A 55408-nucleotide genomic window follows, 5' to 3' on the forward strand; every position below is an offset into this window, starting at 1 on the left:
GTTGCATCAATCATCAGACGCTTCGAACGGCCAGCCTGTTCTGTCAGGGCGACAAATATCCTGTCAAAGACACCCAGGTGGCTCCACCGGATGAAGCGATTATACAAAGTCTTGTGCAGACCATACGCTTTCGGAGCGTCTTTCCACTGAAGACCGTTACGGATGACATAAACGACCCCGCTCAGAACACGCCGGTCATCAACGCGAGGTTTGTCATGGCTCTTCGGGGAAAAAGCTATGGACGATCCATCTGCTCGTCCGCAGTCAATACAGATCACTCACCTTCAGTCTCCTCAAGGAGCCTGAATCACATCCTGCCGCTTATATCAATGGACCCTGAGCCTAGGGGATGGTTGGATCAAGCAGAACCTCCACCCCGGGGACGATCCGCTGGATCAGGTCCCCTTCGGGCTGGGGGGTATTGGTCACGACATGAATACTGGCCGAGGCCGCTATGTCCTTTTTGGCGGCAAGCAGTGCAGTGCGGGCGTTTTCGCGCCAGTTTAGTGTGCGGCCGGTGCCGAGTGCGGCCAGCCCCGCACGGGCCAGATCGGCCAGTTGCGCCGAGGCCGCCAATGCCGGGGTCAGTCCCGTGTTATGGGCTGCTGCGCGGGCAAAGGCGCTGTCGTTACCGGCCCAACGGGTGAGTGTATTTTCCAGCTCATGGCGCAGTTCGGTATGGCCCGCAATAAAGGCTTTGGCTTCGGCATTAAAGGTTTCAGCCTCAAAACTGTCCGGGCTGGCAATATCCGCCGGGGTGCCGAGCTGTTGCAAGGTGGCGGTCTGTTTATGCCGGATTTGTAAAAACTCATGATTATGGGCGTAATTACGCACGGGTGAGACCGCCTGAAGCAGCACGGCAGCTGGCTCAGTTTCCCCCGGAGCAAGGCGCTCAAGCATGCGCTGGGTGTTGGCGTGGGCCTCCAGCCCCAGCAGGTCCAGCCGGTCTGCCATAATGGCCAGTCTGGGGTACAGGGTTGTGGCATCGCACTGTTCCGGCGCGGACCAGAACCGCTCGGCCAGTGCTGCTGCCCGTGGCCATATGCGCGCATCCAGCATGTCGGGGGAGACAACCTCGGTCCACAAGGCGGCTTCCGCACCCAGAACATGGGCTTTTTGTGCGTCATTCAGGGGTGGTGGAGGGGCGTCCTCCGCCTTTGTCGGGGTGGCGGTGGGTGTTGGCGGGGTGTCGGGCGGGTTGGGGCCGGTGGTCTGGGCTGCTGCCTGTGCTTCTGCCGCATCCTTGCGCATGTCCAGCGGGTCTGTGGTGTAGTAAGCGCTCGCGGGGAGCAGGCGGTCCAGATAATAGGGGCCGGAAATAACCGTGTCATGGCCAGCGGCTGTGGCCTGTGCGGTATGGGCGGGGCCGCGCCAGCTTTCTATAATGGTGTCAGGGGGAATATCGGCTTCCTGTACCTCATCCCAGCCCATAACGGTTTTGCCACGCAGGCGCAGGGCGTGGGCTACGTGGCGGGTGTAATCCGCCTGCAAGGCTGCAACCGAGGCTATGTGGTGCTGCTTCATATACGCGGCAATGTGGGGGGATTGCGCCCATTGTTTTGCCACCACCTCGTCCCCCCCGATGTGAAAAACGGGGTCGGGGAACAGGCTCGCCATTTCTGCGTACACGGCGTTTACAAAGCTGAGTGTGGCCGGGTTGGTGGGGTCCAGAGCTGCGCGGTTGATCTCGGCCCGGTCGGTGGTGTTGAGCGGGGCGTTGGCGGCATAGCGCGGGTATGCCAGCAGCATGGCGTAGCTGTGGCCGGGTGTATCAAACTCGGGCACCACACGGATACCCCTGTCCGCAGCCTCACGTACAAGCTGGCGAACCTGTTCCTGCGTGTAATACTGCCCATGGCTGCCAAGTGTGTGCAGGCGCGGGAAAACCCTGCTTTCCACCCTGAAGGCGGCACCATCGGACAGGTGGATGTGCAGCACGTTCAGCTTGACCATTTCCATGGCGTCCAGCTGGCGCAGCAGGTCGGGCAGGGGCATGAAGTGCCTGCTGGTATCCAGCATAAGCCCACGCCAGACAAAGCGCGGGGTATCCTCAATATGGGCCTGTGCCAGCACGGGGCCATCGCGCTCCTGCCGAACAAGCTGGCTTAGGCTGGTCAGGCCATGCAGCACTCCAGCCACCCCTTGTGCATTCAGGGTTATGCCGGTGGGGGCAACATCCAGCGTATAGCCCTCACGCATGGTGGGGCTGGGGAATGTGATGTCCTTGGGGGTGTTGATGTTCAGCACAAGCCCACCCGGTGGAGGTGGGGCCTGAGTGAACATAATGGGCCTGCCTGCCAGTATGCAAAGCCGGGTACGCAACCGCTCTACAGCCCGGAGCAACAGCGGGGTTGGTGGGCTGTTCCAGTGCAGGGTCAGGCTTTGGGGTAAGGCAAAGGCAGCCCCCGATGCCTGTAGAACAGCCGGTGCTGGCATGACCAGCGGCAGGCTTACGCTATTGCGCACAAAAGCCAGTTGGGGCGTGCCGGGGGATGTGTCCAGCGCATTTTGCGCCATGGTCACACAAGGTGTGCCCCCTGCCAGGGCAAGGCCACACAGGAGTAGTGTTCTGGCTGGGATGGATTTGAAAAAGTGAGCAATCATGGCTGTGTGTTTTGCACTGAAAGTGAGGTTGCAAGCCTGTGCACCCATGCCGCATCTACCTCCCAGCCTGCCAGCTGGGCTGCACGCAGGGCGGCGCCACCCAGTGGGGGCAGGGCGGGAGGGGTTGCGGGTTGGCCCAGCAGTGTGCTCACCCGCACACGGACGACCGCGCTGGTCATCACACTCCCGCCATAGCTCCACGGCAGGCCTTTCAGGGGCTGTTCAGCCGGAGGGCTGGTGGGTGCAGCAGGGGGTGGCAGCACAAGGCCGCGGCAGGCCGTATGCGCCAGATCAGCCAGATGTGCGGCCGCCGCATGCAGTATGGCCAGAGCATGGGGGTCATGCGTCTGGGCCAGTGCATGGACTATGGGGGCCACATCCCCAACGGCAGAGCGTGGGTGGGGGCGGGTGCGCAGCCACTCGCGCAAGGCGTCGGCGGCGTTGGGGCCGTGGTCGGGTAGTTCCAGCGCATGCAGCACGGCGCGTGCAAAGGGCGCAACGGGTGTTGTGGGGTCATCCAGAAAACGGGCGGCGTGGTTAAGGGCCTGGCAGCCAATCCAGTAGCCGCCTCCTTCATCCCCAAACAGCCAGCCCCAGCCGCCTGCGCGGGTGGTGTGCCCATCTTGCGTGCGCGCCTGCGCTACGGAGCCTGTGCCTGCCAGCACAAAAACCCCCGCCCCTCCGGCAAAGGCAGCCCGGTGGGCGGTCTGCACGTCGTTTTCCAGTTCCAGCGGGATGTCTGGCCCAAGGGCTGCGCGGGCAACGTCCACCTGCTGGTGGGAGGAAGGGCGCGCCCCGTCATACCCGGCCATGCCCAGTACGGCCGCGCACAGGCCGTTATGGGGGAGTGCGCGCAGCAGGGTATGCAGGTGTTCGGCCCAGTCTGGCCGGTCATAGGGGTTGCAGCCGGGGCCGGTGGTGTGGGCCAGCAGGCCACCATCCCGCGTGATCAGGGCAACGCGGGTATGGGTGCCTCCGCCATCGAGTGCAAGAAGGGTCTGGGCCGGGGGCATTAATACAGCATCTGTTCGGGCGCGGGTGTGGTGTTATGGACGGCGGGGCCTACGCCACGTGCAGCCTGCACGGCCAGCAGGTCCAGTGCCCGGCGCAGGTGCCCGTCGCACAGGCGGAGCAGCATGCGCCCCTGTGCGGGTTCCAGCCCCTGACGCAGCAGTATGGCCAGTTTGATGGACCCATCTGCCTTGAGCAGGGCGGCCTGTGCCTGTGTGTCCGAGCAGTCGGTTAACTGGGTAATCATCCGCAGTGCGCGGTGCACCAGCTTGGTGTTTACAATGCGCATGTCCACCATATGCCCCCGCCACGTATGGCCAAGGCGGATCATGAGTGTGGTGGAAAGCAGGTTGAGGCAGATTTTCTGCGCAGTGCCTGCCTTCATGCGGGTGGAGCCTGCCACGACTTCCGGCCCGGTTTCGGTCAGGATGCCTATGTCGGTTTCGGCCAGCAGGCGGGCTGCGGGGGTGCAGGACAGGCCAATGGTCAGGCTGCCGCAAAAGCGGGCGCTGGCAAGGGCTGCGCAGGTGTAGGGGGTGTTCCCGCTTGCGGCAATGCCGATCACCACATCATCAGCCGTGGGGGTGTGGCTGGTTATGGCGCGCTGGGCTTCGTCCTCATCATCTTCAGCGCCCTCCACGGGGCTGAACAGGGCGGCCTCCCCACCTGCCAGCAGCAGCACCAGCCGCTCCGACGGCCAGCCATAGGTCGGGATCAGTTCCACACCATCCTGCAAGCCAATCCGCCCCGATGTGCCTGCCCCTACGTAAAACAGCCGCCCGCCCCGTTCCAGCCGTGGCACCGCCTGTGCAATGGCAGCCTCCATGTCCGCCAGAGCGGAGCGCACTGCCGCCGTGGCCGCGAGCTGGCTTTCCAGCAGGCTTTCCAGCACGGTGGCGGTGGGCCATGTGTCCAGTCCGTCATAACGCGGGTCCTGCATTTCCGTGCGGGGGGGCTGGTTTGGTGTGTGTTGAGTCGTCATGATTTTGGCCTCCGGTTGCGGGCGGGCAGGGGGTACGGACTAAGGTGCATGATATGGAGCAGGCCGGCTAGCCCGAATAGGAGAATCACGCCCAGTACGATCAGCCACGCAAAGGCAAGGGGGTGCCCGTTGGGGCGCAGGGCCAGCATGGCCCAGACCATGCACGGCACGCTTAGTGCAAAGGCCGGTGCCAGTGTGCGTGCCTGCACACGGGGCATGGCCATGCCCGCAACAAACGTGCCCAGCATGGGGCCATACCCGCACGCGGCAATGGACAGGCCAAGCAGAATGGCGGACTGGCTGGCATGGGCAAACAGCCCCGCACATGCCACCAGCGCGCAGGCCCACACCACGCTAACCAGCCGGGCAAAGCCCAGCGCGGAGCAGCGCAGCCTGCGTGCGGCGCGCGCGCACAGGGGGGCAAAATCCCCCACGCTGGCGGCGGTCATGGCCGACAGCGTAGCCGAGAGTGAGCCCATGGTGGCAGCCAGAATACCCGCCAGCATAAGCCCGCGCAGGCCCGGTGGCAGGTCGTGCACAATATATGCAGGAAAAATGGCATCCGGGCTGGCATAGCCCGCCTGCGCAAGTGTGAGCCCGCCATTGCGTGCCCAGAGCAGTACGCCCGTCAGGCTGAGCAGGGCAAACAGCACACCCACCCCCAGCGCGCTGCCCATAAGGGCCAGCCGCGCATCCCGCAGGCTACGTGCGGCCAGCACACGCTGGACCATCAGCTGGTCGGTACCGTGGGATGCAACCGAGAGCAAAGCCCCTCCGGCAAGGGCGGCAAGGGGTGTAAACGGGCTGTTCAGCAACGGGGCGCCATGGGCAAACAGGTGCAGCCGTCCTGCCTGTTGCAGGCTGTGCCATGTGCCCGCGGGCGCGCCATGCCAGAGCAGCAGCGCGCAGGCTGTCGCCCCGAACAGGTACAGACCGAACTGGATACTGTCTGACCAAACCACTGCGCGCAGGCCGCCACAAACAGTGTAGAACAGGGTCAGCAGCATAATGCCCCCCAGCAGCATGGGCTGGGGCAGGTGTATGTGCAGGGCTGCCAGCATGGTGGCCAAAGGGAGCATGCCCGCAAACAGGCGCACGGCCTCTGCCAGCAGGCGGGTGGTCAGGAATGTGGCGGAGGCTAGCCGCTGCATGGTGGAGCCAAAGCGCTGGCCCAGCCAGTCATAGGCGCTGAGCATATGCCCCTGCTGGTAAAGGGGTAGGAACCACCACGCAACAATGGCCCGGCCCACAAGGTAGCCAAGGGCCAGCCCCACAAAAACCATGCCCGACCCATAGGCAATGCCCGGCACGCTGATGACGGTCAGGGTAGAGGTTTCCGTTGCAACAAGGGACAGGCACAGCGCCCACCATGGCAGGTCCCTGTGCCCTTCCAGGTACGCGGTGGGGGAGGACTGGCGACCCGCCAGCATAAGGGCCACAACCGGCATGGCTGCCAGATAGGCCAGCATGACCAGCAGATCGGTAAGGCTCATGGTGTGGTCCTGTTCATGCCGTGGGGCAGGGCTGGGGGAACGCCATACCGGGCGGGCCAGCCCGTGTGCGGGGTAAGGCTGGTATGGCGCACACGAACTTTAGGAACAGCCCGCGCGGGCAGCAAGCCTCTATTCCCGTGCCCCGCGTGGCGTGCGGGCCCGGGGGAGGCGCTCGCCCGAGTGTGACAGGCCGGGGGCTTGGCGCAGCAGGCTTGCGGGCGGTAGTCTGGGCAGCAGGTAGTGCCCCGGTGCGGGGTGGCTGGTGCACCGCACCGGTTGGAGGCAGAAAGGAACCGTTATGACCAGCAGTTGCAGTTCTGGCGGGTGTGGCCCCCGTGCCCCCCTGACCCCCGAACAGGAGCAGATTCTGCTCGGTCATGGCACGGAATACCCCGGTTCCAGCCCCCTGAACGGGGAAAAACGCCCCGGCACCTACCATTGTGCGGCATGCGGTACGCTGCTGTTTTCCTCCACCACCAAGTATGAGAGCGGGAGCGGGTGGCCATCCTTCTGGGCGGCAGAGCCGCAGGGCGTTGCCACCCGGCGTGATACAAGCCACGGCATGGTCAGGGAGGAAGCCCACTGCGCGCAGTGCGAGGGCCATCTGGGCCATGTCTTTAACGACGGGCCACCCCCGACCGGGCTGCGTTACTGCATGAACGGGCTTGCGCTGGACTTCCGCCCCAGTATTACGGGCAGCGCCGGGTAAACATACAGCCCCGGTGTGGCGGGGCGCACAGGTGTGTGCTCAGCCCGGAACCTGCTGCGGGGCCGGGGCAGTCTGCCTCCCCCCTACGGCGTTGAGGAAAAAAGACCATGCCTCGTTAAAAAAAGCATCGCGCTCTTCCTCGGTCTTGAGCGGATCAAGGCCAAAAAGGCTGTCTTCCATTGGCCAGCCGGTAACCATGCCGGTCAGCAGGCGGGCCGTGGTATCCGTGGCATGGCCGGGGTTGATCTGGCCTTTCTGCTCCGCCGCTTTGAGCAGGCGTACAAAATTATTATGGAAAGGCTGGCCAATGGCCGCCACCGCCTGCTGTTGCAGGGATGGGTGGCGGTGCCCGTCGGCTATGAGAATCCGGTACGTGCCCAGCGCATCGGGGCGGAGGGTCAAATCCAGCATCAGGCGGCTGATGTGGCGCAGTTCCTCCAGCGGGTTGGTCAGGGGAGTCTGTTCCATGGCCCGCAGTACCGAGCCGGTCAGGTTGGTGACCACTGCTATGAACAGCGCTTCCTTGGAGGAATAGCGGCGGTAGATTGTCTGTTTGCTGGCGCACGCCTTGCGGGCGATCTGGTCAATGGAGGTGCCCGCGTAGCCATGCTGCACAAACAGGCCCGCCGCTATTTCCAGCAGATACTGGTCAAGGTCTTCCGTAACATCGGTCGTGGGTCGCCCACAGCGCCGTTTACGCCCCTGCAGGCAAGGGTTTGCCATGTCCAGAGGACGGGTGGCAAAGGTAAGGGCCTTGCTCAGGTAACCTTTGGGTGAACGGGGGGCTGGGGGCTCAGACAACGATTATCCGCTTTGTGTTAGCTGGTGTAGGGGAAGGGGTAGGGAAACACATCTGCAATGTGGCGGTTTTATACCCGTGTCGTGTTTTTATTTCGAGGTCTTTCCGTGCGACGCAAGAATGTGTTGCAAGAAAAGGGGGTGTTGCGGCAGCTCTTTTCCGCCACACACAAAGCACACATACCATGTGGCGCACGATCATGTCAGGAAATAACCCCAGTGGAACAGCAGATGCTTGAGGGCGAACAGGCTCCCGCACCAGACCAGCCCGGCCAGACCAGTGCGTATAAAGGGTTGCCCCCCACCCCCATGGCAGATGCGGCAGGAACCGCCAGCGCGGAGCAGATAGCCGTTCTGGCCCTGAACGTGCAAAAGCTGGGGCGTATTCTGCGCCGCTTTTACCAGCTTGCCATTGCCGTGGTGGCGGCCCTGTGTGTGGGGCTGTTCATTTATGCGGGTGGGGCCGTGGTTATGGTGGTGTTTGCCGCAGCCCTTGTGGCGGTGGTCCTGCATGGTGCCGCGCGGTTGATCTGCCGGGTGCTGCCCATGCGGCAGTGGGTGGCGGTTGTGCTGTTCCTTGCCGGGCTTGTGGGGGGTGTTTCGTTTGTTGTGCATGTGTCCGGCCCCGAGCTGGTCACACAGCTTTCTCACCTGTATGCGGCCCTGACCCATGAGCGCGATGCCCTGCATGCCGCACTGGACAAAAACCCGATCGGGCATTCGGTGCTCAACCACATTCCCCGCTTTTTTGGTGGCAACCAGACATCCGGCCCCCTTGGGTCGGAGGGAGCTGGCGGAATAGATTTTGCAGGCTCCATGACCAACGTGCTGACCTCCACCTTCGGGTCGGCAGGTACGCTGGTGGTTATTGTGATTGCGGGGGTGTATTTTGCGCTCTCCCCCCACCTGTATGCCAATGGCCTGCTGCGGCTGGTACCCACGCGCTACCGTGGCACCGCGCGTGAGCTGATCCGCACAACAGCCCATGTGCTCTCTGCCTGGGTTGCGGGGCAGCTGCTGGATATGACCGTTGTGGGCGTGCTGACATGGGTTGGCCTGTCCCTGCTGGGTATGCCGCTTGCTTTCCCGCTTGGGCTGGTTGCGGGTACGGCCAACTTCATTCCCTATCTGGGTACGTTTATCGGGGCAGTGCCTGCCTTGCTGATCGCCCTGTCCATCAGCCCGCGTGAAGCCCTTATGGTGGCGGGGCTGTATGCCTTTATTCAGGCGTTTGAAGGGTATGTGATGTCCCCCTTCATTCAGAAAAGGGCGGTCAGTATGCCGCCTGCGCTGACCATTCTTTCCCAGACCATATTTGGCGCTTTTCTGGGGATGTGGGGCTTTGCTTTTGCCTCCCCCATTACTGCCGTGCTGCTGGCGGTGATCGACCACCTGACCGCCCCCCTGCCGGAGGAAGAACAGGTCTGACAGAGCGCATTTTTGGCATAAAAGGGTAAAAAACAGGACAAAACAGGCACGATCTGCGTTTTTGGGGGTGGTTTTCCCGCTTGTGTGCATGCACATTCCTCACAACAAGAATATCCGCTTGAAGGAAGCACGGGATGTCCAGCCCAGCCGACGACTTTCAGAAATACCGGCACCTCAGCCCGTTTGAACTCAAGGACCAGCTTATCCGGCTGGCCTCGGGGCGGGCACAGCGGGCCATGCTGGATGCAGGGCGCGGCAACCCCAACTTTCTGGCGACCCTGCCCCGGCAGGGCTTTTTTCAGCTTGGCATGTTTGCCGCAGCCGATTCTGCGCTCACCTTCTCCTATATGGCCGAAGGGGTGGGGGGTATGCCCCGCCGTGCAGGGATAGAAGCCCGGTTTGAGGCATTTCTGGCAGCCAACAAGGATGTGCCCGGCGTGGCCTTCCTGCGTCGTGCCCTGTCCTATGTGCGTGATCAGATGGGCCTGCCAGCCGATGCGTTCCTGCTCGAAGCCACGGCGGGCATTCTGGGGTGTGACTACCCGACCCCCCCCCGCATGCTCCGCTATGCCGAGCAGGTGGTGCGCCACTACCTGCTGCACGAAATGGCAGGCGGCACCATGCCCGAAAGCACGACAGACCTGTTTGCGCTGGAAGGGGGGACGGCTGCTATCAGCTATATTTTTGCCTCCCTGCGGGAGAACGGGCTGATCCGGCCGGGGGACAAGGCCGCCATTGGCATGCCAGTCTTTACCCCGTACGTGGAAATCCCGGAACTGCGGGACTACCAGTTGCAGGAAGTGGCCATTAATGCCGACCCCGAGGCCGGGTGGCAGTACCCGCCAGAGGAACTGGATAAACTGCTTGATCCCTCGGTCAAGATTTTTCTGGTGGTTAACCCCAGCAACCCGCCATCGGTCCGTATGAGCGATGCAGGGCTTGCCCGCATTGCCGAAATTGTTAAAAAACGCCCGGACCTGATTATTGTCACCGATGATGTGTACGGCACTTTTGCCGATGATTTCCGGTCCATTTACGCCATTTGCCCGTACAACACGGTGCTGGTTTATTCCTTCTCCAAGTATTTCGGTTCCACGGGCTGGCGGCTTGGTGTTGTGGCCATGCACCAGAACAACGTGCTGGATCACGCACTAGCAGCCCTGCCCGAAGCCGAAAAACAGGAGCTGGACAAGCGTTACGCCTCGCTCACCCCCGACGTGCGTGGCCTGAAGTTTATTGACCGGCTGGTGGCCGATAGCCGCACAGTGGCCCTTAACCACACGGCGGGCCTGTCCACCCCCCAGCAGGTGCAGATGGTGCTGTTTGCCCTGTTTGCTCTTATGGATGGGCGGGATGCATATAAAAATGCGCTCAAACGCCTGCTACACCGGCGCGAACTGGCCCTGTACCGCGATCTGGGCGTAAAAGCGCCGGATGATGATGGTAGCACCCACTATTATACGCTGATTGATCTGGCCAATGTGGTCACGCAGCTTTATGGCCGCCGCTTTGCCCGGTGGTTGATGACCAAGGTGGACTACCAGACCATCCTGTTCCGCATTGCGGAAGAAACAGGCGTGGTGCTGCTGCCCGGTGATGGCTTTGCCGTTAAACGCCCATCGGCCCGGGCCTCGCTCGCCAATCTGAACGAGTACCAGTATGCAGCCATAGGTACGGCCCTGCGGCGCATGGCGGATGAATATTATGCCCGCTACTGCGCGGAAAAAGGGGTTAAGGCCGTAGCCCCCGCACCTGCGGCACACTAAAGCCGGGCAAAGGCCGGGGTAGGGGGTAAGCCCTGCTCCAGCCTGCCCGGTATTGCCCCGCATGACCTGCGCGGGGCTGGTTGCGTGGGGGCGCTAGCCCCTGCGGCCGTCAGTCATTTTTGCCAAAAACCGGGCGGGTGGTTTCAAACAGGAACCATGTGCGGCGCTCTGTTTCATCAATCCAGTTTTCCAGCAGGCTGGCGGTGGCAACGTCGTGGGCATCATCACAGATTTCATGCACCGCGCGCAGGCGTTTGGTCAGGGTCAGATTGTCTTCGCGCAGTTCGGCCAGCATGTCCTCGGGGGTGACGTACAGGGCATCGTTATCCAGAATGGCCGTTTTGCGGCTGATTTCCCCAACGGAGTGCAGCGTGGTGCCGCCAATCTTGCGTGCGCGCTCGGCCAGAGGGTCGGTCATGGCAAAAATCTGCTGGCTCTGCTCGTCCAGTAGCAGGTGGTAATCGCGGAAGTGGCGGCCACTCATATGCCAGTGGAAGTTCTTGGTTTTGATGTAAAGGGCGAACACATCCGCCAGAACCTCGGCCAGACCTGCGGCCACAGCCTTGACCTTTTCGGCCTTCAGGTCTGTGGGCGTGCCAAGATATTCCTTGATGTGACGTTCTGAAGCATTGGGTTTGGTCATGGGAATGCCAGCCTTTCCAATAAATGTCAGTCTGCGGTGCGGGGTGTTCCCCCACCGCTGCATCCAACGTGGAAAGTGCATGGGCAGATACAACCCCATGCGGGCAAAGACTCCACCCCTCACACGAACGTGACAAAACGGGGTGCGCGTATTGCCAGAGCGTAGTCTGCTACAGCCTGTGCGCAGGTCGGGCGGCTAAACCTCGCTTTTAAGCGGGCGGCTGAGCAGGTTGTGGGTGGCCTGTTGCAGGGTGATCTGCCCTTCCATAAAGGCAGCAATGCAGTCGGTTATGGGGGTTTCCACCCCATGGGTGCGGGCAAGGCTTTGCAGGGCGGCTGCCGTTGTTACCCCTTCGGCCACGCCGGGCAGGCTGTTCAGGGCGGTTTGCGTGTTCATCCCCTGCCCAAGGGCAAGCCCCATCTGATAATTGCGCGAGGATGCACCCGTGCAGGTCAGGAGCAGATCCCCCAGCCCCGCAAGGCCCGCCAGCGTTGACGCCTGCCCGCCAAGGGCTGTGGCCAGCCGGGTTATTTCGGCCAGTCCGCGGGTAATCAGGGCTGCGCGTGCGTTTTCGCCCAGACCTGCGCCTATGGTCACGCCCGAGGCTACGGCAATTACATTTTTGGCTGCCGCCCCAAGCTGCACCCCCACACAGTCCGTGCTGGCGTAAAGGCGGAACAGGGGGGTGGAAAGCAGGGTGCTCAGGCTTTGCGCGCGTGCGGCGTCCGGGGCCGCCAGTACGGCGGCTGCGGGCAGGCCTGCTGCAATCTCGCGCGCAAAATTGGGGCCGCACAGCACAGCGCCGGGGACATCTGCCCGCTCCCGCGCGAGAATATCCAGCGGAAAAGCCAGTGTCTGGCGTTCTATGCCCTTGCAGCACAAAATGGCGGCAACACCAGTGGGCAGCAGGGGCAGAACAGAGGCCAGATACTGCGTGGGCACGGCAACCAGCACGCAGCGCGGCGTAACTGGTGGCAATGCGGAGCAGGGGTGAACGGTAGGGGGGAGCGGGTAGTCCGGCAGGCGCGGCATGGCCCCATTGGGCAGGGTTTGCGCGTTGCGTGCCCACAGGTGCACCTGTGCTCCGGTGCGGGCAGCATGCAGGGCCAGTGCAGTGCCCCAGGCACCGCCGCCAAGTACAAAAACAGGATCGCTCATGCCTGCATCGGTGCCAGAAGCCAGAGGAGTGTGCAAGCGGGGTAAAAGGGCAGGAATAAGCCCGGCTGGCGTGTGCTCAGGCAGAAGCAGCCATGGCCACGCTCTGCTGGCGGGCGGCGTGGGCGGCTAGTTCAGCCTGCTGCATGTGCCTCATTTTGGCTTCGCGCAGCAGGCATACAACGCCTTTAACGCAGTTGCCGCACTGGGCCTTGCACCCGCGGGCGGCATAAATCTCACGCGGGTGGTTTGCGCCATCGGCCACGGCGGCTTCAACATCTTTATGAGTCAGTAGGTTGCAGGAGCAGACAACCATTACTTTGCACCTCATGGTTACGAGTCTGACCTCACTCAACCATAAATGAGAATTAGTCGCAATACTTTCCGTGCGCTGCACTCCTCATTTGCCCCAAAAAGTGATTGCAGGGGGCCGTGCCCCTGCCGTGCTGCCACAAAGGGCGGGCTAGTGCGGGAGGGGGAAGGCCCGGTCATACGCCATGTTGAAGACAAAAGCGTACACCAGATAAAACAGGGCAAGGGAGAGGGAGAGCGAGAACGTCTCCATCAGCGGGGCATGGGTGTACAGGGCAATCCCCGGCACAAGGGCCACCTGCAACCCGGCCTCGAACAGTAGGGTATGCACCAGCCGCCCACGCATGGTTTTGTGCGTGGTGCGGTAAAGATGGGTCATCACCCGGTCAAAAATCAGGTTGTACAGGTAGTTCCACACCATGGCGGTTATGGCGCTGCCAAGGCCAATAACGCCCATGGCGGATTCGTGCAGGCCAAACAGGGCGCTACCAGCCGGAATGGTAATGGAGAGCGCAATAAGCTCGAACAGCAGAACATGGCGCAGGCGGTCCATGCCCGAACGCATGGGAACCACAGGAGGTGCGGGTAGCCCTGCCGCGCGCATGGCCGGGGGCTGGCTGGAAGAGTAAGTTGACATGGCGGCAATCTATCGAGCCTGATAGGAAAGAAAAGATGGAACCTATCGGAAAAACAGATGGATGAACGTTTCTCTCGAACAGCTTGAAGCCTTTGTGGCCACGGTGGATGCGGGGTCTTTTTCCGCGGCGGCGCGTGCGCTGGGGCGCGCCCAGTCGGCTATTAGTACGCATGTGGCCAACCTGGAGGTGGACCTTGGGGTTGTCCTGTTTGTGCGCACAGGGCGCACCCCCGTACTGAGCGTGGATGGCGAGCGCCTGCTGCGTGAGGCCCGCGTGGTGCTGGAACGGCGTGAACACCTGATTGGCGTTGCCCGCTCGCTGGAAAGCGGGGTGGAGAACAAGCTGGTTGTCGCCATAGACGAACTATACCCCGAGCATGCCCTTGGCCCGGTTTTTGCGGAATTTGCACAGGTTTTTCCGCATGTGGAAATGGAAATCCTGTTTCCACTCATGGAGGATGTCGGCCAGTTGGTGCGTGATGGTGCCGCCCAGCTTGGGGTTATGTGGCAGCAGCACCGCATGCCGCCCGAACTTGCCTTCCGCACCATCGGGCGGGTGCCGCTCAAGCTGGTGTGCGGGCGCAACCACCCGCTGGCACAGGGTGGCCCCGTAGCGTGGGAGGAGCTTAAACGCTACCGCCAGATTCTGGTTGCGGCCCGTGGGCAGGAGCGCGAGCGGCATTACCTGCGGCTGGCGGGGGAAGTCTGGTGGGTAGAAAGCCACTGGGTCATTCTGGAACTGGTGCGCCACGGCATAGGCTGGGCCTTTGTATCCGACCATGTTCTGGCGGCATCGCCCGCCGCACCGGACATTGTGGTGCTGGAGCAACAATTTGATGCAGGCAACCGTCTGGTGCCCCTTGCCGTGGTCTGGCACGCCAAGGGTTCCCACGGGGTTGCCGCGCGGTGGCTTTTGCAACGATTTTTTAAAAAAGAAGGGAATTTTTAAAATCGACCACCGGATTTCCGCGGTCGGTTCCCGGTCGTGTCAGGTTGTTGACATATGTGTGCAATTTTTGTGTTGAAAAGGCAACAGTAACGACTATGATACGAAAATCCTGAAGGAAAACGAGAGAAAAACAGGTCTGCATGTCCCTTCTTAGCCCCCGCAAATCATGGCTTGGCCTGCTTCTTGGCAGTGCGGCCTTTTTTTCAGCAGCCACCGTTCAGGCCGCCGAACCCGTCCTGCAAACCGAGCAGAGCGACGTGGTCACCCTAAAACCTTACAGCCCCCACACCATTTTGGTGGAAGACGCGGTTTACACCCATAACAAGGATGGCCGTGTTGATGTGGTGGACGCCGACCGTGGCGTATTGCTGGGTATGGTGCAGGCTGCCTACAACCCCAACATGGTGCTCAGCCCCGATGCCAGCCACTTTTATGTGGGTGAAACCACATGGGAGCGCGGCAACCGTGGCGCACGGAACGACCTTCTGGCCGAATACGATTCCCAGACACTCAAGCTGACTGCGGATGAAAAACTGCCGTCCCGCGCACTGGTGACCCCCAAGCGGAACGACATGGCCATCAGCGCCGATGGCGCACGGGTTTATGTGTACCAGATGAGCCCCGCCAACGCGGTGCAGGTGGTGGACACAAAGGAACACAAAGTTACCCATACGGTGGAAATTCCCGGCTGCGCCCTTGCATACGCGTGGGGTAATGCCGGTTTTTCCTCCCTGTGTGGTGATGGTACTCTGAGCAATGTCAGTGTCGAGGCAGATGGCAAGGCCAGTGTAACCCACAGCGCTGCGTTCTTTGAGCCCGACAAAGACGGCATTTTTGAACAGAGCCCCAGTGTCGCCAAAGACGGTTCTACGTATTTCATCAGCTATAGCGGCAAGGTTTACCCAACCACCCTGTCTGCCAACAGTGTTGTGCAGCCTGCATGGTCCTTGCAGGAAGGGGCCGGTCTCAAGCCCGGGTCCGATGCTACGGCACCGTTTGAAGTCACCTGGCGTCCGGGTGGGTGGCAGATGTCCGCCCTGCATAAAGATACGCACGAGCTGTATGTGCTCATGCACCGTGGCACGTTCTGGACCCACAAGGATTCCGGGACCGAAGTCTGGGTGTACAACACGGACACGCACAAGCGTATCCGCCGTATGCCGCTCAAGGTGGCCAGCACCATGGTCGGCGTGACGCAGGACGCAAGCCCGCTGATGTTTACTGCGGATGAAGATGGCAACTTCTTTATCTCCGACGCCCGCACCGGCAAGCTGCTGCGGACCATGAAAGGGCTTGGTACGTCTTTGATTTTCACGGTTGCGCCGGGTGAAGGATGAGCCTGCAGGCTTCGCCCTTTCTGGCACCCGTATGGTGCGTTGAGACAGGGCAACTGGTAGCGGCTTTGTGTGCAGGTGGTATTGGCGCCCTGTTTATGGTGGCCGGTATTGCCAAACTGCGTGCGCATGACACGTTTTTGGGCACACTTGCTGCTTACCGCCTGTTGCCCGCATGGTCGTACGAAAGTGCGGCCTGGGCACTGGCTGTAGCCGAAATCGGGGTCGCTGCTTTGCTGTTTTCCGGTATCGGGGCAGGTGTTGGCAGCATGGCTGCGGCGGTGCTGCTGGTCGTGTTTGCCTGCGCCATGGGCGTGAATGTGCTGCGCGGCCGTACGGACCTGTCGTGTGGGTGCACGCCGGGGGTGGCTGGTCAAAAGCTCTCCTGGGCAGTTGTGCTGCGCACTGTGGCCTGTGCCGTGCTGGCTCTTGTGCCCTGCATGGGCCTTGCCTTTGGGTATGGGGTTGCTCCCGTACTGTGGGGGCAGGGTGTTGTAGGGGGCGTGTGCCTGTATCTGCTGTGGCAGGCCATGCAGGTATTGCCACCGGTGCATGTGCCCGGGTCCGGCATGCAGGAGCATGGCGCATGATTATGCTGTTGTGCCTCTGGCAGGCTGTTCTGGTTGTTCTGGTGCTTGTGCTGGCCGTTGTGCTGGTTGCACTGGCCCGCCAGATTGGTGTGCTGCACGAGCGGCTGGCACCGCTGGGTAACCAGGAGGTCAAGCCCGGTCTGGACGTGGGGCAGGTGGTCCCGCGCCTGATCCTGCATACGCTGGATGGCCAGCCCTTTACCGTAGGGGATGTTCTTCCCGCAGGTCGCAGGCAGCTTTTGCTGTTTGTGGCGGCGGAGTGCCCCGTGTGCAAGCGCGTCTCCCCCATTGCGCGCCAGATTGCTGCCGAGCGTGGGCTGGACCTTGTGTTTGTAGGGGACGGCCCCGAACCCGAACTTAAAGCCATGCAGCTGGCCCGGCCAGAAATGCAGGGTGTTCCACTTATAACCGGGGTTGAACTGGCTCTGGTTCTTCAAATCAACCGTATGCCAGCGGTGGTACTGCTTGATGAGCGCGGCACCATACTGGCCAAAGACCTAGTTAATACGCGGCGGCAGATTGAAGGGGTGTTGGATGGCGTGGCCCCCACACACTCCGCAGCGCCAGCCGATACAGGAGCGAATGCGCATGTTGCCTTCTGAACACACTCAAAAAACGGAACAGGATGTCTCCCTGTTCGACCGTATGACCGAATCCGTGCTGCGCCGCTTTGCGGGGCGTACGTCCCGCCGTGGTGTGGTGGCCCGTCTGGGCGGGCTTGCAGCTGCCGTGCCGCTGTTCCCGCTGCTGCCGGTCAGCCGTGCTTCGGCAGCAACGCCTGCTGCGGGCAAGGCTGCTTCCAAGGCGCCAACGCCTTTTGGCACCAAGGCACAGGTCAAGGATGCCAATGCGTGCGATTACTGGCGTTATTGCGCCATTGACGGCAACCTGTGCACGTCCTGCGGTGGTGGGGTTCATAGCTGCCCGCCCGGTACGGCTCCGTCCCCCACATCATGGATCGGGAGCTGCTACAACCCGCAGGATGGTAATTCCTACATGATTGCCTACCGTGACTGCTGTGGTCAGGATTCGTGTAACGAAGTGACCTGCCTTGGCACGGACGGGGACCAGCCCTCCTACCGCCCCATGGCCAATAACGACATCATCTGGTGCTTCGGCACGGGTACGTCGGAAATGTACAACTGCTCCACCGCCGCCGTGATCGGGAAAGCTTCCTGAGCATGCGCATGGCGTTGTTGCGTTGTGTTCTGCCTGCCTGCGTTGCGGTGCTGGCCATTATGGCCGGCACCGCGCGTGCCCATGCGGTGCCAGATGCCGTGCCGGGTGCGACAACCCTGAGCCATACGCAGTCTGTTTATGTTTCGCATTGTGGTGGGTGCCACGGGATTGAGGGCATATCCGGCCCGACCTTTGTGCCCATGCTGCGTAACACGGTAGGCAGTTTTGCCTGCACGGAGGAGGGGCGGTCTTATCTGGTGCGTGTGCCAGGTGTGTCCATGTCCCTGATCCGCGATGACCAGACTCTGGCGGATGTCATGAACTTTGTGCTGATCACACTGGGTGGGACCAGCACGCCGCCCAACTTTAAGCCCTATACGGCAGCGGAAGTGCACACATGGCGTGCGCACCCGCTCTCGGGGCCGGACTTCATGAGCCTGCGTGCGCATGTGCTCGAACGTTCGCTTGCGGCCTGCGCGCATACACCCGGCAAAGGGTGAGTGCGGCGTGCTCCTTGTGGCGGTGCGGCAACAAGGAGCAGGCGCAGCTTGGGGCAGGTCTGGCGGGTGACATGAAAACTTAAAGTGACTTTTGGTCACGCCTTATCCAGCCTGTATCCGGTGCAAACTGTCATACTCACCCGCCCGGCGGGTTTTACTGAATAATTTGGTTCTGATCTGTGGAGCAAAAAAAGTATGTTTCTTCGCCGCCCTTTGCCCGTTGGGATGTGGCTAACCATGCAACTGGCGGCACTGCCCGCCATGGCGCAGGAAAAAATAATTCCCGGTGATTCCGCCCGCCCTCTGGTGCTGGAAGAAACCCCTGCGGAAAAAGCACAGGCGGACAAGGAAGAGGTTAATCTTAAAACCTCCAAGAACCATACATGGTTTGATGATCTGGAAGGCCACCTTGTGGTCGAAGCCGGCGTAAACGGCAACCCGTGGACCCACACAGGCCGGAACTGGGCACAGTCCTACGTGGACCGCGCCAACACGGCTACACTGAACCAGATTACGGGCACACTCTCCCACCCCACGACCGACATTGGCGGGGGCTATGGCATCGGGTTTGTGTTCGAAGTGCTGTACGGTTCGGACGCCCGCTTTAACCCGACCATTGGCATGGGCGATGGCAACCTGACAGGTATGTACCAGTGGGCGCCAACACAGGCCCATATTGATGCGCATCTCCCCTGGCTGAGCAAGGGCGGCATAGACCTGCAGATTGGCCAGCAATACGGTATTCAGGGTTTTGAGGGCACGGACGCACTGGAACGCCCCTTTTATTCCTATAACTATTCATCCGATTACATTGTACCATTTGAAACCGTGGGTGTGCTGGCCACATGGCATATGACCGACACTGTTGCATGGGTTCTGGGTGTTAATGCGGGTAACTCCACCACGTTTGGCGGTGCCAAAAACAACAAGCGGCCCAAAGGCTATTTTGGCGTGCAGCTTACAGGCCTTGCTGACGGCAATCTGGATGTGGCGGCCATTGCCTACCTTGGTCCGCAGCAGAGCGTGTATGCCATTGGCAATGTAGCCAACCAGAAAATGGAATATGTTGGCGATATTCTGGCTACGTACAAACTGAACGACACCACGTCCATCACGCTCAATGGTACCTATTACCATGACGACTATTTGCAGGATGACGTGTATGGCGTGACCACCTATTTTGCGCATGATTTCTCCCCCTCGTTGACCTTTAACGCACGAGGTGAAATCTTCCGGGACAATAACGGGCAGGTTGTAGGTGCCAACACCTCCACCATGTCCTACGTGAACGAACTGCGCGGGCGGAGCTACCCCTACGATCAGGCACCGGGCACCACGTATGGGGAGCTGACCGTGGGCGTGACCTACCGGCCGGAGTTCCTCAAACTGCCACGCGGCAGTTTTTCTCTCCGCCCCGAAGTGCGGCTGGACAAGTCGCTCAATGGCACCCGTCCGTTCAACCGTGTTTCCCCCACGGATGATCCGAACGTCAATTTTGCCAATAACGGCACCAACAACATGTTCTGGTTCAGCTGCGATGCCATCTGGTCTTACTGATACGCCGGTACAGGCCGGGAAGGAGCAGGTATGACACAGGCAGGCCTGCAGGCTCTTGTTCTTGCAAACGCCATGTTGAGCCTGCTGCTGTGTGCCGCATTTTTTGTGGCGTATCGCATGGTGCTCAGGCTGCGCAGGCTTTTTCAGGAAATCGCGCCCGTAGGTGCCCTGACAAACGCACGCGGCCCCCAGCCGGGGGACATGGCCCCCGCAGGCTCCTTTGTAACGCTGGATGGGCAGGCCATGGGGCTGGCCGGTGGGGCCATGCCCCGCCTGCTGCTGTTTGTGTCGGCTACCTGCCCGATCTCGCGCAAGGTCATACCCATTGCACGCAGCTTTTGCGCCAAGGAGCAGCTGGAACTGGTTCTGGCGGGGGATGATAACCCAGCCGCACAAACCCTTTTTGCACAGCAGACCGCCACACCACCGGCCCTGTTTATAAACGACCCCGCTCTGGGCCGTGCGCTGGAAGTGGACAAGCTGCCAGCTGCCTTCCTGCTTGACCAGCAGGGGGTGCTGATCGCACGCGGGCTGGTGAACAACCGTGAACATCTGGAAAGCCTGCTCAATGCGTGGGAGAGCGGGTTTGGCACGGTGCAGGCCTATATCGCCCATAACCGTAAAGCAGCCCGCACCAGCGCGTAGGGGGGGGCTGGCACACGGCCTTTTGTCGTGTGCCTGCTTACCATGCGTACCCGGCCTGCCTGTTCCTGCCTTGTGAATGGCGGAACCTTCATGCACACAGAAGCGTTGAGGTTAATCCGTGCGGGGGACTGTGCGGGGTCCATCCATACTCAAGGAGAACGCAGGCGTGAGCATTCCTGAACTAACCCTGAACGATGGCCGGAGCTTTCCACTTATAGCTTTTGGTACATACAAATTAAACGGTGCAGCAGGCGTGCAGGGCATGCTCAGTGCGCTTGATGTTGGCTACCGTGCGCTGGACAGCGCTTTTAATTACGAAAACGAAGGGGCCGTGGGCGAGGCCGTGCGTAAAAGCGGGCGTGCGCGCGAGGAACTGAGCATTGCGTCCAAACTGCCCGGCCGCCACCAGAAATATGATGAAGCCCTGACCTGCATTGAGGAATCCCTCTACCGTGCCGGTCTGGATTATTACGACCTGTATTTCATCCACTGGCCCAACCCCAAGCAGGGTTTGTATGTGGAGGCATGGCAGGCGCTGATCGAGGCACAAAAGCGCGGTTATGTGCGCTCTATTGCCGTATGCAACTTTCTGGCCGAACATCTGGACAAGCTGCATGCCGAAACAGGCGTGCTGCCCACCATCAACCAGATCGAGCTTTCGCCCTACTTCCCACAGGACGATATGCGGGCCTACCACCAGAAGCACGGTATTGTGACCGAAGGCTGGAGCCCGATTGGCCGGGGTGGCAAAATCCTGTCTGATGAGCTGATAGCCGGCATTGCCAAACGGCTGGGCAAAACCCCGGCACAGATTGTGCTGCGCTGGCATGTGCAGGTTGGTTCCGTGCCGATCCCCAAGGCATCGCACCGTGAGCGGCAGGTGGAGAACATGTCCGTGTTCGATTTTGAACTGACGGAACAGGACATGAAGGACATTGCCACTCTGGCCCGCCCCGATGGGCGCTCCTTTGGGCAGGACCCCGCGACGTACGAGGAGTTTTAAGGGCGGCTGGGGCGTGGATAGCCTCAAACTCGCACAGCTCAGGTTTTTCTGCGAGGTTATGGAGGCAGGCTCGGTTGTGGCTGCCTCCCGCCGCCTGAACTGTGTTGCTTCCAACGTAACGGCCCGGCTGCGGGAGCTGGAGCAGAGTGTTGGCCAGCCCCTGTTCCTGCGTGAAAAAGGGCGGCTGGTTGAAACACCATCTGGCCGGGCATTTTACGCGCAGGCGCGTGAGGTTGTGCAAAAAGCCTCAGCCCTTGAACATTTTTTTAAACCCGATGTGCCGCGCGGTGTGCTCCGGCTGGGGGCGCTGGATGTAGCGTTACAGCATTTTCTGCCCCAGTGCCTGCCATCCTTCATGCAGACATTCCCGGATGTGGAGCTGACCGTGCTCAAGCGCGCGAGCTACACGCTGGAACAGATGCTGATGGAACGCGCAGTGGATCTGGCCCTGACCGATGGCCCAATCCAGCACCCTCTGCTGGAAAGCCGGCTGGTTTTTACGGAATGCCTGCGCCTTGTGGCGCCTGCACAGATTGCATCACCCGGTGAGATAGACTGGGCGAACACGGATGTTCTTCTGTTCAACTCGGACTGTTTTTATCGCAGTGTGTTCGAGGCGTGGATGCAAAAGAACGGTGTTGTACCAAGGCGTGTGCAGACCATTGAATCCTACCACGTTATTTTTGCCTGCGTGCGCGCAGGGCTTGGGGTGTGCTGCTGCCCCGATGTGATGTTGCCCGCAGCCCACGCGCACGGGCTGCATGCCATGACCCCGCCAGACCTGCCAGAAGCCCCGGTGTACAGCGTATGGCGGCGTGATGGCGTAACCCCGCTGCTTATGTGGTTTGTGGACTATCTGGGCACCCCAGCGGAATAGGTGTTCATTTTTTGTGAGCCTTTGGCTCACATATCATCACTTTTAAAGTGGTGTGCCATGCCCAATAATCATACCCAGACGGTAAGGAGACTATTGGAAATGTCTTTGAAAAAACATGATCAGTTCATCAACGGTCAGTGGGTTCAGCCTAGCTCCGGCCATTACGTAACCATTAAAAACCCGGCCAATGGCGTGGCACTGGCAGCCGCAGCCAAAGGTAATACTGCAGATGTGGACAAGGCCGTGGCAGCCGCGCGCAAGGCTTTTGGTCCGTGGAGTGCCAAAACAGCCTCCGCCCGGGCCGATTACCTGTACGCCCTGATGAACCTGCTGGTGCGTGACAAGGAAAAACTCGCCACCACCATTACCTCCGAAATGGGAAAACCCATTGCAGAAGCACGGGTGGAGGTGGATTTTGCCGCAGGGCTTTTGCGTTTTGCGGCTGAAAATACCCGCCGCCTGCAAGGCGAAATTATTCCCGGTGAACGTGAGGGAGAAAAAATCCTGATCGACCGTGTGCCCCACGGTGTTGTGGGGGGGATTGCCGCATGGAACTTTCCGCTGGCCCTGTGTGCGCGCAAAATCGGCCCGGCACTGGCTGCGGGGAATACCATTGTTGTTAAACCGCATGAGCTAAGCCCGCTCTCGGCTCTGGCGCTGGCCTCTCTGGCGCAGGAAGCAGGGCTGCCTGCCGGTGTGCTGAACATTGTAACAGGGGATGGCCCGGATGTGGGTGTGCCACTGGTGGCCCACAAGGACGTGCCGCTGATTACCATGACCGGCTCCACCCCTGCGGGCAAAAAGATCATGGCGGCCGCTGCCGAACATCTGAAGGAAGTCCGGCTGGAACTGGGGGGTAAAGCTCCGTTTATTGTTATGGAAGATGCGGACATAGACGCAGCGGTAGATGCTGCGGTGAGTGCGCGCTTCTTTAACGGCGGGCAGGTCTGCACCGCCAACGAGCGGACCTACGTGCACGAGGCCGTGTATGACCAGTTTGCAAAAAGCCTGCGTGCACGCGTGGAAAAGCTGAAAGTAGGTGACCCCATGCAGGATGATACCGATATGGGGCCAAAGGTCAGTCTGGCGGAGCTGGAAAAAGTGGATGCCATGGTGCAAAAAGCCATTGCACAGGGTGCCACGCTGGAGCTGGGTGGCCACCGCCTGAGTGGACCAGCCTATGACCACGGCACCTATTATGCACCCACCCTGCTGACCAATGTGCGGCATGGTATGGATATTGTGCAAAACGAGGTGTTTGGCCCAGTACTGTCCCTGCTCAAGGTGCGGGATTTTGATGAAGCCCTCACACTGGCAAATGATAGCCAGTACGGTCTGTCGGCTTATCTGTTTACCAAGGATCTGGGCCGGGTGCTGCGCATGACGCGTGAACTGGAGTTTGGCGAAATATACGTCAACCGTGGCGCGGGGGAAGAACCGCAGGGCTTCCACCACGGCTACAAGAACAGTGGCCTTGGTGGGGAAGACGGGCAGCATGGGCTGGAAGCCTATGTGCAGACCAAAACCATCTACCTGAACGCCTGAATGCCACCCGTAAGCACGGGGCTTGGGGGTTAAAACAAAAGGCTGCGGAGCATTCTGGCTCCGCAGCCTTTTTGTCTGTTTTGTATAAGCCCTGTTCTATTAGGGCTGTTTTATGTCAGGAGCCGTTTAGTCAGCCTGTCTGGCGTCATGCACTGCCTGTTCCATGTTGTGCGGGGTGGCTGTGGTAAAATGGGTCATGACAAAGCTGGCAATGTCGGCCAGATCCCGCTCGCTCAGCCCGCCACCGGCAAAATGCGGCATAATCTGCACACCCGTTGTGGTTTGCATGCCGCTCCCCTGCACCAGCAGTTGCACAAGGTTGCGCCCGTTATCCGCCCCGAGTGAGCGCGCTCCCGTAATGGTGCCAAAGCTGGACTGGCGGCCCGTGCCATCGGGCATGTGGCACCCTGCGCAGGCAGACGCATACAGGCGTGCACCGCGCGTGTTCTGGGGCAAGCTGGCATCACCCGCTGTGGGGGTTCTGGCTTCCACCGTATCTTCCGCCGTGTGCAGGGGGGCAATGCTGCGCAAATACACAATCATGGCATGAATGTCGGATGCGCTCAGGTAGCGCAGGCTATGGCCAATAACATCGGCCATGTCTCCTGCTGCTGTGCCATGGCCATCGGCATGACCGGTGGAAAGGTACTGGGCAAGAGCTTCATCACTCCACGCGCCAAGCCCGCTCTGTTTGTCCGGTGTCAGGTTATATGCACGCCAGCCATTGACCACATTGCCGCCCAGTGCGCGGCTTGCATCCAGCCCGAAGGTTCGTGTGCGCGGGGAGTGGCAGTCTGCGCAATGGCCCGGCCCTTCCACAAGGTAGCGGCCACGGTTCCAGTCCGCTGGTTTGGTCGGGTCATTGGCATAGCTTGCGGCCGGGCCGTTGAGCATGTTCCAAAAAACCATCAGGCTACGGATGGAGAACGGGAATTTGACCGAGTTTTCAGGTGTTTTCTGTGCAGATGGCGGCAGGGTTGCCAGATAGGCGCGTATGTCCCGCACTTCTGCATCGCTCATGCGGGCATAGGCGGGGTAGGGCATGGCGGGGTAAAGGTGCATCCAGTGGGGGGATATGCCTTTGCGCACGGCATCCACAAACTGCTGGTCGGTCCATGCGCCAATACCTGCGGTTTTGTCCGGCGTAATGTTGGGGGCGTACATAACCCCCACTCCCGGCAGGCTGAAGGCCCGCCCGCCTGCATAGGGTGTTCCGCCTTCGGCTGTGTGGCATACCTCGCAGTCCGCCGCGCGGGCCAGGTAGCGCCCGTTTTCCACATTGGGGGCAGAGGCTGCTGCATGGGCATGTACTGTGGTGACCAGCAGGGCTGCCCCGCCAAGGAGTACGCCAGACAGGGCACCACCCACCCGGGAGAACTTTACCCGTGCGCCCTGCACACAGGTGGAAATAAAGGGGAAGGACATGGGGTTACGCATCAGCCCTGCTCCTTGTGGTCTGCCCCATTGCGGGGGGAAAGGAGTGGCAGTGTGCGGTAGCGCCGCCCCTGTGCCGCTGCCATGGCGTTGGCCAGAACGGGGGCTGCGGCTGCGGTGCCAACCTCGCCAATGCCGCCGGGGTCTTCCGTGCTGGGCATGAGCAGGACATCAATTTTGCAAGGCGCTTCGTTCATGCGCATGACACGCCATGTGTTGAAGTTGCTTTGCTGCACACGGCCCCCTTCGAGCGTGATTTCGTTATAAAGGGCCGCACTAAAGCCAAAGATCAGCCCCCCTTCGATCTGCGAGATGACCTGATCGGGGTTGAGCACCCGCCCGCAATCCACCACTGCGGTTACGCGGTGGATAATTACGTTATCGGGTTCGGGCATTTCCACCTCTGCAATGCTGGCCATGTAGGAGCCAAAGGCAAACTGCACGGCCACACCGCGTGCGCGGCCCGGTGGCAGAGGGGTGTTCCAGCCTGCGGCCTGTGCGGCCTTGTCCAGCACGGCCAGAGCGCGGGGGTTCTGGGCCAGCATGGCGCGCCGGTAGGCTACGGGGTCCGCGCCTGCGCGGTGGGCCAGCTCGTCAATAAAACCTTCCACCACAAACAGGCCGCGTGTGCCGCCTACACCGCGCCACCATGCGGTAACAACGCCGGGGGCTTCACGCCGGGCAAATTCCAGCCTGTAGGCGGGGTAGGTGTAAGGCGTAATAACGGTCGCGACGGAAAGATCTTCGTCATACCCGTCCTTGGTCAGTTCCGGCGGGTCCCAGCGGGCAACCACGGCGGGGCCGACAATGCGGTGGGTCAGCGCGGTTATAAAGCCCTTGCTGTCCAGTGCGGCGGTCATCTGGTCCACGTAGGCAGGGCGGTAGCGGTCGTGCGTCAGGTCCTCCTCGCGGCTCCAGATGATCTTGAGCGGGTGGGGCACCTGCCGTGCAAACTCCACGCACTGGGTAACGTATTCATGTTCCAGCCTGCGGCCAAAACCCCCGCCAATATACTGGCAGTGCACATTAACCTTGTCTTTGGGCAGACCGGTCAGTTCTACCGCCGTGTCCCGCGCGCGGTCGGCAATTTGTGTGCCGGTCCATATGTCGCACCCATCGGGGCGTACATGGGCGGTGCAGTTTATGGGTTCCATGGTGGCATGGGCCAGCAGGGGCTGCTGGTAGGTGGCGGTATGCGTGGCCGCCGCGTGGGCAATAACGGCTGGGGCATCGCCCTTTGTGCTGGCCACAATGGCGGGGCCATTCAGGCCATCATGCAACTGGTCATAGATGGTCTGGGTCGTCACATGGGCGTTAGAGCCATCATGCCATTGGGGCTTGAGCGCGCGCAGGCCCTTGCGGGCGGCCCAGTAATGGTCGGCTACAACGCACACGGTGTTATTGGCCGTGTTGACCAGCACGGCCTGCACGCCCCGTATGGCAAGGGCTGCGGCCTTGTTCATGCCTGTCAGCGTGCCACCGACCACCGGGCAGGCAGCTACGGTGCCGATTTTTTGCCCCGGCACCTGTACGTCCATGCCAAAAATGGCACGGCCCTGCACCTTGACCGCACTATCTATGCGGTGCTGGGGCTTGCCCAGCAGGGTGTAAGTGGCAGGGTCCTTGAGTGTGGGTTTTTGTGGCACGGGCAGCGTGGCTGCCTGAGCGGCAACCGCACCAAAAGGCAGGGAGCGCCCGGTAGGCACGTGGATAATTGTGGCCGAACGGGTTGTGCACTCCGCCACCGGCACCTGCCAGCGCGTGGCGGCGGCCTGTACCAGCATGCTGCGCGCTGCGGCCCCGGCCTGCCGGAGCGGGAGCCACTCGGTCATGACCGAGGTGGAGCCACCCGTAATTTCGGCCCCGCCGCCGGGGGGAGCGGCTTCAATTTCCACCTGCGCCATGTCTATGCCCAGTTCTTCGGCAATCAGCATGACGGAGGATGTGTAAATGCCCTGTCCCATTTCCACGTTGGGCAGAATAAGGGTAATGCGGTTGTCCGTTGCAATGCGGATATAGGCGTTGGGGGCAAAGGCTCCCTGTGCGTTTTCCACCAGCAGCCCCTGCTCGGGGGCTGTGCTGGCGGGCACGGACGTGCCCTGTGCCCGGCCCCGGCGTGGCGTGGGCCAGAACGTGGCCAGCAGAAGGGCGCCCCCGGCCCCCAGCATCTGCCTGCGGCTGGCCAGTACGGGGCGTGGTGTTTGTGTGGTCATGCCAGTGCTCCCGCCGCGTGGTGGAGGGCTGCGCGAATACGCACATACGTGCCGCAACGGCACAGATTGGCCGACATGGCGCTGTCTATCTGTTCATCCGTGGGGTGGGGGACGGCACGCAGGAGTGCAATAGCCGCCATGATCTGCCCCGGCTGGCAGTAACCGCACTGCACCACATCCAGTGCCACCCATGCGTCCTGCACGGCTTTGGTTACGGGATCTGTGGGGTTCAGCCCTTCCAGCGTGCTGATACGCTGCTCACCAATCAGCCCTACCGGCAGGTTGCACGCCCGCACGGCCCGGCCATCCATATGCACGGTACAGGCACCACACTGGGCTATGCCACAGCCGAATTTGGTGGCGTTCATGCCCAGAACATCGCGCAGAACCCACAGAAGGGGGGTGTCTGGATCGACATCCACCTGGTGGGATTGTCCGTTTATGTTCAGGCTCAGCATGGTGGCTCCTTGGGGTGGGTCTGGGCCTTGCAATGTAATGGAATTGGTTTGTTTCCGAAATGGGAAGGATGAAGAATGTGCCGGGTTTTTTGAAAAATCATCTGTATATAAATGAATACATTCCTACCGTTGCGCAGATTTGATGCCAGTAAGGAATGGCCGTGCAAGTGGAGTAAACGCTGCCGTGATGGCGCTGGCGTTGCTACAGCCCACGCCTGCGTTCATCATATGCAGGCACACAGCATGAGAGGCGATTCCCCATGAACACCACCCCCGGCACCCCGGATGCACTTTTGTGGAAGCTGGCACGTCTGGCCGCAGGTGTTGAAAACAAGGCCTGTGAGGAAACAGCGATTTCGTTCGATCTGAAGGAAATTACGCAGATTTTGCAGGAGATCAAAAACGCTCTGCCTGCGGATAATGAATGGTCGCTCTACCTGACACCGGGCATTATCTGGTCCACAGTCTGGAGCCTTTATCAAAACGCACTGGAGCTTGGCGGTTATCAGGACCGCGAGGCAATTGTGCAGCTTGTGCGGGATGCGGTGGAAAGCCTGAGAAGCGCTTTGCTGGGCACGGCAAAAACCACAGGTGTACGCACACTTGGTGTAGACCATCTGATGGAGCCGGGAGCCATTACAGCGGGCTGAATTCGGCAATGGGGCGTGTGCCTGCAAGGCATGGAGGCACAGAACCGCCAGCGTGTGTAAACACAAGGGCTGGTGGTTTACAAAAAGCCGATATTTTTTAAGGAAAACAACAGCAGAGTCAGGCGGTTGGTGGAGCTGAGGGGAATCGAACCCCTGACCTCCTCATTGCGAACGAGGCGCTCTCCCATCTGAGCTACAGCCCCGCCTGATCTGTCAGGCAGTGGTTTACAGGGCTTACGATTTTTCTGTCAAGTTGTATTGTAGGGCGTATAACTGCAAGGTGGCCCTGCCGGGCTTGAAGCGTAAGGAGCTGGTTTTATATCGTGTTTGTGTTTTCGCTCTTCATGGTGCTGACGCGGATACTGGAGATTTATTGCTGGATTCTCCTTATATCCTGTATTTTTGTCAATCTGTATGCGTTTGGCATACTGGATAGCCGCAACCAGCTTGTCTGGAAGATTGGCATGTTCCTGGAACGGTTGACCGAGCCTGTGCTGGCCCCTGTCCGGCGGGTGCTGCCAACGCCCGGTGGGGTCGATTTTAGCCCCATGGTCGTGCTGCTGGGTATTCAGTACGTCATTCAGCCGCTGCTGGCCGATGTGTTTAGCGCATTGATCATGCACTAGGCCGTTGGATACAAAAAACCGCCAGACCGTGCAGGCTGGCGGTTTTTTTAACGGGTTGTCCGCTAAGGCTCAGTGATGAGCGTCGGGAGTGCCGTCTTTTTCAATGTGGGTCAGCGTGTAGCTGCTCATAATGACAACCGGCACCAGGAACGCCACAACCGCAACGCCCAGCACTGCGGTGTTGCCGCCAAGCAGGTATGCGATCAGGTCAAGACCCAGAAGTGTTACGCACAGATAAATGCCCATTCCAAAAACCCTTTTGTAGCCTGTAAGGCAGGAGCTGCTTGGTGTTCTGGCGCGGAATGCCTACTGTGCAGAACCTGCCGGATTCATTCACAAATCTGACAGCGTCACACTACTCCTTTGGTTTTGGCGGTCAACTGCTATCTGCTGCATGGCGTTGCGGCATTTTCGGGCGGTGTCCCGCCTGCGGGGGCACTAGGGCCGGGCTGGTGGTGCAGGCGGTGTTGGCCCGGATGCAGGGGCTGCCTGCTCCTGTGGTGCAGCCGGAGCCGCATTGTGCGGGGACTGGGAAAAACCGCTAATATCAGGCGCATGGAAGGCGGAAACCGGGCCAAAAATGGTGCCCGATACTTTATGGGCGGAGGGTACGGGGGTGTTCAGGCACCCTTTTATAACGGTGGCACACACCCCGTCGCTGCCAATCATCTGGTCGTTGTCACCGCTATAATGCATGTCTGTTACCCTGCCATCCACCAGCCGGATGGAGGCCACACAGGTGGAGCCTGCCCCGCCAAGGGTTGTCTGGGTCAGGTTAACCAGTGTTTGCAGGGGGATCAGCGTCGAATCGTTGGTTGCCGGTATGTTGGTGCCCCGGGTGTACTGGTAGATCCGCACGTGCTCGTTAATGATCTGTGTTCTGTCGGGTACGCCTACGCAGGCTTGCAGGTCCTCGTTGGTCATGCCCAGTACGGCCAGTTGCCCTTTATGCGCAATGCGGGAGGAGTAATAACCGCACCCGCTCAGGGCAAGCAGTGTAGCCAGGGTCAGGCGGGGTACAAGGTGCAGGGGCCGGGTAAAACGGCGCGGAGTAAGGCGGGCAGGCATGCGCCTTAGTTTCCCGGTCTTGCGGGGGTGATGTCAATATACAGAATGGCAAGCCATGGCAGGGGCCATAAAAAGGGCAGGGGAGCCTGCCACAGCAGGGCTAACGCACCAAGCATGGCCCCACCGGCAAAACCAACCCATGACAGACCGGGGAGCAGAATAGCCCCCGCAGGCAATGCTGGCCCCGTGCTGGCCCCGCAGCGCAGGGCTACGGCACTGGCCAGTGCCGAGGCACATTTGAGCATGTTGCTGGTGATAACCACGGTCTGGATTGCATTGCCGGAAAAACGGGCAATGCTCTCGCCCTGAACCGCCATAAGGGCGGGGAGCAACACAAGCTCGACCAGCCGGGCATGTGCCCCAAATTGGGCAGCCTGCACCACCAGCAGTAAAAGCACCATGAGTGCAATGCCATTGGTGGCTCCCCACCGCAGGCGGGCAAGGCTTGCCAGAAAGCCCGCACCAAAAAAAATGGCCAGCACGCAGCCCAGCAGCACAGCGTAGTGCCAGTTGGCATGGGCCAGTGCTGCGGAAAGATGTGTGGTGTTGCCGGTCATGGCCGAGGCAAACAGGCCGCCCAGATGAGCAAAGCTGAGCGCATCTACGTGCCCGGCCAGAATGCCAAGCACCAGAATACGGCGGGCGGATACGGCTACAGGGGTGGCAGGGGCGTCTGGCATGTTGGGGCTTGCTGTGCGTTCAGGCAAAAGATGGGAGCGTATTGTGCCCCACAGGGCAGAAGGCTGCAAACACTGCCGGGCAGGCAGAAGCCATGCCAGACAGAGCGGGTTTATACCGGGCTGTGGGGATGGCCGCAGGGTATTTGATGGAAAAATCAGGTCTTTAAAAACCATAATGCTGCCACCAGATACAGGCATGCATAACGCAGGCCCTGAAAAGCAGGGCTGGTTTGGGAACGGAAAAGAGACAAGCGTATGAGACTGCACCGCGTGATGACACTGGGACTGGCCGGCCTTATGGCCGCAACAGTGGGCACAACCGTTGTACAGGCCGAACCGGGCGGGTGCCTTAAATATGGTGCCGCAGGTGCGGTTGGTGGGCATCTGGCCAACCACGCCGTGCTGGGGGCCACGGCCGGTTGTGTAACGGGCATGTACCGTAGGCATGAATACCGTAAGGAAGCCAGGAACAAGGCCAAGCTGTACGATCAGGAACATCCCGGCGCAAAAGGCACATACGAGCAGAAAGCCACCGCCTATGATGTGGAACACTCCACCGCTCCGGGTAGCACAACGGCTCCATCCAATGCCCAGCCCGGTTCTGCCCAACCGCAGCAGCCAGCAAGCCTGCAGGGGGAAGAGCACCTGTAACCGGGCCTGACGGCCTGCCCCTTTTGGTTTGAGGCCGGTGGAAGGTCTGCGCTAAAGGGGGCTTTTGCCCCGCCCTGCCTGCATCATGCTTCCGGTTTGGGGGCAGGCGGGGTCCGGCGGGAGGAGAGCGTGCGTACGGTATCGAGCACAAATGCGGTCACGTAGAGCATAATGCGCTCAAACTCTTCCTGCACATCTTCAAAGGTCAACAACTGGTGGCGGAGCAGGATGTGCATGATCTGGGTATGGCAATCCATATCCGGGTTTGTGTCCAGCCATTCCGTCTCGCTCAGGCGTCGGGCATTGGCCTGGCAGATGTTCAGCAGCACAATTTCTAACGCAATATGCCCACCCAGCACCCGCCCAAGTGGCTGGGTGGGGTTGTAAATGGTGGGAATAAGCGTTTCAGCGTTATAGGTTTCTTTGCACTGTTCGTAGTGAATTGAGTAATACAGATATTCCGCAAAGGTAATTTTTGTATAAATACCAGTATCGCGCGCTGTTGCCTTGAGAAAGTTTTTATAAAGATTGGCACTGACTTCAAACGGGATTGTGCCGTTCAGGTCGGCAAAGCGTTTTGCGACACTGAGAATACTGGAAACCCGCAACTGCGCCCCTTTGAATGCGCGCAGGGTAATGGCCAGCAGCTCTTCCTGACTGATGCTATGGATGATTGTGCGGAATTTCTGGCTATGGTCGTGGGTTAATTCCACAAACTTATCGTAAAATTTGGCTTTGGTAAGAATGTAAGGCCCGGAAAGCTGGCTGTTGGGCATGATCGTGCTTTAAAGACGGGGGGATGAAATAGATAGGGTTTTAAAAACGCGGGCTGGCATGGCGTGTTTCTGAATCCTCTGGAGTAGCTTATGCTTAAAATACACTCACGCTCTTTTGCACAAAAAAGGTAAATTTCTGGTTAAAAATTGTTTTAGTGGCGGTCTCAAACCGGTGTTTGGGAGCACAATAAAAAAGACGGACTCGTTTCGTTGTGTGGTTTTGCGGGCTGTTTGTGTGAATTTTACGCATGCCCGCCCAAGGGCAGCATAAAGCCGGCCCATACCGGCCTTATGCCACGGTAGCGTTAAAAGGTCTGGCGCAGGCGCATGGTTTTTCCATCCTGCGTGTGGAGCACAAGGGTTCCATCTTCCATGCTCCAGGACTGCACGGTGTGCAACAGGTCCAAAAACAGGGCAGAAACACGGCCATGCGCGCCCGGGCAGGCCATGAGCGTGCTCATGCCCGCCTGTGGCGACTGGCTCACCTTGCCATCATGGCCAAAAACAAGGCCACCAGCATAACGGTTGCAGCCATCTGACCCGGATACCTTGCCGCTGTCGTTAATATCCAGCGTGGGGGTAAACATGTCTGCCGCCGGGTCGGGGTTTTCGTCCGTGGCGCTGTCATGCGCATCGGGCAGAACATTGCCGTTGTGCAGTGTATGGCCATCAAGCTGTGTGGCAACCCAGCGTGTGGCGTTCAGTTGCGTGGGGGGCACAATGTTGCCGCCGCAGCCGTTAAGGGTCTGCTCCTTGGTGGTAATGCGCACGCTTTGTGTGAACATCTGCCCGCTCATGCTGTCCTGGCAGGGGGTGGGGCTTATGGTTACGGCCAGGTCGGGGGCCTCGTAATGGCGGGTGTCGCCACGGGTATAGGTCCGGGTGATCATGCGGGTCAGGCGGGGGCCATCGGGGGTGCTCAGGGCCAGTGTGCCTGCTGCCATGCTGAAGTTCCAGAATGGCTCGTTCCCACGGGCTTCATACACGCCGTTGTCTGTGCCGGGTGTGTTCAGCGGCTGTGGTTGCGTTGCACAGCCCGCCGCAAGGGTTAAGGCGCAGGACGCCAGAAGGGAACGAATACGCGGCAGGGCCATGGCATGGCTCCTCATTCTATTGCGGACCGTAAGCAGTATGGCCCTTTGGCGCGTGGGCACAACGGCTTTCTTGTCCATGGCGTGTGGGGCAGGTGGGAGTTGGAGGTATTAAGGTGCAGGGCGGGCCTGTTCTGCCGGGCATAGGGGGATTAAAAGCAGGGTATGATTATTCAGGGTTACAATTACTTTTGCGACATGCCGGACGATGCGCGCTACCTGCGCAGCCCCCAGCCGGATGAACGGTTTATTGAAGAAAATATGGTGTTCATTCTGCCAGACCGCCTGCGCAAGTTCCGTCGGCAGTTGTGGCATGTGCGCCGCAACCCCGGCCCGGTGCATGTTTATGTGCCGCTGTTCCGTGTGAATACGATTATGGCATCAGACCCGCTGCCTGCGGGGTATGGGGCGGTGCAGGATGTGTATCCATTCTATACTCACACCACGCGCAGGCGTGGGCGGGCACTTGATTATTATGTGCTGTTCCTTTTCAGGGACAAGGATTCCTACGTCCGGTGTGAAGCAGCCTTACCCGCTGCTGGAGCGGGCTGACCTGCCCCCATATTCATGTAAGCAGATGGGCCGCCGCAGCCATGATCGCCCCTTGGGCGGAGGAAAAAACAGTGCCGGAATCGGCCAGAACCGTTGCAATCATCAGGTTCACCGGTAAGCCAAAATCCTCCACCGTCATGTTGTGGGCATCCACCAGTGTTGTGCGGTTGTCCAGCGTGACCGTGCTCATGCTCTCCCCACTGGCCAGGACGCGTTCGGGGTAGGCGGCCATAGGGGTGGTGGTGCTGGCATAGCCAAAAACCGGCAGGCCGAGCGCGTGGGCATAGCCTATTTCAAACGCGGTGCCATCATCCACATTGGGGCCACGGAAGGGGGAAAGATCGGCAATAACAGCCCGGCTCTGGCGGATCAGGCCCATATTGGCGCGGGCTATGGCTGCGGCAAGGGCTGCGGGGCCAGCATAGGCTTTTGGGTCGAGTGCGGCATCCAGCGGGTATAGGCCGCGCAGGCCCGCGCGCGTGCAGGCCGCCACCAGTTGTGCCCCCTGTGCGCGGGCATCCAGCGCAAAAACACCCGGTCCGGCCAGATACACGGCTGGTTCTGGTGTGGTGCTCTGCTCTGGCCGGGTGCCTGCATGGTTCTGGGGCATGGCGTTGGGTCCTGTTGGTGGTGGGTAAAGTGGCATGGTTGTCAGATTTTGTGTGTGCTGTCAGGCGTAAAGGTGGGCAAGGGGGTGCTTGGGCGGGCAGGTCAGGGTGGCTCTCGCACTCCGGCAATGGGGGTGTGCTTTTTTTGTTTATGGGGCATGGCGCAAAAGCGCGGTATCCTGCGTGCAATACTGGCCATACCAGAGCGGGAGCCGCCCAGACCATGCTGCATAGTTTTCAGTCCACCCGGGGGATGGTCACATCCCCGCATCATCTGGCCAGCCAGAGCGGTCTGGCTATTCTTAAAAAAGGCGGCACGGCGCTGGAAGCGGTTACCGCCATGGCCGCAACTCTGTGCGCGGTTTACCCGCACATGACCGGCATGGGGGGGGATGCGTTCTGGCTGATCTCCTACCCCGATGGCCGGACCGAGGTGCTGGAAGCTTGCGGTGCCGCCGCCCTGCATGCCAGTGCGCAGGACTACACGGCCGCAGGCCATACCAGCGTACCCTGGCGGGGGGGCATGGCGGCCAATACCATGGCGGGCACGGTTTCGGGCTGGCAGGCAGCACTTGAGCGTAGTGCGGCACTCCAGCCCGCCCTGCCGCTGGACGTGGTGCTGGAAGATGCCATCTGGTACGCCCGGAACGGTTATGCCCTGACCACGAGTGAAGCCTCCCTGCTGGCGGAAAAACAGGTCGAACTGCTGGGCAATGCCGCCTTTGCCGCAGCCTATGCCCCACAGGGGCGCCTGCCGCAGGCGGGGGATATACGCAAAAACCCGGCACTGGCCGAAACCCTGCAAAGTCTGGTGCACCACGGGCTGGGTAGTTTTTACACTGGCGATGTTGGCCGCAGGCTGCTGGCAGACCTGACCCACGCTGGCAGCCCCCTGCGCGCGCAGGACTTTGCCCACCACGCAGTGGCAACCCCAGCCCCCCTGCATGCCCGTGTGGCGGGCGCGCAGGTCTATAACGCTCCCCCGCCAACTCAGGGTGTGGCCTCGCTCGCCATTCTCAAACTGTTTGAAAAACTCAACGTGCAGGAGGTGGATGGCTTTGCCTATGTGCATGCATTGGTCGAGGCCACCAAGCATGCCTTCCTGTTTCGGAACGCGCATGTGGGCGACCCGCGCTGGATGAGCGAGGACGCACAGGGTTTTCTGGATGATACGGCCCGCTTTAACGCCATGGCAGCCAGCATAGACCCATACCGCGCCATGCCCTGGCCCGCACCGGCCCAGATGGGGGACACAACCTGGATGGGGGCCGTGGATTCCCGCGGGGTGGCGGTCAGCATGATCCAGAGCCTGTATTTTGAATTTGGCTCCGGTGTGTTTCTGCCCCAGACCGGGCTGCTCTGGCAGAACCGTGGCGCGTCCTTCCTGCTGGAGGAAGGAGCATGGAATGCCTTTGTGCCCGGCCGCAAGCCGTTCCACACCCTTAATCCCGCGCTGGCCCGGTTTGATGATGGACGGGTCATGGTTTACGGCACCATGGGGGGCGAAGGGCAGCCGCAAACGCAGGCGGCCCTGTTTACGCGCTACGCCATGTTTGGCGTGCCCTTGCAGCAGGCCATTACCGCGCCACGCTGGCTGCTGGGGCGCACATGGGGCAGCCACAGCCATTCGCTTAAAATGGAGAGCCGGTTTGATGCGGGCGTTATCGCCCGGCTGGAGCAGGCCGGGCACGAGGTGGAGCGCGTGGCTCCCTTTACCAGCATGATGGGCCATGCCGGGGCCGTGGTGCGCCATGCCAGCGGCCTGTTTGAAGGAGCGGCAGACCCCCGGAGCGATGGGTGCGTGGGGGCTTACTAGCCCGTATGCACCGCTGCATCCGCCTGCGTTTCTGCCCGTGTATGCACCAGCCGGCCATTGGCCCATGTGGCGCGTATGGCCCGGTCATCGCCCAGAACCATTAAGGTAAACAGGCGCTCGGCCAGACTGGTGCAGCGGGCACTCCGCTGGGCCATAAGTGGGGTGGCGGCGGGGTCCATAACACAGAGGTCGGCCTCCATACCCGGGGCTATCAGGCCAATATGGTCGTGCAGGTGCAGGGCGCGTGCAGCCCCCGCCGTGGCCAGCCAGAGTGCCTGTGCTGCGGAAAGCCGGGTATTCCCCGCCATGAGTGATACCTTGTAGGCTTCTCCTATTGTGGCCAGTAGCGAGAGCGATGTGCCTGCCCCAACGTCTGTCCCCAGTGCCACGTGCACCGGGCGGGTGGGTTTGAGCGCGTCAAACAGGGCAAATGCGCCACTCCCGAGGAACAGGTTGGAGGTCGGGCAATGGGCCAGCGTACAGCCTGAATGGTGGCAGTGGGCAAAGTCATGCTCAGCCATGTGAATGGCATGGCCAAATATGGCGCGTGGTCCATCCAGCCCTGCTTTTGCGTACACATCCAGATAGGATGAGCGGTTGGGGAACAGGCTGCGCACGGCGGCTATTTCGTCCAGATTTTCGGCCAGATGAGTCTGCATGTACAGCCCCGGCGTGTGCTGGAATAACGTGCCTGCCAGTTCAAGCTGTTCTGGCGTGCTGGTTATGGCAAAGCGCGGGGTTACGGCATAAAGCTGGCGGTCCCTGCCATGCCAGCGCGCAATAAGGGCGGCGGACTGGTCGTACCCGCTCTGGGCGGTGTCCTGCAGGTTGGGAGGGCAGTTGCGGTCCATCAGCACCTTGCCCGCGATCATGCGGGTGCCAAGGCGGGCGGATTCCTCAAAAAACGCATCGACCGACTGGGGGTGCACCGTGCAGTACACCGCTGCCGTTGTGGTGCCGTTACGCAGCAGCTCGGACAAAAACAGCCTTGCCGTCCGCCGGGCGACATCCACATTGGCAAACTCTGCCTCGGTGGGGAAAATATACTGTTCCAGCCACGGCAGAAGCTGCTCCCCCCAGGAGGCAATGGCCGAAATCTGGGGGTAATGCACATGGGCATCTATAAAACCCGCGCTGATCAGGCAATCGGGGTAGTGGGTCAGGGGGGTGTTGTCTCCCAGCAGGGGGGACAGGGTGGCGTAGGGGCCGCATTGGGTAATGCGCCCGTGTTCCATAATAATCAGCCCGTCCTCTTCCAGCACCAGTGCATCGGGCGTGGTAAAGGGGTTGGCGCAAAAGGTAACGTAACTGCCTCTTATGGCGTGGCGGTCCGGGGTGTGGGGCATTGGGGGCGTGCTTTCGGGCCGTTAGAACTGTTCGGCAAAAAAGTTTTCAATTTCGGTAATAATAAACCGCGCGGCGGTGGAAAGCTGGCGCGAGCGGTCCACGCACAGGGCCAGTGTTAGCGGGGGGAGCTTGCGGTTGGTAATGGGGGTAAAGGCCAACTGGCCTTTCTGCACCTCATCATACGCATCCAGATAGCTTAGAATCCCCACCCCTGCGCCTTCCAGCACCATGGATTTGATCATCTGGATATTGTCGGCCTTGGCCACGGTTGCGACCTTGACCCCTGTTTCCGCCTCCAGCACCCCAATGGGGCGCCACAGGGCCAGCGGAGGGGCAGGGATGATCATGGGGTATTCCGCCGCAAGGCTGAAGCGGGCTTCGGTCATTTCCGCGATCTCGTGCGAGGGCAGGCAGACAAAGCCCAGTGGTATTTCCTTGTGGGTGCGGACTGTTAATTCGCGCATGTGGCCGGGGTTGAACATGAGCGCGAAGTCGGCATGACCCTTAACCAGCAGTTCCCCCATATCGTGGCTTTTGCGCACATGCACGCTCACCATAATGCCCGGATGTGTCTGGCGCAGCTTGCCCAGAAGGGTGGGCAGAAAACCCTTGGTCAGTGCATCGGGGATAAGAATATCCGTGCTCCCCTGCCGCAGGCCTTTAAGGTTATCCAGCTGGGTTTGCAGGGCGTTCAGGTCGCGGGACCAGCGGCGGCAGGAGGTCAGGAGCAGTTCCCCCGCGGTGGTAAGCCGCAGCCCCGATGGCAGGCGCTCAAAGAGCTGGGTGCCCAGAATTTTTTCGCCCTGCAACACCTGCCGGTCTATGGCGGATGCGGCAATATGCAGCTCGTCCGAAGCTTTTCTAATAGAGCCATGCTGGGCTACGGCCATGAAATACCGCAGGAAGCGGGAAAAAACGGGCATCAGCTTTTGCTCTCTTTTTGCGAACGCACCATGCTGAATTAAGTCATATACAAGAACGATACGTGTGTGAAACAGTAAGTCTGATTTTATTTGGCGCGATCAGGAACCACGCAGGATTCCCGATCTGCATAATGTGGACTGATAAATGGGTATGGAACAGCTAAACAAACGTGTTCGGGACGATCTTGCCAAAATCGAGTTTGCCTCGGGTAACTGGTGCGTTCCCCATCAGCACAACGGACGGGATGTGCTGGACGTGGCCATTATTGGCGGCGGGCAGGGCGGGCTTGCCACATGCTTTGGCCTGCGGCGGCGCGGCGTGGCCAACACCTGTATTTTTGATATGGCCCCCGAGGGGGAAGAAGGGCCGTGGGTTACTTTTGCGCGCATGATCACCCTGCGCACGCCCAAGCACGTGACCGGGCCGGACCTTGGTATTCCCAGCCTGACCCCCCAATCCTGGTTTGAGGCAAAATACGGCGAGCAGGCCTGGCGTGATCTGGATAAAATCTCCCGTCACGACTGGCAGGATTATCTGCTCTGGCTGCGTGATGTGCTGGACCTGCCGGTTAAAAACGAACACCGTCTGGCCGACATTGCATGGGAAGACGGCCTGCTCAGGCTGACCTTTACCGGCGCAGGTGGGGCCGAGCATGTGGTCTGGGCGCGGCGTGTGGTTCTGGCGACCGGCATAGAAGGCGGTGGGGCGTGGCATGTTCCCGACTTTATCCGCGAGGGGCTGCCCAAAAGCCGCTATGCCCATACCTGTGAACAGATTGACTTTGAAGCCCTGCGCGGCAAGCGCATTGGTGTGCTGGGGGCTGGTGCCTCGGCGTTTGATAACGCGGCAACCGTGCTGGAACATGGCGCTGCCAGCGTGGACCTGTGCCTGCGCCGCAAGCAGATCCCCACAGTGAACCCCTACCGCTGGATGGAAAACGCAGGCTTCCTCAGCTATCTGGCCGATCTGCCGGACCTGCTGCGCTGGCGCTTTATGTACAAGATTTATGACCTGAACCAGCCGCCCCCGCAGGATACGTTCTGGCGTTGCCGCAAGCACCCCAACTTTGCCTACCACCCCGGCACCCCCTGGACCGCCGTGCGGGAGGAAAACGGGGCTGTGGTCGTGACCACCCCAAAAGGTGAGATGGAGTTCGACTTCCTGATCATTGGCACAGGCTTTATTATCGACCTGACCAAGCGGCCCGAACTGGGGCGCATCGCCAGCCGCGTTGCCCTGTGGAAAGACCGGTTTGAAGCCCCCGCAGATGAGCAGAGCGCCCTGCTGGGCAGCCACCCTTACCTGAGCAATGCCTTCCAGTTCCAGCCGCTGGAAGCCAATGACCCGCTCGCCCCCATGATGCAGTGCATCTACAACTTTACGTTCTCCGCCATGCCCAGCATGGGGCTTGCCGGGGCAACCATTAGCGGGATGCGCTTCGGGGTGGAAAAACTGACCAACTGCATAGGCCGCAGCCTGTTTGTGGAGGACGGAGCCCTGCACCTGCAAAGCCTGCTGGATTATAACGTGGATGAACTGACCAGCTTTGACCCGCCGCCAGAGCAGGCCTGAAAAAAACCAAGCGTAAAACGGGATAAAAATGAACCAGACTTACCCGCGTGACATGATCGGCTATGGCGCCACCCCGCCCGATGCACACTGGCCCGGTGGCGCGCGTATAGCCGTGCAGTTTGTGATCAACTACGAAGAGGGTGCGGAAAACTGCGTCCTCCACAATGATCGCGGGTCCGAGGCATTTTTGTCCGAAATGGTAGGCACGTCTTCCATTGTCGGTGCGCGCTGCATGCAGATGGAAAGCCTGTACGAATACGGCAGCCGTGCCGGGTTCTGGCGGCTTTACCGCCTGTTTGCAAAAGCGGGCCTGCCCGTTACGGTTTTTGGTGTTGCCATGGCGCTGGCCCGCAACCCGACAGCCGTTGCCGCCATGCAGGCCAGCGGGTGGGAAATTGCAACCCACGGCCTGCGCTGGATAGATTACCAGAACGTGCCAGAGGATGTGGAGCGCGCCCATATGCGCGAGGCCATAGCCCTGCACACGCAGGTTACGGGTGCTCCGCCGCTGGGCTGGTATCAGGGCCGAACCAGCCCCAATACCGCCCGTCTGGTCGTGGAGGAAGGCTGCTTTTTGTATGATGCGGATTCCTACGCCGATGACCTGCCCTATTACGACCGGCGCTACGGTAAACCCCAACTGATTGTACCGTACACGCTGGATGTGAATGACATGAAGTTTGCCGCCCTGAACGGCTTTACCGAGGGCGAGCAGTTCTTCCATTACCTGCGCGACACGTTTGACATGCTCTATCAGGAAGGGGGGCGTATGATGTCCGTTGGCCTGCACTGCCGTCTGGCAGGCAAGCCCGCACGGGCACTGGCTGTTGCCCGCTTTTTGGAGCATGTGGCGGCCCATGCCGATGTATGGGTGGCAACCCGGGCCGATATTGCCCGCCACTGGCAGAAGGTGCACCCGGCATGACCGCCCCCGCCATGCTCACTCTGGCGCAGGTTAACGCCATGCCCGATGCCGCTTTTGTGGAGGCGTTTGGCAGTGTGTATGAACATTCCCCATGGGTTGCGGTGCAGGCAGCCAAAAACCGCCCGTTTGCAGACCTTGGTGGCATGTGTGCGGCGTTTTCCGCCGCCATGCGTGCCGCGCCCGAGGCGGCACAGTATGCGCTTGTGCGCGCCCACCCCGAGCTTGGGCACCGTCTGGGGGTGGACCCGGGGTTGACCGCAGACTCTGCACAGGAACAGGGCGGGGCAGGGCTGGACCGGCTAACGCCAGAGGAATACACGCATTTTCGTGCCCTGAATGATGCGTACACACACAAGTTCGGCATGCCGTTTGTTATTTGTGTGCGCAAGGTGGGCGGGCATGCCAAACAGGTTATTGCACAGGCCATGGAACAGCGGCTTGCCAGCACGCCCCAAGCCGAACTGGCCGAGGCCTTGAGCCAGATTGACGCAATAGCCGCATTACGTCTGCACGATAAGGTGGTGGCATGAGCTCTCTTTCAACCCATGTTCTCAACACGGTTTCCGGCCGTCCGGCGGTGGGGGTGGCGTTGCGCCTGAGTGGGGCCACAGGCGTTCTGTTTGCAGGGCAGACCGATGCCGATGGCCGCTGCCCGGAGCTGAAAGCGCTTGAGCTGGAAGCCGGTGCCTACTGCCTGGAGTTTGAGGTCGCGGCCTATTTCCGCCAGCAGGGCACACCGCTGGCGGACCCGCCGTTTCTGGATATTGTGCCAATCTGCTTTGGTCTTGGCGGCAGCGGGCATGCCCATGTGCCCCTGCTGGTCGCCCCATACGCCTATTCGACCTACAGGGGGAGTTAAGCCATGCAACCTGCCAGCAACACGCCACAGACCGTCCACCCCGTGGACCAGATGCTCCCGGTCTGGAAGCTTGGCTTCTATGGCCTGCAACATGTGCTCACATTCTATGCAGCCGCCGTTATTGTGCCTGTTCTGCTGGCGGGGGCCATGGGTCTGCCCCGTGCCGCACTTGAGCATCTGATCGAGGCGGACCTGTTTACCTGTGGCATTGCCTCCTTCATCCAGTCTGCGGGGCTTGGGCGTTATATCGGGGTCAAGCTCCCGCTGTTGCAGGGGGTAACCTTTGTGGCCGTTACCCCCATGATCGCCATTGGCGTGGCTGCGGGTGGGGGCGTGCAGGGGCTGCCCCAGATTTTTGGCGCGGTCATTGCTGGGGGGATCTTTACCTTTCTGGCGGCACCGTGGTTTGGCAGGCTGGTCAGGTTTTTCCCGCCTGTGGTCACGGGGTCTGTTATTCTGGTTATCGGGCTGGCCCTGCTGCCGGTGGCCGCGAATGATATTGTGAACGGGCAGGGCACGGGGGTCATGCAAAACCCGGTTAACATGCGCAATGTGGCGTATGGTCTGGGCACGCTGGTTTCCATCCTGTTTATCCAGCGTATGTTCAAGGGGTTTGTGGCCAGCATTGCCGTATTGTTCGGGCTGGTGGCTGGCACGTTAACCGCGTGGTTTCTGGGCGATGCCAGTTTTGATGGCGTGCTGTCTGCCCCGTGGGTGACCGTTGCGCAGCCTTTTTACTTTGGTATGCCCACCTTCCATGTGGTGCCGGTGCTGTCCATGCTGGTGGTTATGATCATTACCATGCTGGAAACCACGGGGGATGTGTTTGCCACGGGTTCCATTGTTAAAAAGGATATTTCCTCAGCCGACATCACGCGGGCGATCCGTGCGGATGGTCTGGCAACCATGATTGGCGGGGTGCTGAACTCCTTTCCCTACACCTGCATAGCCGAGAACGTGGGCCTTGTGCGGCTTACACGGGTGACCAGCCGCTGGGTTGTGGTCGCGGCGGCGTTTATCATGATGGGGCTTGGCTGCCTGCCCAAGCTTGCCGCCATTATTGCCAGCGTGCCCCTGCCGGTACTGGGTGGGGCCGCACTGGCCATGTTTGCCGCTGTGGCTGTGGTGGGGATTCAGACCCTTGTCAAAGTGGATTTTGATAATCTGAACAACACGGTTATTGTGGGCACCAGCATCGGGCTGAGCATGCTGGCAACAGCACAGCCCCATATTGCTGACCATTTTCCCGCATGGATGCAGGTTATTTTTGGCAGCGGTATTACGTTGGGTGCTCTGTCTGCCATTGTGCTGCATCTGGTGTTCAACTTTGGCAATCTGTGTTCCTCCGAGCAAACGGTGGAACAGGATACGGTCATACTCGAAACCCCGGTCTGGAACGTTGTGGGCGCGCAGGACAAACCTCAGGCGGCCATTGGGCAGGCTGGCCGCGCCCAGACCGAGTAAGCATCGGCGTTTCGCATACTCTGTGCCTGATACGCATAAAAACATAAGCCGGGAGGGCACGCATGCGCCAGCACATCAGCTTTTATGTGGGGGATACCCTCCACCATCTGTCCAGCCTGCCGCCGGAGTTGACCCTGCTGGACTGGCTGCGCGACCAGCAGGCCCGCACCGGCACCAAGGAAGGCTGTAACGAAGGGGACTGCGGTGCCTGCACCGTTCTGGTCGGGCGGCTGGAGCAGGGGCATCTGGTATGGCGCGCAGTTAATGCCTGTATCCACATGGTGTGGATGCTCGATGGCGCGCAGCTCTTGACCGTGGAGGATCTGCGCAGCCCCGATGGCGCATTGCACCCGGTGCAGCAGGCCATGGTAGACGAGCACGGATCGCAATGCGGGTTCTGCACACCGGGGTTTGTCATGTCCATGGTCGCGCTGTCCACGCGCGCGGATCTGGCGGCACTTGAGGGCACGCTGGATGGTGAGCGGATTATAAATGAGGCACTGGCAGGCAATCTGTGCCGTTGCACGGGGTATGCCCCCATTGTGCGCGCCATGAAAAAAGCCGCAGCCTACTGCGCCCGGCATGGTGAACCCATAAGTGCCCGCACGGCGGAGCTGAGCGCGCGCCTACAGGCCCTGCAGGATGGCAAAACAGTGGAACTGCATAGCCCGCAGGGGCGTGTCACGCTCCCTGCTACGGTGGAGGCACTGGCCACTGCCTATGCGCAGGACCCGGCGGCCGTGCTGGTAGCAGGGGGGACCGATGTTGGCTTGTGGGTCACCAAAAGATTGCGCCAGCTCCCCCATATTATTGCCGTGCGTAGCGCCCGCGACCTGCACAAAATCCACACCCGCCCCGATGGCGCGTTGTGGATAGGTGCAGGCGTCACCTACACGGAGGCCATGCCCCATCTGGTCGCGCACCTGCCAGCGGCGGCAGATACGCTGCGGCGTATCGGGTCCACGCAGGTCCGTAACGCTGCCACCGTGTGCGGCAATATCGGCAATGCGTCACCGATTGGGGATGGCCCGCCCATTTTTATGGCCGCAGGTGCGCAACTTCACCTGCGCTGCGGGCCTGACCGCAGGGTTGTGCCGCTGGAAGCGTTTTTTCTCGAATACGGCAAGCAGGACATCCGCCCCGGCGAGTTTATAGAAGGCGTGCTTATTCCGCCGTTGCCTGCTGGGAGCGTGTGCGGAGTGTACAAGGTTTCCAAGCGGTTTGATCAGGATATTTCTGCCGTGCTGGGGGCCTTTGTGCTGGTTATGGCAGAGGATGGCACCATACAGCAGGCCCGTCTGGCCTATGGCGGCATGGCGGGCATACCCTGCCGGGCCAGCCGGGCGGAGGCTGCCCTTACGGGGCAGACGCGTACCCCCGCAACACTCCTTGCAGCGCAAGCGGCCATAAAAGAGGATTTTACGCCTCTGTCAGACATGCGGGCCAGTGCGTGGTACCGTGCAACGGTTGCCGCCAACCTGCTGGTCCGCCTGTTTGAGCCTGATAGGGATAACAGCCCGCACCACGCTCCAACATTACAGAACTGGCAGGAGGTGGCGCATGGTTGACCCCCACACCATGGCAGCACAACAGGCTGAAGCCTCAGGCGTGGCACCCCAAGGCCCCGCACCGGTGGCCGGTGCGGCGTCTTCCTCGCTCAGGCATGAGAGCGCGCACCTGCACGTAGCGGGGGAGGCGCGGTATGTGGATGATATGCCAACACCGCCCAATGCGGTGCATGTTGCCCTTGGCCTGAGCAGCCGCGCCCATGCGCGCATCATCAGCATGGATCTGGGGCCGGTGCAGGCTTACCCCGGCGTGGTTTGCGTGTTGAGCGCGCGCGACATAGCGCACCACAACCAGATCAGCTCCGTAGGAGCGGGGGACGAACCCCTGCTGGCCGAAGACCATGTGTTTTTCTGTGGTCAGCCCTTGTTTGCCGTGGTGGCCCAAACCCGCCATGCAGCCCGCCAGGCCGCAGTGCTGGCACGGGTGGAATACGAGGACCTGCCCGCAGTGCTGAACATAGAGCAGGCCCGTGCACAAGGGGGGGCACTGGTCTGTCGCTCGCTGGAAATGACACGGGGCAACGCCGCTCAGGCTCTGGCCAATGCCCCGCACAGGCTTGCAGGCCAACTGGCCATTGGCGGGCAGGAGCATTTTTACCTCGAAGGGCAGGCCGCGCTGGCCTGGCCCGGAGAGGATGGGGAAATGCGTATCTGCTCCTCCACCCAGCACCCGACAGAAACCCAGCACATGGTGGCCCATGTGCTGGGTTGCCCCAACAACCTTGTGACCGTGGAAGTCCGGCGCATGGGCGGTGGTTTTGGCGGGAAGGAAACTCAGGCCAACATTGTGGCCTGTCTGGCAGCCCTTGCCGCCGCGCGCACCGGCCGCCCAGCCAAACTCCGCCTTGACCGTGATGATGACATGATGATCACGGGCAAGCGCCATGATTTTGTGATTGATTATGACGTGGGTTTTGATGCGCAGGGCCATGTTCTGGGGGTGGATATGGAGCTGGCTGCCCGCTGTGGCTGGTCGGCCGACCTGTCCGGCCCGGTAACGGACCGCGCCCTGTTCCATGCCGATAACGCCTATTACTACCCGGACGTACGCCTGCGCTCGGTGCCGCTGCGCACCAACACGCAGTCCAACACGGCATTTCGTGGTTTTGGTGGCCCGCAGGGGGCTGCTGCGGCTGAACGGATTATGGAGCAGATTGCCTTTGCCACCGGGCTGGACCCGCTGGATGTGCGGCTGCGCAATGTGTATGGCACGACCGAACGCAACGTCACTCCGTACCACATGACCGTGGAGGATTCCATTGCCGGGGAGGTTATGACCCAACTTGCGCAGGACTGCGACTACCGCAAACGCCGCACACAGATCAGGGAGTTTAACAAGACAAGCCAGTACCTGCGGCGTGGTATTGCGTTAACGCCGGTCAAGTTTGGTATTTCCTTTACCGCTACGCATTTTAACCAGGCTGGGGCATTGGTGCATGTTTACACCGATGGCTCGGTGCAGGTGAACCACGGCGGGACAGAAATGGGGCAGGGCCTGCATACCAAAATGGTGCAGATTGCCATGCGCGAATTCGGGCTGCCCCATGAGCGGGTGCGCATTACCGCCACCACAACAGGCAAGGTCCCCAATACCTCTGCTACCGCCGCGTCCAGTGGTGCGGACTTGAACGGCATGGCCGTGCTGGCGGCTGTGCGCACCATCAAGGACCGGCTTGTAAACTTTGCCGCTGCCAAATGGCAGGTTCCCCCCGAACAGGTACATTTTACAGCCGATGGTGTGGTGGTGGGGGAGGCTACGGTGCCGTTCGCCACACTGGTCAATGCGGCGTATATGGCCCGTATTTCCCTCTCCTCCACAGGGTTTTACAAAACGCCCAAAATCTCGTGGGATAGTGCAACAGGGCGTGGCCGACCGTTTTATTACTTTGCTTACGGTGCGGCCTGCGCGGAGGTTGTGGTGGACCTGCTTACGGGGGAAAACCGCATGGAGCGGGTGGACATCCTGCACGATGCGGGCCTCTCCCTTAACCCGGATATTGATATAGGGCAGATCGAGGGCGGGTTTGTGCAGGGCGCGGGCTGGCTGACTATGGAGGAACTGTTCTGGGATACATCGGGGCGTTTGCGCACCCATGCGCCCAGCACCTACAAGATTCCCGCCTGTTCTGACCGGCCACGTATTTTTAATGTCAAACTCATGGACAACGTGCCCAACCGGGAGGAGACCATCTTCCGCTCCAAAGCGGTGGGGGAACCACCGTTTGTGCATGGTCTGGCGGTGCTGCATGCCATTTCCGATGCGCTGGCCAGTGTGGACAACTACCGTACCTATCCGGGGCTGAATGCCCCGGCAACGCCCGAACAGATTTTGCGCGTGGCCGAGCGCCTGCGCCAGCAAGGTGGAGTGGGTCATGCGCAGGTACACACCTAAGCAGTTACTTGGCCTTTGGCGGCAGGCACCTCAGCCTCTGGTGGTGGCACGCGTAACGCTTACCCGCGGTTCCACCCCAAGGGAGGAGGGAGCGTTTATGCTGGTCGGGCAGGACGTTGTGGCGGGCACGGTTGGCGGCGGCGCGCTGGAACTGGCGTGCGAGCAGCATGCCCGCACCATGCTCCAGTCGGGCGAGGCACTGTGCGAGCGCCAGATAGTGCTGGGGGGGAGTAATGTCAGCCAGTGCTGTGGTGGCCGCGTGGCCGTAAGGCTAGAAGTGCTGAGTGCTCCGTTATGTGCACAGCTTGAACAGCAACTGGCCCAGCAGAATGCCCAGCGCCCAACTCTGTTTTTGTTCGGGGCGGGGCATGTGGGGCGTGCACTGGCCCACGCACTGGCCCCTTTGCCGTTGCGGCTGGTCTGGGTAGACCCGCGCGCGCATGAGTTTGGCCATGTGCCCGAAGGAGTGGAAGCACGCGTGACCGCCGCGTGGGACGATGTTCTGGCAACGGCGGAGCCTGGTGCGGGTGTGCTGGTGTTAACGCCATCGCACACACTGGATGCGCTGATTGTGGAGGCAGCGCTCCTGCAGCCCGGTCTGGCCTATATTGGGCTTATCGGTTCGCGTACAAAACGCTTGCGGTTTGAAAAATCCTTTTCAGAAGTGGGGATTTCTCCACAACAGCTTGCGGCACTGGTCTGCCCCATAGGGGATAGGGGTGTGCGGGACAAACGCCCCGAGGTGATAGCCGCTCTTGTAGCAGCCGAAGTGGTGGAAAAACTGCTCCATCCCGCACAGCAGGGGGAAGGGTTTGCTGGGGCCAGTATGGGCGCCAGTGCCTGACCCCTAAACTCTGTGCGGCAAGTGTGCAGCAGTTACGTTGGCAGGGTCGGGGAAGAGCCGATTGTGGGCAAAAGACCCCACATTCTCTATAATATATGGCGCGTCAATTTTAAAAACAGAATGAAAATGGCAGAGTGGGCCTGTCCCATGCCTTGTTCTGGTTGATTGGAATACTACCCTCTTTTCAATTTATAAAAAATTCAGAAAATTGACTGTAATGGATCAATGCAACAGGAGGCAGCATGAAAATCGGGTTTGTTGGTCTGGGCGCTATGGGGCACCCTATGGCGAGGCGCCTTCTTGCTGCCGGGCATCAGCTTTGTGTCTATAATCGAACAGCCGCCAAAGCTGCCGACTTTGCTGCTCTGGGCGCGACTGTGGGGGAAACTCCCGCCATGGTTGCCCATGAAGCCGATATTGTCTTTTCTATGCTGCTGGATGATGCAACGACTGAGCAGGCGACATTTGGCAAAAATGGTATAGCCGAAGGGCTATTGCCCAATGCTGTGCATGTCTGTTGCAGCACAATATCCCTCGAGCAGGCACGTTGTTTGCGCGATGGCCATGCAGAACGTGGGCAAACATACGTCAGTGCCAATGTTCTTGGGCGGCCTCCTGCGGCGGAAGCGGGAGCATTGTTTGTTATGGTCGCTGGTAAATCAGACGTGCTGGATTATCTGGAACCAGCACTCCAATGTTTTGGCCCTCATATCTTCAGGGTGGGGGATGACCCGTTGCAGGCCAATCTTGCAAAACTGTCCCTGAATTTCATGATTTACTCAACCATTGAACAGATGGCAGAGGTTTTTGCTTTGAATGAAAAAGCGGGAACAGACCCACGCAAGATTTTTGAGATTATGACAGGCAGCTTCTATAACGCTCCGGTCCATAAGAACTACGGCAAGCTGATGGTTGACCATGCTTATGACACTCCCGGAGCACCTGTTACTCTGGGCCTGAAGGATGTCGGGATGTTCATGGATGCCGGGGGAGATTACGGCGTACCACTCCCCTATGCCGCCATTGTTCGTGATCGTTTGCTGAGCGCAGTCAGCGCGGGTGATGCAGACCGCGATTTTGTCGTTCTTCAGGAGCGCGTGCGTCAGGAAAGTGGTTTGAAGTAGGGCATGCCAGCGCAGAGAAGCTGGAAGGCTTGGGGGCTATTCCCGCTCAAGATATTGGCTTTGCAAGCATTGCACTTTGAGATTCCGGGTGAGTTTGTTCAGTAATTCGCTTTTCAGGCGCGGAGTAACCCAGTTCAGATTAACATTTACTCGGTGCTTTGGTGCGAGTTCGACAAGCCGCCCGGATTCAAGGTGCGCTTTGGCGAGTGCAAGGGGTTGCAACCCCCACCCCATTCCGGCGAGTGCAAAATCCAGAAACCCCTGAGGGGTCGGGATATAATGCACCTGTTGGGGCAAAGGGAGTTGATGGACCTCCTGCAACCACCGTGTTTGCAGCCTGTCCCGTTTTTCAAAGCACATGCAGGGCGCGTTGGAGAATGCGTCTTGCGTCCATCCATGAGAAAAATAGCGTTGCACAAAATCCGGGCTTGCACAGGCTGCGTAACGTAACGTGCCAAGGTGTAGCGTGCGGCAGCCGGACACCGGGCTTGAATCTGCCGTAACTGCGGCCATGACATCACCCGACCGCAGCCGGTCCGCCGTATGGGCTTCGTCCTCTATAAGCAGGTCCAGAAAAACCCCGCTTTCTTTTACGAAGCCAGAAATTGCGGATGGAAACCACGTGGCGAGACTATCCGCGTTAACGGCAATTTTGAGCGTGGGTGAGCGGGAGACTGATAATGCTGCATCTCCAGAAAGCTGAGGAATTTCAGCTTCCAGCAGGCGGACTTTGTCAATATGGGCGCAAAGAGCCTTGCCCAGCGTGGTGGGCTGGCAGGGCTGACCGCGGATAATCAGCAGCGCGCCCAGTTTTTCCTCATACCCTTTGACGCGTTGTGAAATGGCGGACGATGTAATGCCAAGAGCCTGAGCGGCTCCTTCAAAAGAACCCTCACGCACAACGGCACTGACAATACCCAAGGCAGCGTAATCCAGCATAAGTAAGGAATGCTTCATATCATTTAGAAAAACAAGTTTTTCTTATCATGGAAAAGGACATAGTGAAACAGCATGATGCTGTTCCTCATTTCGTTTTTCGCTGGGTTTGCGCTTTCCGCATCTCTGATCGTAGCCATTGGTGCACAAAACCTGTTTGTGCTGCGGCAGGGTCTTAAACAGGAACATGTCGGGGTGATTGTCCTGTTCTGTGGCTTTTCGGATGCCGTGCTGATTACTGCGGGTGTGAGTGGGGTCGGGGCTTTGGCGTCTGCTCTGCCTGCCCTGTCGGTGGGTCTTACGCTGGCTGGTGCCTTGTTTCTGGCATGGTATGGCGCAAAATCACTGTACCGGGCGGCACACCAGAGCAGCATGTTGGCTCAGGTAGATCGTGGGATTTCGTTAAGGCAGGCGCTGCTGGCCGTGGCAGCTTTTACGTGGCTTAACCCTCATGTTTACCTCGATACAGTGCTGCTAATGGGGGCTGCGGCCACGGCACAGCCTCCATCAGCAAGGCCCATGTTTGCAGCAGGGGCGGCGTCTGCCAGTTTTTTGTGGTTTGCGGCTCTGGGCTATGGGGCTCGCCTTTTACAGCCTTTGTTTGCGCGCCCCCGCTCATGGCAGATTCTGGATGTGTTTATAGGATGCATCATGTTTACGCTTGCGGGTTTTCTGCTCTGGAACGGTCTTATGCACTCGTTTCTGGCACGGTCATAATGGCTGCCATTGGGCTGGAGCGCCTTATTGCAGGTAGCGCAGGGGGCATTGCTCTCCCTGCGCTGTTATGGCCGTCAAAACACTCTTTTACGGCCCCTGAGATTACATCTGGGCCCCGATCATCCATGGGACCATTTCCTCGTTACCAACATTGAGGGCTTCGCTCTTGCTGTGCTCCCCTGACGCCATGCGGATAATGAAGTGAAAAATCTCTTCCCCCATGTCCGTCACGCTGGAATGGCCATCCAGAATACTGCCGCAGTTGATGTCCATATCATCCTGCATGCGGTTATACATGGTGGTGTTTGTTGCGATTTTGATGGTAGGGGCAACGCGGGATCCAAAACAGGAGCCTCGGCCAGTTGTAAACGCCAGCAGGTTTGCCCCGCAGGCAATCTGGCCCGTAGCGCCCATCGGGTCATATCCGGGAGCATCCATAAACAGTAACCCACGCGCATCAATAGGTTCGGCGTAGTGGTAAACGCCCTGTAGCGCGGTGGAACCACTTTTTGCGACCGCACCCAGAGATTTTTCCAATATGGTTGTCAGCCCTCCTTTTTTGTTGCCAGGGGTGGGGTTGTTATCAATGCTGCCGTGCTCGCGCTCTGCGTATTGTTCCCATCCGTGGATGATATTGACGAGTTTTTCGCCAATATCACGCCGTGCTGCCCTACGGGTTAACAGGTGTTCTGCCCCATAAATCTCCGGAGTTTCGGTCAGAATGGCTGAACCACCCTGTGCGACCAGAAGATCAACCGCATGCCCCAGAGCAGGGTTTGCCGTAATGCCCGAATACCCATCCGATCCACCGCACTGCAAGGCAAGGACCAGATGCGAGAGCGGGAGGGCCTCACGCGTGATAGTGTTGATTTCGGGAAGGATTTTTTCAATCGCGGCTATCCCGGCATCTACGGTCTTCTGCGTTCCGCCTTCCTCCTGCATCACAAGGGGGATCAGGCGTGTACCGGGGTTTACATTCTCGGCCATGAATATGGCGTCCATCTGGTTTGCCTCACACCCCAGTCCGATCACAAGAACTGCCGCAAAGTTGGGGTGCACCACATAGCCTCCAATTGTCCGCCGAAGTTGCTGAAGGCCTTTCCCCTTTGAGTCGATACAGCACCCAAAGCCATGTGTGACAGGAATAACCCCATCAACATTAGGGTAGTGCTCAAGAATATCTGACCGAACAAAGTGTTCGGCAATTTTTTTGACAGTTGTGGCAGAGCAGTTAACCGTGCTGACAATTCCTATAAGGTTGCGTGTTGCTCCCCGGCCATCCGGGCGCAGGTATCCCTTAAAAGTCAGGTGCTCGGCTGGTTCGGGCGAGGGTTTTACCCCTTTGCCAAACGCATAATCCCGCGCAAAATCATGCCCCATAGACAAGTTTTGGATGTGCACATGCTGGCCGGGAGCAATATCCTGCGTCGCAAACCCTATGATCTGACCATATTTGTGTACGGGATCACCGCACTGGATTGTTCTTAAGGCAATTTTGTGCCCTCCCGGTATTTCGGTCGCAGTGCGCACCCCGTCGGTTCCTTCGAGCAGGCTGCCCGCAGGCAGGGCCAGCGTGGCAATGGCGACATCATCCAGCGGATTTAATTTTATGATGTTGGCAATCGTGGACATTTTTCTAACCCCGGTTTGAATTCTCCATCTAATTTATAAGGAGGATTTCGAATTGGGTGGGTTGAAATCGTCGCACCTGTCTGTCAAAGTTTTTTCACCAATCTCAGAGCAGAAGTTCCAGATGCAACGCCGCATTCCCCCCCTGAACACGCTTTACGCGTTTGAAAGTGCCGTCCGGCACGGATCATTCAGCAAGGCGGCTGAGGAGTTGCTGCTGACAAGAAGTGCCGTGAGCCACCGGATCAAACTTCTGGAGGAACTGGCGGGCTTTGCTCTCTTCCATAGGCAGGGCCGTGCATTGGTTCTCAGCTCCGCTGGGGAGGCGTATATTACGGTTGTAAGGCATGCGCTGGATGCGCTTGAGGATGTTAAGCTGCCCCGTCTGGCCAATAACATTGAGGCCAGCATCACAATCAGCACACCACCGTCTTTTGCCCGGCTGATTCTGTGGCCCGCAATACAGGGTTTTCAGCAGGAACACCCCGAGGCGCAGATCAGTATTGAACTCAGTTCTTCCGGGCTGGATGTCAAAGCCGAAGGGGCGGATATTTATATTCGGTTTGGAACAGGCAACTATCCCGGAATGAAAAGCCTGATGTTTATGAAGTCAGATATTTTTCCTGCCGCAACATCAGATTTTATAAACCAGCATCGTCTTTTTGCACCTGCCGACCTGGAGCACTGCACTATGCTAAGGAGCCCTCTGGAACCATGGAAGCCGTGGTTTATGGCCGCCGGGCTGCCTTGGTCAGAACCTGTAGAGGGGCCTCATTTTGGTGATTTTGCCATGATGTACCAAGCCGCACGGGAGGGCATGGGGGTAGCCCTTGTGCGTGCTGCATTGCTTGAGCACTTTGACCCCGGAGCAAAACTGATCCCCGTCACCCATATTCGCGCGACCCCCGCATATGGGTATTATATCGTTTACCGCGAAGATGCCGCGGAGCCTAAGAGCAAGCATCTGCTCCTTGAATGGCTGGTTCAGGATAGGCGTGCCTAGGTTCAGGGTTTATGAAGTCAATATTTGAACTGATAGAATTGTGAAGGTCGGGGGTTATGCAGGGTAGCGGCGTTGGGGTCCTTGATAAGTATATGGCGCTGCAAAAGCATCTGGCAGGTGTCTCCAAGGGTTTGACGGCACTGGAGCTTGCGCGGTTGACGGGTATGGACCGTGGTACGGTCCACAGGTTGTTAAAAGCGATGATGCACTGGCGGCAGGTGGAGGCGGAACATGGAGTATACCGCCTTGGGGGTGGCTGCCTGCTACCAGCAAGTGCCTACCTGACACGCCTGCCCCTACGGCGGATTGCGCTGCCATACACCATTGATTTGCAGAATGTTATTGCGGATCGGCCTGCCATTGTCTCTGTCGCCCTGCCCGTGGGGGACCAGATTGTGCTGATCGAACGGATGTGGACAGCCGCAACCCCCTTTAATGTTGTTGCGGATCTGGATGACAAATTTGCCATAGACAGCTGCACCAGTGGACGCGCCATTCTGGCAACCTACCCCGAGGCGCAGGCGCGCCAGACAGTGGAGGATGAGCGTTACGAGCGGGTGCGCCCCAGACTGCTGGAGGTTGCTCAGGCTGGCGGATATTCTTTTGGCCATAGCGAGCAGCGCAAGGGTTTATCCTCTATGGGGTATCCAATCCGCCGGGGGCAGGATGCGGCTGTGGGTGCGCTGGTCATAGCGGGGTTGGAGATGGATGCAGTGTTGCAGGTTTCTTCCCCTCTGGCGCGGCATTTGCAGCGGGCCTGTGGGGGTATTGCCGAACAACTGTTTGGTTGACCGCACGGGGCATTATTCTTCCAGCAGTTTGAGCAGTTTTGCCTGTTGTACCTTGCCATAATGAGAGCGCGGCAGGTGCGGTACAAATAATATCTGTTTGGGTACCTTGTGGCGGGAAAGCTGTTTTTTGCAATGCAGGATCAGCTCATCCGCTTCTAGCTCGGTATTGGCATGCAGGACTATGGCGGCACAGACGCGCTCCCCCCATTCGGGGTCGGCCGCACCAAAAACATGGGCCTCTGCAACCCCGCGGTAGGAGAGCAGGCACTCAACAACTTCGGCTGGCTGCACGGACATGCCACCAGAGCGAATAATCTCTTTGCTGCGCCCCACAATTTTAAGCATATGGGTGTTGCCCATAATGCCAAGGTCCCCTGTGGCCAGCCAGTCATCGTGTAGCACGGAGGCTGTTTTTTGGGGCTGTTTCCAGTATCCCGCCATAAGGTGAGGGCCGTGAATTTCAACTTCCCCAGCATGGGGCTGCGTGCTGTGCGCGTTTAAGCGGGCCTGCACGTGCTGTAGGGGAAAACCGACAGCTCCAGCGCAGGTGCCGGCTTTGTGCAGGGCGGCAAGTTCTGGTGCTGGCAGGTAAAAGCTCCATGGTGCTTCGGTCATGCCGTACAGAATACTCAGCCGGGGGCCAAACAGATGCATGGCTTTTTCCAGCGTTTCGGGCGGCAGGGAGGCCGCGCCAACATCCAGAGAACGGAAAAAGGGAAGGGGGTTCTGGTTATTGGTAATGGTGCCATGTGCTTGGGCGTGCTGCACCAGACGGGCAATCTGTGTGGGTACGAGCGAGCTGTAGGCGGCATGTGTTGTCTGGAGGAGGGGCAGAAACGTGGACGGATTAAAACGCCCACCCAGCACGACCGTTCCCCCGTGGCACAGATGCGCCAGCACGGAAACCGATGCAATGGGCCACAGGGGGCGGACATTAAGCAGCACATCCCCCGCAGATGTCGGGCGGGCCTGC

At 59.8% G+C, this 55408-nt stretch carries 54 protein-coding genes, 1 tRNA gene and 1 pseudogene (1 of these 56 cut by a window edge); 31 read left to right on the top strand and 25 right to left on the bottom strand.

Features of this window, described 5'->3' with window-relative positions:
- The 5 genes and pseudogenes from HK20_RS08010 to HK20_RS08030 form a co-directional block, all read right to left on the bottom strand.
- Positions 1-250, bottom strand: a pseudogene (locus HK20_RS08010) (transposase); the annotation flags it as partial.
- A 92-nt stretch (positions 251-342) separates the two neighbouring features.
- A complete protein-coding gene (locus tag HK20_RS08015; RefSeq protein ID WP_233129131.1) occupies positions 343-2604 on the bottom strand; it encodes a beta-N-acetylhexosaminidase in 2262 nt (753 codons plus the stop codon).
- Positions 2601-3617, bottom strand: a complete 1017-nt coding sequence (locus tag HK20_RS08020; protein WP_086646562.1) for an N-acetylglucosamine kinase — start codon at positions 3615-3617, stop codon at positions 2601-2603. The genes HK20_RS08015 and HK20_RS08020 overlap by 4 nt, the downstream gene beginning before the upstream one ends.
- On the bottom strand, positions 3617-4597 hold the full coding sequence (locus tag HK20_RS08025; RefSeq protein WP_086646563.1) for an N-acetylmuramic acid 6-phosphate etherase: 981 nt from the start codon (positions 4595-4597) through the stop codon (positions 3617-3619). Before HK20_RS08025 ends, HK20_RS08020 begins: the two co-directional genes overlap by 1 nt.
- Positions 4594-6090 (bottom strand): sodium:solute symporter, encoded by a 1497-nt coding sequence (locus tag HK20_RS08030; RefSeq protein WP_086646564.1) that lies wholly within the window; start codon positions 6088-6090, stop codon positions 4594-4596. The genes HK20_RS08025 and HK20_RS08030 overlap by 4 nt, the downstream gene beginning before the upstream one ends.
- A 298-nt stretch (positions 6091-6388) precedes the next feature.
- Here HK20_RS08030 and msrB point away from each other — a divergent pair, with 298 nt between their 5' ends.
- A complete protein-coding gene (gene msrB / locus HK20_RS08035) occupies positions 6389-6799 on the top strand; it encodes a peptide-methionine (R)-S-oxide reductase MsrB (RefSeq protein ID WP_086646565.1) in 411 nt (136 codons plus the stop codon).
- A gap of 39 nt (positions 6800-6838) precedes the next feature.
- On the opposite strand, the gene HK20_RS08040 is transcribed toward msrB, so the two are convergent.
- Positions 6839-7600, bottom strand: a complete 762-nt coding sequence (locus HK20_RS08040; RefSeq protein WP_086646566.1) for a TetR/AcrR family transcriptional regulator — start codon at positions 7598-7600, stop codon at positions 6839-6841.
- Positions 7601-7828: 228 nt separating this feature from the next.
- Between HK20_RS08040 and HK20_RS08045 the strand changes: the two genes are divergently transcribed.
- Positions 7829-9025 carry an AI-2E family transporter gene (locus tag HK20_RS08045; RefSeq protein WP_086646662.1) on the top strand — a complete coding sequence of 399 codons (1197 nt, stop codon included), beginning with the start codon at positions 7829-7831 and terminating at the stop codon, positions 9023-9025.
- Positions 9026-9159: 134 nt separating this feature from the next.
- Positions 9160-10791, top strand: coding sequence for a bifunctional aspartate transaminase/aspartate 4-decarboxylase (locus HK20_RS08050; protein WP_086646567.1), 1632 nt, complete (start codon positions 9160-9162; stop codon positions 10789-10791).
- 109 nt (positions 10792-10900) lie between these two features.
- Here the strand turns inward: HK20_RS08050 and HK20_RS08055 are convergent, their stop codons facing one another.
- The 4 genes from HK20_RS08055 to HK20_RS08070 form a co-directional block, all read right to left on the bottom strand.
- Complete coding sequence (locus HK20_RS08055; protein ID WP_086646663.1) at positions 10901-11434, bottom strand: Dps family protein; 534 nt, start codon at positions 11432-11434, stop codon at positions 10901-10903.
- Positions 11435-11629: 195 nt separating this feature from the next.
- Positions 11630-12592, bottom strand: a complete 963-nt coding sequence (locus HK20_RS08060; RefSeq protein ID WP_086646568.1) for an NAD(P)H-dependent glycerol-3-phosphate dehydrogenase — start codon at positions 12590-12592, stop codon at positions 11630-11632.
- Between the two features lie 76 nt (positions 12593-12668).
- The gene (locus HK20_RS08065) at positions 12669-12905 is read right to left on the bottom strand and encodes a bacterioferritin-associated ferredoxin (protein WP_086646664.1); all 237 of its coding nucleotides are present in this window, start codon (positions 12903-12905) and stop codon (positions 12669-12671) included.
- 147 nt (positions 12906-13052) lie between these two features.
- Positions 13053-13538: a PACE efflux transporter gene (locus tag HK20_RS08070; RefSeq protein WP_233129133.1), complete on the bottom strand. Its 486-nt coding sequence runs from the start codon at positions 13536-13538 to the stop codon at positions 13053-13055.
- Positions 13539-13599: 61 nt separating this feature from the next.
- Here HK20_RS08070 and HK20_RS08075 point away from each other — a divergent pair, with 61 nt between their 5' ends.
- The 11 genes from HK20_RS08075 (at position 13600) to aldA (ending at position 23717) form a co-directional block, all read left to right on the top strand.
- Complete coding sequence (locus HK20_RS08075; protein ID WP_086646569.1) at positions 13600-14487, top strand: LysR family transcriptional regulator; 888 nt, start codon at positions 13600-13602, stop codon at positions 14485-14487.
- Between the two features lie 140 nt (positions 14488-14627).
- Positions 14628-15824, top strand: a complete 1197-nt coding sequence (locus HK20_RS08080; protein WP_086646570.1) for an amine dehydrogenase large subunit — start codon at positions 14628-14630, stop codon at positions 15822-15824.
- Positions 15821-16411, top strand: coding sequence for a MauE/DoxX family redox-associated membrane protein (locus HK20_RS08085; protein WP_086646571.1), 591 nt, complete (start codon positions 15821-15823; stop codon positions 16409-16411). Before HK20_RS08080 ends, HK20_RS08085 begins: the two co-directional genes overlap by 4 nt.
- Positions 16408-17013: a redoxin family protein gene (locus HK20_RS08090; RefSeq protein ID WP_158093044.1), complete on the top strand. Its 606-nt coding sequence runs from the start codon at positions 16408-16410 to the stop codon at positions 17011-17013. The genes HK20_RS08085 and HK20_RS08090 overlap by 4 nt, the downstream gene beginning before the upstream one ends.
- Positions 17000-17590, top strand: coding sequence for a methylamine dehydrogenase (amicyanin) small subunit (gene mauA, locus HK20_RS08095; RefSeq protein ID WP_086646666.1), 591 nt, complete (start codon positions 17000-17002; stop codon positions 17588-17590). Before HK20_RS08090 ends, mauA begins: the two co-directional genes overlap by 14 nt.
- A gap of 8 nt (positions 17591-17598) precedes the next feature.
- Positions 17599-18090 carry a cystathionine beta-lyase gene (locus tag HK20_RS08100; protein ID WP_233129134.1) on the top strand — a complete coding sequence of 164 codons (492 nt, stop codon included), beginning with the start codon at positions 17599-17601 and terminating at the stop codon, positions 18088-18090.
- A gap of 195 nt (positions 18091-18285) precedes the next feature.
- Positions 18286-19647: an outer membrane beta-barrel protein gene (locus HK20_RS08105; RefSeq protein WP_086646573.1), complete on the top strand. Its 1362-nt coding sequence runs from the start codon at positions 18286-18288 to the stop codon at positions 19645-19647.
- Positions 19648-19692: 45 nt separating this feature from the next.
- Positions 19693-20292 carry a methylamine utilization protein MauD gene (locus HK20_RS08110; RefSeq protein ID WP_086646667.1) on the top strand — a complete coding sequence of 200 codons (600 nt, stop codon included), beginning with the start codon at positions 19693-19695 and terminating at the stop codon, positions 20290-20292.
- 166 nt (positions 20293-20458) lie between these two features.
- On the top strand, positions 20459-21295 hold the full coding sequence (locus HK20_RS08115) for an aldo/keto reductase (RefSeq protein WP_086646574.1): 837 nt from the start codon (positions 20459-20461) through the stop codon (positions 21293-21295).
- Between the two features lie 13 nt (positions 21296-21308).
- Positions 21309-22172, top strand: a complete 864-nt coding sequence (locus tag HK20_RS08120; protein WP_086646575.1) for a LysR family transcriptional regulator — start codon at positions 21309-21311, stop codon at positions 22170-22172.
- A gap of 99 nt (positions 22173-22271) precedes the next feature.
- Entirely contained in the window at positions 22272-23717 is a 1446-nt protein-coding gene (aldA, locus tag HK20_RS08125; RefSeq protein WP_086646576.1) for an aldehyde dehydrogenase, read from the top strand.
- A gap of 126 nt (positions 23718-23843) precedes the next feature.
- Here the strand turns inward: aldA and HK20_RS08130 are convergent, their stop codons facing one another.
- Genes HK20_RS08130 through HK20_RS08140 form a run of 3 tightly spaced genes read right to left on the bottom strand, consistent with a single transcriptional unit; the run spans position 23844 to position 27822 of the window.
- Entirely contained in the window at positions 23844-25154 is a 1311-nt protein-coding gene (locus HK20_RS08130; protein WP_233129136.1) for a cytochrome c, read from the bottom strand.
- Positions 25154-27364, bottom strand: a complete 2211-nt coding sequence (locus HK20_RS08135) for a molybdopterin cofactor-binding domain-containing protein (RefSeq protein WP_086646577.1) — start codon at positions 27362-27364, stop codon at positions 25154-25156. Before HK20_RS08135 ends, HK20_RS08130 begins: the two co-directional genes overlap by 1 nt.
- Positions 27361-27822 carry a (2Fe-2S)-binding protein gene (locus HK20_RS08140; protein WP_086646578.1) on the bottom strand — a complete coding sequence of 154 codons (462 nt, stop codon included), beginning with the start codon at positions 27820-27822 and terminating at the stop codon, positions 27361-27363. The genes HK20_RS08135 and HK20_RS08140 overlap by 4 nt, the downstream gene beginning before the upstream one ends.
- Positions 27823-28082: 260 nt before the next feature.
- Between HK20_RS08140 and HK20_RS08145 the strand changes: the two genes are divergently transcribed.
- Positions 28083-28472, top strand: coding sequence for a hypothetical protein (locus HK20_RS08145; RefSeq protein WP_086646579.1), 390 nt, complete (start codon positions 28083-28085; stop codon positions 28470-28472).
- A gap of 127 nt (positions 28473-28599) precedes the next feature.
- Here the strand turns inward: HK20_RS08145 and HK20_RS08150 are convergent.
- A tRNA-Ala gene (locus tag HK20_RS08150) sits at positions 28600-28675 on the bottom strand.
- Between the two features lie 120 nt (positions 28676-28795).
- On the opposite strand from HK20_RS08150, the gene HK20_RS08155 reads away from it, so the two are divergent.
- Positions 28796-29098, top strand: coding sequence for a YggT family protein (locus tag HK20_RS08155; protein ID WP_233129137.1), 303 nt, complete (start codon positions 28796-28798; stop codon positions 29096-29098).
- Positions 29099-29167: 69 nt separating this feature from the next.
- On the opposite strand, the gene HK20_RS13090 is transcribed toward HK20_RS08155, so the two are convergent.
- The 3 genes from HK20_RS13090 to HK20_RS08165 all read right to left on the bottom strand — a co-directional run bounded on the left by HK20_RS13090 (position 29168) and on the right by HK20_RS08165 (position 31044).
- Entirely contained in the window at positions 29168-29344 is a 177-nt protein-coding gene (locus HK20_RS13090) for a hypothetical protein (RefSeq protein ID WP_165925242.1), read from the bottom strand.
- A 192-nt stretch (positions 29345-29536) separates the two neighbouring features.
- Complete coding sequence (locus HK20_RS08160; RefSeq protein ID WP_086646580.1) at positions 29537-30166, bottom strand: hypothetical protein; 630 nt, start codon at positions 30164-30166, stop codon at positions 29537-29539.
- Between the two features lie 5 nt (positions 30167-30171).
- Positions 30172-31044: a YoaK family protein gene (locus HK20_RS08165; protein WP_233129138.1), complete on the bottom strand. Its 873-nt coding sequence runs from the start codon at positions 31042-31044 to the stop codon at positions 30172-30174.
- A 57-nt stretch (positions 31045-31101) separates the two neighbouring features.
- Here HK20_RS08165 and HK20_RS08170 point away from each other — a divergent pair, with 57 nt between their 5' ends.
- The gene (locus tag HK20_RS08170) at positions 31102-31497 is read left to right on the top strand and encodes a hypothetical protein (RefSeq protein ID WP_198943901.1); all 396 of its coding nucleotides are present in this window, start codon (positions 31102-31104) and stop codon (positions 31495-31497) included.
- Positions 31498-31580: 83 nt separating this feature from the next.
- On the opposite strand, the gene HK20_RS08175 is transcribed toward HK20_RS08170, so the two are convergent.
- Positions 31581-32273 (bottom strand): hypothetical protein, encoded by a 693-nt coding sequence (locus tag HK20_RS08175; RefSeq protein WP_086646581.1) that lies wholly within the window; start codon positions 32271-32273, stop codon positions 31581-31583.
- A gap of 305 nt (positions 32274-32578) precedes the next feature.
- Complete coding sequence (locus HK20_RS08180; RefSeq protein ID WP_086646582.1) at positions 32579-33367, bottom strand: META domain-containing protein; 789 nt, start codon at positions 33365-33367, stop codon at positions 32579-32581.
- A gap of 162 nt (positions 33368-33529) precedes the next feature.
- On the opposite strand from HK20_RS08180, the gene HK20_RS08185 reads away from it, so the two are divergent.
- Positions 33530-33916 (top strand): hypothetical protein, encoded by a 387-nt coding sequence (locus HK20_RS08185; RefSeq protein ID WP_086646583.1) that lies wholly within the window; start codon positions 33530-33532, stop codon positions 33914-33916.
- A gap of 13 nt (positions 33917-33929) precedes the next feature.
- Here the strand turns inward: HK20_RS08185 and HK20_RS08190 are convergent, their stop codons facing one another.
- Positions 33930-34526 (bottom strand): nucleoside 2-deoxyribosyltransferase, encoded by a 597-nt coding sequence (locus HK20_RS08190; protein ID WP_158093045.1) that lies wholly within the window; start codon positions 34524-34526, stop codon positions 33930-33932.
- Between the two features lie 221 nt (positions 34527-34747).
- On the opposite strand from HK20_RS08190, the gene HK20_RS08195 reads away from it, so the two are divergent.
- Positions 34748-36340, top strand: coding sequence for a gamma-glutamyltransferase family protein (locus HK20_RS08195; protein ID WP_086646672.1), 1593 nt, complete (start codon positions 34748-34750; stop codon positions 36338-36340).
- Here HK20_RS08195 and guaD read toward each other — a convergent pair.
- Together guaD and HK20_RS08205 are read right to left on the bottom strand one after the other, a co-directional pair.
- On the bottom strand, positions 36337-37686 hold the full coding sequence (gene guaD / locus HK20_RS08200) for a guanine deaminase (protein ID WP_086646585.1): 1350 nt from the start codon (positions 37684-37686) through the stop codon (positions 36337-36339). The two genes, HK20_RS08195 and guaD, sit on opposite strands and share 4 nt — an antisense overlap.
- Positions 37687-37707: 21 nt before the next feature.
- Positions 37708-38610 (bottom strand): LysR family transcriptional regulator, encoded by a 903-nt coding sequence (locus HK20_RS08205; protein WP_086646586.1) that lies wholly within the window; start codon positions 38608-38610, stop codon positions 37708-37710.
- 151 nt (positions 38611-38761) lie between these two features.
- Between HK20_RS08205 and HK20_RS08210 the strand changes: the two genes are divergently transcribed.
- From HK20_RS08210 to HK20_RS08250, 9 genes are all read left to right on the top strand, one after another.
- A complete protein-coding gene (locus HK20_RS08210; protein WP_086646673.1) occupies positions 38762-40183 on the top strand; it encodes an NAD(P)-binding domain-containing protein in 1422 nt (473 codons plus the stop codon).
- A gap of 28 nt (positions 40184-40211) precedes the next feature.
- The gene (gene puuE / locus HK20_RS08215; RefSeq protein WP_086646587.1) at positions 40212-41108 is read left to right on the top strand and encodes an allantoinase PuuE; all 897 of its coding nucleotides are present in this window, start codon (positions 40212-40214) and stop codon (positions 41106-41108) included.
- Between the two features lie 11 nt (positions 41109-41119).
- Positions 41120-41638: a 2-oxo-4-hydroxy-4-carboxy-5-ureidoimidazoline decarboxylase gene (uraD, locus tag HK20_RS08220; protein ID WP_086646674.1), complete on the top strand. Its 519-nt coding sequence runs from the start codon at positions 41120-41122 to the stop codon at positions 41636-41638.
- On the top strand, positions 41635-41967 hold the full coding sequence (gene uraH / locus HK20_RS08225; protein ID WP_086646588.1) for a hydroxyisourate hydrolase: 333 nt from the start codon (positions 41635-41637) through the stop codon (positions 41965-41967). The genes uraD and uraH overlap by 4 nt, the downstream gene beginning before the upstream one ends.
- Positions 41968-41970: 3 nt before the next feature.
- Positions 41971-43431, top strand: a complete 1461-nt coding sequence (locus HK20_RS08230; RefSeq protein ID WP_086646589.1) for a nucleobase:cation symporter-2 family protein — start codon at positions 41971-41973, stop codon at positions 43429-43431.
- Positions 43432-43493: 62 nt separating this feature from the next.
- On the top strand, positions 43494-44999 hold the full coding sequence (xdhA, locus tag HK20_RS08235; protein ID WP_086646590.1) for a xanthine dehydrogenase small subunit: 1506 nt from the start codon (positions 43494-43496) through the stop codon (positions 44997-44999).
- A gap of 10 nt (positions 45000-45009) precedes the next feature.
- Positions 45010-47391 (top strand): xanthine dehydrogenase molybdopterin binding subunit, encoded by a 2382-nt coding sequence (gene xdhB / locus HK20_RS08240; protein ID WP_086646675.1) that lies wholly within the window; start codon positions 45010-45012, stop codon positions 47389-47391.
- The gene (xdhC, locus tag HK20_RS08245; protein ID WP_086646676.1) at positions 47372-48235 is read left to right on the top strand and encodes a xanthine dehydrogenase accessory protein XdhC; all 864 of its coding nucleotides are present in this window, start codon (positions 47372-47374) and stop codon (positions 48233-48235) included. Before xdhB ends, xdhC begins: the two co-directional genes overlap by 20 nt.
- Before the next feature lie 242 nt (positions 48236-48477).
- On the top strand, positions 48478-49359 hold the full coding sequence (locus tag HK20_RS08250; protein ID WP_086646591.1) for an NAD(P)-dependent oxidoreductase: 882 nt from the start codon (positions 48478-48480) through the stop codon (positions 49357-49359).
- A 36-nt stretch (positions 49360-49395) separates the two neighbouring features.
- Here HK20_RS08250 and HK20_RS08255 read toward each other — a convergent pair whose 3' ends face one another.
- Positions 49396-50316, bottom strand: a complete 921-nt coding sequence (locus HK20_RS08255) for a LysR family transcriptional regulator ArgP (RefSeq protein ID WP_233129139.1) — start codon at positions 50314-50316, stop codon at positions 49396-49398.
- A 57-nt stretch (positions 50317-50373) separates the two neighbouring features.
- Between HK20_RS08255 and HK20_RS08260 the strand changes: the two genes are divergently transcribed.
- Positions 50374-51012: a LysE/ArgO family amino acid transporter gene (locus tag HK20_RS08260; RefSeq protein ID WP_198943904.1), complete on the top strand. Its 639-nt coding sequence runs from the start codon at positions 50374-50376 to the stop codon at positions 51010-51012.
- A gap of 102 nt (positions 51013-51114) precedes the next feature.
- Here the strand turns inward: HK20_RS08260 and HK20_RS08265 are convergent, their stop codons facing one another.
- Positions 51115-52644, bottom strand: a complete 1530-nt coding sequence (locus HK20_RS08265) for a UxaA family hydrolase (protein WP_086646593.1) — start codon at positions 52642-52644, stop codon at positions 51115-51117.
- A gap of 121 nt (positions 52645-52765) precedes the next feature.
- Between HK20_RS08265 and HK20_RS08270 the strand changes: the two genes are divergently transcribed.
- Both HK20_RS08270 and HK20_RS08275 read left to right on the top strand, forming a co-directional pair.
- Entirely contained in the window at positions 52766-53644 is an 879-nt protein-coding gene (locus HK20_RS08270; RefSeq protein ID WP_086646594.1) for a LysR substrate-binding domain-containing protein, read from the top strand.
- A 92-nt stretch (positions 53645-53736) separates the two neighbouring features.
- Positions 53737-54435, top strand: a complete 699-nt coding sequence (locus HK20_RS08275; RefSeq protein WP_198943902.1) for an IclR family transcriptional regulator — start codon at positions 53737-53739, stop codon at positions 54433-54435.
- Between the two features lie 12 nt (positions 54436-54447).
- Here the strand turns inward: HK20_RS08275 and HK20_RS08280 are convergent, their stop codons facing one another.
- A protein-coding gene (locus tag HK20_RS08280) for a class I adenylate-forming enzyme family protein (RefSeq protein ID WP_086646596.1) crosses the window boundary here: on the bottom strand, positions 54448-55408 show its 3' portion. 536 nt of this gene lie beyond the right edge of the window; 961 of the gene's 1497 nt are visible here — the last part of the coding sequence; its start codon lies off the right edge, out of view; the stop codon is at positions 54448-54450.

Source organism: Acetobacter sp. DsW_54 (assembly GCF_002153575.1).
In the GTDB taxonomy this organism is placed as follows: Bacteria; Pseudomonadota; Alphaproteobacteria; order Acetobacterales; family Acetobacteraceae; genus Acetobacter; species Acetobacter fabarum.

What these genes read in the sequence shown, in the direction of transcription:
- HK20_RS08015 (WP_233129131.1), bottom strand. Translation starts at nt 2,604, where the DNA reads ATGATTGCTCACTTTTTCAAATCCATCCCAGCCAGAACACTACTCCTG.
- HK20_RS08020 (WP_086646562.1), bottom strand. Translation starts at nt 3,617, where the DNA reads ATGCCCCCGGCCCAGACCCTTCTTGCACTCGATGGCGGAGGCACCCAT.
- HK20_RS08025 (WP_086646563.1), bottom strand. Translation starts at nt 4,597, where the DNA reads ATGACGACTCAACACACACCAAACCAGCCCCCCCGCACGGAAATGCAG.
- HK20_RS08030 (WP_086646564.1), bottom strand. Translation starts at nt 6,090, where the DNA reads ATGAGCCTTACCGATCTGCTGGTCATGCTGGCCTATCTGGCAGCCATG.
- msrB (WP_086646565.1), top strand. Translation starts at nt 6,389, where the DNA reads ATGACCAGCAGTTGCAGTTCTGGCGGGTGTGGCCCCCGTGCCCCCCTG.
- HK20_RS08045 (WP_086646662.1), top strand. Translation starts at nt 7,829, where the DNA reads ATGCTTGAGGGCGAACAGGCTCCCGCACCAGACCAGCCCGGCCAGACC.
- HK20_RS08050 (WP_086646567.1), top strand. Translation starts at nt 9,160, where the DNA reads ATGTCCAGCCCAGCCGACGACTTTCAGAAATACCGGCACCTCAGCCCG.
- HK20_RS08055 (WP_086646663.1), bottom strand. Translation starts at nt 11,434, where the DNA reads ATGACCAAACCCAATGCTTCAGAACGTCACATCAAGGAATATCTTGGC.
- HK20_RS08060 (WP_086646568.1), bottom strand. Translation starts at nt 12,592, where the DNA reads ATGAGCGATCCTGTTTTTGTACTTGGCGGCGGTGCCTGGGGCACTGCA.
- HK20_RS08065 (WP_086646664.1), bottom strand. Translation starts at nt 12,905, where the DNA reads ATGGTTGTCTGCTCCTGCAACCTACTGACTCATAAAGATGTTGAAGCC.
- HK20_RS08070 (WP_233129133.1), bottom strand. Translation starts at nt 13,538, where the DNA reads ATGTCAACTTACTCTTCCAGCCAGCCCCCGGCCATGCGCGCGGCAGGG.
- HK20_RS08075 (WP_086646569.1), top strand. Translation starts at nt 13,600, where the DNA reads ATGAACGTTTCTCTCGAACAGCTTGAAGCCTTTGTGGCCACGGTGGAT.
- HK20_RS08080 (WP_086646570.1), top strand. Translation starts at nt 14,628, where the DNA reads ATGTCCCTTCTTAGCCCCCGCAAATCATGGCTTGGCCTGCTTCTTGGC.
- HK20_RS08085 (WP_086646571.1), top strand. Translation starts at nt 15,821, where the DNA reads ATGAGCCTGCAGGCTTCGCCCTTTCTGGCACCCGTATGGTGCGTTGAG.
- HK20_RS08090 (WP_158093044.1), top strand. Translation starts at nt 16,408, where the DNA reads ATGATTATGCTGTTGTGCCTCTGGCAGGCTGTTCTGGTTGTTCTGGTG.
- mauA (WP_086646666.1), top strand. Translation starts at nt 17,000, where the DNA reads ATGTTGCCTTCTGAACACACTCAAAAAACGGAACAGGATGTCTCCCTG.
- HK20_RS08100 (WP_233129134.1), top strand. Translation starts at nt 17,599, where the DNA reads ATGGCGTTGTTGCGTTGTGTTCTGCCTGCCTGCGTTGCGGTGCTGGCC.
- HK20_RS08105 (WP_086646573.1), top strand. Translation starts at nt 18,286, where the DNA reads ATGTTTCTTCGCCGCCCTTTGCCCGTTGGGATGTGGCTAACCATGCAA.
- aldA (WP_086646576.1), top strand. Translation starts at nt 22,272, where the DNA reads ATGTCTTTGAAAAAACATGATCAGTTCATCAACGGTCAGTGGGTTCAG.
- HK20_RS08130 (WP_233129136.1), bottom strand. Translation starts at nt 25,154, where the DNA reads ATGCGTAACCCCATGTCCTTCCCCTTTATTTCCACCTGTGTGCAGGGC.
- HK20_RS08135 (WP_086646577.1), bottom strand. Translation starts at nt 27,364, where the DNA reads ATGACCACACAAACACCACGCCCCGTACTGGCCAGCCGCAGGCAGATG.
- HK20_RS08140 (WP_086646578.1), bottom strand. Translation starts at nt 27,822, where the DNA reads ATGCTGAGCCTGAACATAAACGGACAATCCCACCAGGTGGATGTCGAT.
- HK20_RS08145 (WP_086646579.1), top strand. Translation starts at nt 28,083, where the DNA reads ATGAACACCACCCCCGGCACCCCGGATGCACTTTTGTGGAAGCTGGCA.
- HK20_RS13090 (WP_165925242.1), bottom strand. Translation starts at nt 29,344, where the DNA reads ATGGGCATTTATCTGTGCGTAACACTTCTGGGTCTTGACCTGATCGCA.
- HK20_RS08160 (WP_086646580.1), bottom strand. Translation starts at nt 30,166, where the DNA reads ATGCCTGCCCGCCTTACTCCGCGCCGTTTTACCCGGCCCCTGCACCTT.
- HK20_RS08165 (WP_233129138.1), bottom strand. Translation starts at nt 31,044, where the DNA reads ATGCCTGTATCTGGTGGCAGCATTATGGTTTTTAAAGACCTGATTTTT.
- HK20_RS08170 (WP_198943901.1), top strand. Translation starts at nt 31,102, where the DNA reads ATGAGACTGCACCGCGTGATGACACTGGGACTGGCCGGCCTTATGGCC.
- HK20_RS08175 (WP_086646581.1), bottom strand. Translation starts at nt 32,273, where the DNA reads ATGCCCAACAGCCAGCTTTCCGGGCCTTACATTCTTACCAAAGCCAAA.
- HK20_RS08180 (WP_086646582.1), bottom strand. Translation starts at nt 33,367, where the DNA reads ATGGCCCTGCCGCGTATTCGTTCCCTTCTGGCGTCCTGCGCCTTAACC.
- HK20_RS08185 (WP_086646583.1), top strand. Translation starts at nt 33,530, where the DNA reads ATGATTATTCAGGGTTACAATTACTTTTGCGACATGCCGGACGATGCG.
- HK20_RS08190 (WP_158093045.1), bottom strand. Translation starts at nt 34,526, where the DNA reads ATGCCCCAGAACCATGCAGGCACCCGGCCAGAGCAGAGCACCACACCA.
- HK20_RS08195 (WP_086646672.1), top strand. Translation starts at nt 34,748, where the DNA reads ATGCTGCATAGTTTTCAGTCCACCCGGGGGATGGTCACATCCCCGCAT.
- guaD (WP_086646585.1), bottom strand. Translation starts at nt 37,686, where the DNA reads ATGCCCCACACCCCGGACCGCCACGCCATAAGAGGCAGTTACGTTACC.
- HK20_RS08205 (WP_086646586.1), bottom strand. Translation starts at nt 38,610, where the DNA reads ATGCCCGTTTTTTCCCGCTTCCTGCGGTATTTCATGGCCGTAGCCCAG.
- HK20_RS08210 (WP_086646673.1), top strand. Translation starts at nt 38,762, where the DNA reads ATGGAACAGCTAAACAAACGTGTTCGGGACGATCTTGCCAAAATCGAG.
- puuE (WP_086646587.1), top strand. Translation starts at nt 40,212, where the DNA reads ATGAACCAGACTTACCCGCGTGACATGATCGGCTATGGCGCCACCCCG.
- uraD (WP_086646674.1), top strand. Translation starts at nt 41,120, where the DNA reads ATGCTCACTCTGGCGCAGGTTAACGCCATGCCCGATGCCGCTTTTGTG.
- uraH (WP_086646588.1), top strand. Translation starts at nt 41,635, where the DNA reads ATGAGCTCTCTTTCAACCCATGTTCTCAACACGGTTTCCGGCCGTCCG.
- HK20_RS08230 (WP_086646589.1), top strand. Translation starts at nt 41,971, where the DNA reads ATGCAACCTGCCAGCAACACGCCACAGACCGTCCACCCCGTGGACCAG.
- xdhA (WP_086646590.1), top strand. Translation starts at nt 43,494, where the DNA reads ATGCGCCAGCACATCAGCTTTTATGTGGGGGATACCCTCCACCATCTG.
- xdhB (WP_086646675.1), top strand. Translation starts at nt 45,010, where the DNA reads ATGGCAGCACAACAGGCTGAAGCCTCAGGCGTGGCACCCCAAGGCCCC.
- xdhC (WP_086646676.1), top strand. Translation starts at nt 47,372, where the DNA reads ATGCGCAGGTACACACCTAAGCAGTTACTTGGCCTTTGGCGGCAGGCA.
- HK20_RS08250 (WP_086646591.1), top strand. Translation starts at nt 48,478, where the DNA reads ATGAAAATCGGGTTTGTTGGTCTGGGCGCTATGGGGCACCCTATGGCG.
- HK20_RS08255 (WP_233129139.1), bottom strand. Translation starts at nt 50,316, where the DNA reads ATGAAGCATTCCTTACTTATGCTGGATTACGCTGCCTTGGGTATTGTC.
- HK20_RS08260 (WP_198943904.1), top strand. Translation starts at nt 50,374, where the DNA reads ATGCTGTTCCTCATTTCGTTTTTCGCTGGGTTTGCGCTTTCCGCATCT.
- HK20_RS08265 (WP_086646593.1), bottom strand. Translation starts at nt 52,644, where the DNA reads ATGTCCACGATTGCCAACATCATAAAATTAAATCCGCTGGATGATGTC.
- HK20_RS08270 (WP_086646594.1), top strand. Translation starts at nt 52,766, where the DNA reads ATGCAACGCCGCATTCCCCCCCTGAACACGCTTTACGCGTTTGAAAGT.
- HK20_RS08275 (WP_198943902.1), top strand. Translation starts at nt 53,737, where the DNA reads ATGGCGCTGCAAAAGCATCTGGCAGGTGTCTCCAAGGGTTTGACGGCA.